Origin of the sequence: Prevotella sp. LCP21S3_D2 (assembly GCF_052118345.1) — a bacterium.
Taxonomy (GTDB): Bacteria; Bacteroidota; Bacteroidia; order Bacteroidales; family Bacteroidaceae; genus Prevotella.
The window spans coordinates 1-57,158 of record NZ_JBQKHJ010000023.1 but is presented as its reverse complement, the minus strand read 5'-3'; the positions used below and the strand labels follow the sequence as shown (position 1 = coordinate 57,158).

Annotated in this window: 35 protein-coding genes; 27 read left to right on the top strand and 8 right to left on the bottom strand. The window is 46.7% G+C overall.

Annotated features, from left to right (window positions below):
- Positions 1-151 precede the first annotated feature (151 nt).
- From ACTQ16_RS12960 to ACTQ16_RS12950, 3 genes are all read left to right on the top strand, one after another.
- Positions 152-4,513: a hybrid sensor histidine kinase/response regulator transcription factor gene (locus tag ACTQ16_RS12960; protein WP_441937763.1), complete on the top strand. Its 4,362-nt coding sequence runs from the start codon at positions 152-154 to the stop codon at positions 4,511-4,513.
- 138 nt (positions 4,514-4,651) lie between these two features.
- Positions 4,652-5,041: a HEPN domain-containing protein gene (locus ACTQ16_RS12955; protein ID WP_294970026.1), complete on the top strand. Its 390-nt coding sequence runs from the start codon at positions 4,652-4,654 to the stop codon at positions 5,039-5,041.
- A complete protein-coding gene (locus ACTQ16_RS12950) occupies positions 5,020-5,316 on the top strand; it encodes a nucleotidyltransferase domain-containing protein (RefSeq protein WP_294970029.1) in 297 nt (98 codons plus the stop codon). Before ACTQ16_RS12955 ends, ACTQ16_RS12950 begins: the two co-directional genes overlap by 22 nt.
- 262 nt (positions 5,317-5,578) lie before the next feature.
- On the opposite strand, the gene ACTQ16_RS12945 is transcribed toward ACTQ16_RS12950, so the two are convergent.
- The 4 genes from ACTQ16_RS12945 to ACTQ16_RS12930 all read right to left on the bottom strand — a co-directional run bounded on the left by ACTQ16_RS12945 (position 5,579) and on the right by ACTQ16_RS12930 (position 15,544).
- Complete coding sequence (locus tag ACTQ16_RS12945) at positions 5,579-7,357, bottom strand: RagB/SusD family nutrient uptake outer membrane protein (RefSeq protein WP_441937761.1); 1,779 nt, start codon at positions 7,355-7,357, stop codon at positions 5,579-5,581.
- Positions 7,358-7,378: 21 nt separating this feature from the next.
- Positions 7,379-10,204 (bottom strand): SusC/RagA family TonB-linked outer membrane protein, encoded by a 2,826-nt coding sequence (locus tag ACTQ16_RS12940; RefSeq protein ID WP_441937760.1) that lies wholly within the window; start codon positions 10,202-10,204, stop codon positions 7,379-7,381.
- Between the two features lie 68 nt (positions 10,205-10,272).
- Entirely contained in the window at positions 10,273-12,309 is a 2,037-nt protein-coding gene (locus ACTQ16_RS12935) for a RagB/SusD family nutrient uptake outer membrane protein (RefSeq protein WP_295347945.1), read from the bottom strand.
- A gap of 37 nt (positions 12,310-12,346) precedes the next feature.
- Complete coding sequence (locus tag ACTQ16_RS12930) at positions 12,347-15,544, bottom strand: SusC/RagA family TonB-linked outer membrane protein (RefSeq protein WP_441937757.1); 3,198 nt, start codon at positions 15,542-15,544, stop codon at positions 12,347-12,349.
- Positions 15,545-15,865: 321 nt separating this feature from the next.
- On the opposite strand from ACTQ16_RS12930, the gene ACTQ16_RS12925 reads away from it, so the two are divergent.
- The 5 genes from ACTQ16_RS12925 (at position 15,866) to rhaM (ending at position 21,564) form a co-directional block, all read left to right on the top strand.
- On the top strand, positions 15,866-16,741 hold the full coding sequence (locus tag ACTQ16_RS12925; RefSeq protein ID WP_153121726.1) for an AraC family transcriptional regulator: 876 nt from the start codon (positions 15,866-15,868) through the stop codon (positions 16,739-16,741).
- Between the two features lie 307 nt (positions 16,742-17,048).
- Positions 17,049-18,548, top strand: coding sequence for a rhamnulokinase (gene rhaB, locus ACTQ16_RS12920; protein ID WP_441937755.1), 1,500 nt, complete (start codon positions 17,049-17,051; stop codon positions 18,546-18,548).
- A 124-nt stretch (positions 18,549-18,672) separates the two neighbouring features.
- The gene (locus ACTQ16_RS12915; protein ID WP_295347951.1) at positions 18,673-19,926 is read left to right on the top strand and encodes an L-rhamnose isomerase; all 1,254 of its coding nucleotides are present in this window, start codon (positions 18,673-18,675) and stop codon (positions 19,924-19,926) included.
- A 175-nt stretch (positions 19,927-20,101) separates the two neighbouring features.
- The gene (locus ACTQ16_RS12910; RefSeq protein ID WP_217761859.1) at positions 20,102-21,133 is read left to right on the top strand and encodes an L-rhamnose/proton symporter RhaT; all 1,032 of its coding nucleotides are present in this window, start codon (positions 20,102-20,104) and stop codon (positions 21,131-21,133) included.
- A gap of 113 nt (positions 21,134-21,246) precedes the next feature.
- On the top strand, positions 21,247-21,564 hold the full coding sequence (gene rhaM / locus ACTQ16_RS12905) for an L-rhamnose mutarotase (RefSeq protein ID WP_441937753.1): 318 nt from the start codon (positions 21,247-21,249) through the stop codon (positions 21,562-21,564).
- 258 nt (positions 21,565-21,822) lie between these two features.
- Here the strand turns inward: rhaM and rhaD are convergent, their stop codons facing one another.
- On the bottom strand, positions 21,823-22,632 hold the full coding sequence (gene rhaD, locus ACTQ16_RS12900; protein ID WP_264951576.1) for a rhamnulose-1-phosphate aldolase: 810 nt from the start codon (positions 22,630-22,632) through the stop codon (positions 21,823-21,825).
- A gap of 282 nt (positions 22,633-22,914) precedes the next feature.
- On the opposite strand from rhaD, the gene ACTQ16_RS12895 reads away from it, so the two are divergent.
- From ACTQ16_RS12895 to ACTQ16_RS12865, 7 genes are all read left to right on the top strand, one after another.
- On the top strand, positions 22,915-26,025 hold the full coding sequence (locus ACTQ16_RS12895) for a sugar-binding domain-containing protein (protein WP_441937752.1): 3,111 nt from the start codon (positions 22,915-22,917) through the stop codon (positions 26,023-26,025).
- Positions 26,026-26,083: 58 nt separating this feature from the next.
- Entirely contained in the window at positions 26,084-26,251 is a 168-nt protein-coding gene (locus ACTQ16_RS12890) for a hypothetical protein (RefSeq protein WP_441937750.1), read from the top strand.
- Between the two features lie 265 nt (positions 26,252-26,516).
- Positions 26,517-29,093 carry a glycosyl hydrolase gene (locus ACTQ16_RS12885; RefSeq protein ID WP_441937767.1) on the top strand — a complete coding sequence of 859 codons (2,577 nt, stop codon included), beginning with the start codon at positions 26,517-26,519 and terminating at the stop codon, positions 29,091-29,093.
- A 128-nt stretch (positions 29,094-29,221) separates the two neighbouring features.
- Complete coding sequence (locus ACTQ16_RS12880; protein ID WP_294970070.1) at positions 29,222-30,349, top strand: glycoside hydrolase family 88/105 protein; 1,128 nt, start codon at positions 29,222-29,224, stop codon at positions 30,347-30,349.
- A 136-nt stretch (positions 30,350-30,485) separates the two neighbouring features.
- Positions 30,486-31,877, top strand: a complete 1,392-nt coding sequence (locus tag ACTQ16_RS12875; protein WP_441937748.1) for a rhamnogalacturonidase — start codon at positions 30,486-30,488, stop codon at positions 31,875-31,877.
- Between the two features lie 162 nt (positions 31,878-32,039).
- Positions 32,040-32,789 carry an ABC transporter ATP-binding protein gene (locus ACTQ16_RS12870; protein ID WP_441937747.1) on the top strand — a complete coding sequence of 250 codons (750 nt, stop codon included), beginning with the start codon at positions 32,040-32,042 and terminating at the stop codon, positions 32,787-32,789.
- A gap of 115 nt (positions 32,790-32,904) precedes the next feature.
- Entirely contained in the window at positions 32,905-33,747 is an 843-nt protein-coding gene (locus ACTQ16_RS12865) for a CvfB family protein (protein ID WP_441937745.1), read from the top strand.
- Between the two features lie 19 nt (positions 33,748-33,766).
- Here ACTQ16_RS12865 and ACTQ16_RS12860 read toward each other — a convergent pair whose 3' ends face one another.
- A complete protein-coding gene (locus tag ACTQ16_RS12860) occupies positions 33,767-34,531 on the bottom strand; it encodes a YaaA family protein (RefSeq protein ID WP_294971005.1) in 765 nt (254 codons plus the stop codon).
- A 282-nt stretch (positions 34,532-34,813) separates the two neighbouring features.
- Between ACTQ16_RS12860 and ACTQ16_RS12855 the strand changes: the two genes are divergently transcribed.
- The 3 genes from ACTQ16_RS12855 (at position 34,814) to ACTQ16_RS12845 (ending at position 40,809) form a co-directional block, all read left to right on the top strand.
- Positions 34,814-36,346 carry a Na+/H+ antiporter NhaC family protein gene (locus ACTQ16_RS12855; RefSeq protein ID WP_441937743.1) on the top strand — a complete coding sequence of 511 codons (1,533 nt, stop codon included), beginning with the start codon at positions 34,814-34,816 and terminating at the stop codon, positions 36,344-36,346.
- A gap of 141 nt (positions 36,347-36,487) precedes the next feature.
- Positions 36,488-38,092: a helix-turn-helix domain-containing protein gene (locus tag ACTQ16_RS12850; protein WP_441937741.1), complete on the top strand. Its 1,605-nt coding sequence runs from the start codon at positions 36,488-36,490 to the stop codon at positions 38,090-38,092.
- A gap of 179 nt (positions 38,093-38,271) precedes the next feature.
- Positions 38,272-40,809 carry a glycoside hydrolase family 31 protein gene (locus ACTQ16_RS12845; RefSeq protein WP_441937739.1) on the top strand — a complete coding sequence of 846 codons (2,538 nt, stop codon included), beginning with the start codon at positions 38,272-38,274 and terminating at the stop codon, positions 40,807-40,809.
- 192 nt (positions 40,810-41,001) lie between these two features.
- On the opposite strand, the gene ACTQ16_RS12840 is transcribed toward ACTQ16_RS12845, so the two are convergent.
- Positions 41,002-42,165: an IS4 family transposase gene (locus tag ACTQ16_RS12840; protein ID WP_441937737.1), complete on the bottom strand. Its 1,164-nt coding sequence runs from the start codon at positions 42,163-42,165 to the stop codon at positions 41,002-41,004.
- Positions 42,166-42,324: 159 nt separating this feature from the next.
- Here ACTQ16_RS12840 and ACTQ16_RS12835 point away from each other — a divergent pair, with 159 nt between their 5' ends.
- From ACTQ16_RS12835 to ACTQ16_RS12805, 7 genes are all read left to right on the top strand, one after another.
- Positions 42,325-44,652 (top strand): TIM-barrel domain-containing protein, encoded by a 2,328-nt coding sequence (locus ACTQ16_RS12835; protein WP_441937735.1) that lies wholly within the window; start codon positions 42,325-42,327, stop codon positions 44,650-44,652.
- A gap of 74 nt (positions 44,653-44,726) precedes the next feature.
- Complete coding sequence (locus ACTQ16_RS12830) at positions 44,727-45,689, top strand: sugar-binding domain-containing protein (RefSeq protein WP_441937734.1); 963 nt, start codon at positions 44,727-44,729, stop codon at positions 45,687-45,689.
- A gap of 48 nt (positions 45,690-45,737) precedes the next feature.
- Positions 45,738-47,138, top strand: a complete 1,401-nt coding sequence (locus ACTQ16_RS12825) for a glycoside hydrolase family 2 TIM barrel-domain containing protein (protein WP_441937733.1) — start codon at positions 45,738-45,740, stop codon at positions 47,136-47,138.
- Between the two features lie 440 nt (positions 47,139-47,578).
- Positions 47,579-47,866, top strand: coding sequence for a DUF5110 domain-containing protein (locus ACTQ16_RS12820; protein ID WP_288963685.1), 288 nt, complete (start codon positions 47,579-47,581; stop codon positions 47,864-47,866).
- A 112-nt stretch (positions 47,867-47,978) separates the two neighbouring features.
- On the top strand, positions 47,979-50,585 hold the full coding sequence (gene xyl3A, locus ACTQ16_RS12815) for a xylan 1,4-beta-xylosidase (RefSeq protein WP_441937730.1): 2,607 nt from the start codon (positions 47,979-47,981) through the stop codon (positions 50,583-50,585).
- Positions 50,586-51,386: 801 nt separating this feature from the next.
- Positions 51,387-52,949, top strand: coding sequence for an ATP-binding protein (locus ACTQ16_RS12810; RefSeq protein WP_006849129.1), 1,563 nt, complete (start codon positions 51,387-51,389; stop codon positions 52,947-52,949).
- 122 nt (positions 52,950-53,071) lie between these two features.
- Positions 53,072-54,643: an AAA family ATPase gene (locus ACTQ16_RS12805; RefSeq protein WP_441937728.1), complete on the top strand. Its 1,572-nt coding sequence runs from the start codon at positions 53,072-53,074 to the stop codon at positions 54,641-54,643.
- A gap of 63 nt (positions 54,644-54,706) precedes the next feature.
- Here ACTQ16_RS12805 and ACTQ16_RS12800 read toward each other — a convergent pair whose 3' ends face one another.
- Positions 54,707-55,876 (bottom strand): ATP-binding protein, encoded by a 1,170-nt coding sequence (locus ACTQ16_RS12800; RefSeq protein ID WP_441937726.1) that lies wholly within the window; start codon positions 55,874-55,876, stop codon positions 54,707-54,709.
- 286 nt (positions 55,877-56,162) lie between these two features.
- Here ACTQ16_RS12800 and ACTQ16_RS12795 point away from each other — a divergent pair, with 286 nt between their 5' ends.
- Both ACTQ16_RS12795 and ACTQ16_RS12790 read left to right on the top strand, forming a co-directional pair.
- Complete coding sequence (locus tag ACTQ16_RS12795) at positions 56,163-56,309, top strand: hypothetical protein (protein ID WP_287562693.1); 147 nt, start codon at positions 56,163-56,165, stop codon at positions 56,307-56,309.
- Positions 56,310-56,453: 144 nt separating this feature from the next.
- On the top strand, positions 56,454-57,158 hold a 705-nt coding region (locus ACTQ16_RS12790; RefSeq protein WP_441937765.1), incomplete at its 3' end, for a family 43 glycosylhydrolase.

Sequence of the window (57,158 nt, the reverse complement as noted above, 5' to 3'; positions counted from 1 at the left end):
ATAGCTCAATACATGGGGGCTACTCGCCCCCAAACCCCTCGGTGTTTTCAGGTATAGATTATTAAGCCTGAAACCCCCTCAGATTTTTGCACTTCTATTGAGAACTTGCCTTATTTTTTTGTATTTTTGCAGAAAAATAAAAGACCTATCAATGAAAAGAAACATAAAGACATTCTACACCTTATTATATTTAGTAGGATTCATCTGTTTTTGGCTGATGCCTCTACAGGCATCCGGCAGCATCAAACTGGACGGGGAACGACTCTCGGCTAAGGACGGCCTGTCGTGCAATACCGTGAACGACATCATCCAGGACAGAGACGGATTCATCTGGCTCGGAACACCGAACGGAGTGAGCAGATATGACGGCTATCAGTTTATCAACTTCACCAATCTCAGCAAGAACTCCGGACAAAAGACCCACCACTCCATCTCACAGCTCATCAACGACGAGAAACATGGACTCATCTGGGGCTACAATCCATCCAACATCCTCTGCTGCTTCGACCTGGAAACAGCTCATTTCTCCGATTATTTCGATAAGGAAAATGCTGCGCTCTTGAGAAACCGATTCAAGAGCCAGAATGGCATGTGGCTCTTTTCAGGAGATTTCGGAGCCAGATACCTGACCTATAGCAACGGGAAGTTTCACGCCACAGACTATACTACAAAGAACGGCAAGCTGATAGGCGACCATCAGCTACAGATGCAGGAAGATTTCAAACACAATATCTGGATAGCATCCGATAAAGGACTCAACCGCATCACCCCAGACGGCAAGAGCCATCTGATGCTCCAGAACCAGCACATCATCACCCTGACCACAGACGGCAATCATATCGCCGTGCTGACCGACAAGGGCGATGCCTTCCTTTATGACAACTCGGGCAAGCCCGTCAGGAAATCCCATCTTCCATCCATGGTGGGATATGTGGGGAAATCGCGCGCCTCCTTCTTCTGTCAGGGAGAATGGTATATCTTTACCCAGGAAGAAACTTTCGCCATGAACCTGAAGACCGGCATCTTCCACAAGCCAGCCATCCAGATACCGAATGCCATGTCGAAAACCTTTCTCAAATCCTATGAGTTTCTTTACGACAAGAAGGGAAACGCCTACCTGTTCAGCAAGAAGGGAAACCTCTTCAGGAAATTCCATCTGCTGGACGACAAGGCTTACATCAACGGTAGAGACAAGAACTTCGTGGCTGCCGAAGACGCCCACGGAAATGTATACATCGTATCTTATGGCAACGGACTCTTCATCTACAACCCGAAGGAAGACGAACTCCAGCACTTCTCTGCAGCAGACAAGGACCCGCTCTTCCATTCCGACTTCCTGCTGAACGTATTCATCGACCGCAGCGGATGCATCTGGATCTGTACCGGAGATGGCGTATATTGCTGCCGTGAACTGAAGGATCTCTACACAGAGCATGTCAAGATTGAACCAAATACCAACCGGGAATGGAGCAACTACGTGCGACACATCAGCAACATAGGCAATGACAAACTCGCCGTCAGCACCCGTGCCAACAGGACTTATATCTATGATGCCAGGACCCAACAGCGAACGTTGGAAAGGCAGACCGATGCCTGCGTCTACGATTATGCCATCGACCCGCAGGGCAGGAAATGGATAGCTACCAAGGGCGACGGCATCTACATTGACAATGTGAAATATTCCAAACATGAGAAGGAACATTATGCTCCGGGCGCATCCTTCTACAAGACCATCTTCGACAGGCAGGGAAGAGCCTGGATAGCCACCTGGGGAGAAGGTCTGCTCATCACCCCACAGACTACAGGGCTGCAGCCACGGAAGTTCGAACAGTTTCTGAATGCTGACGGCAAAGAAGCACAGATCCACGACCTGATCCTGGACCGCAAGGGCAGACTCTGGGTATGCAGCAACAACGGTATCACCATGGTGAATACCGCTGAGAGGAAGATTACAGCCCAGAAGTTCCTCCGCTTCAGCGACGAAAACGGAAAGCTGCCCGTAAGCGAAATCAATTGCGGCATCGAGGCACACGACGGCAAACTGTGGTTTGCAGCAACCGGAGGCGTTCTGAAATGCAGCTACGACGAGAAGACCGGGAAACTGGAGTACGAGCTGTTTGATACGAGCAAGGGACTCACCGACAACAATACCCGCTCGCTGGAGGAAGACAACTACGGCAATATCTGGATTGGTACAGAGGAAGGAATCTCCCGTCTCAACGCCAAGACCAACGATATCCGCTCGTTCCAGATAGGACGCACCATCTTCAGCAACAACTTTACGGAGAACTGCGCCACCAGGCTGAAGGATGGCAGGCTGGTATTCGGAGTATCCGACGGCATGATCTTCATCCAGCCATCCCGCACCATCAGCATGCCACCAGCTAAGATGAAGGCAGTCATCACCGACCTCACCATCAACGGCATCTCGATATACGAAGCAGAAAACGAGCAATTCCTGACCAAGGCGCTGAACTATACACGGGAAATCAGCCTGCCACACGACAAGAATTCGCTCAACATCCACTTCTCCAACTTCGATTATCCGCACATCCAGAATGCGATATACCAGTACTATCTGGAAGGAATAGACAAGACCTGGCGCCCGATGACCAGCATCAACCATGCCGAGTTCAGCGACCTGAACCCTGGCAGCTACACCCTGCATATCCGTACCCGTATAGGCAGCAACCAGTGGAGCGAGGAAACCCTGCTGCACATCACCATCCGCCAGCCTTGGTACAATACGGTATGGGCGTGGTGCATCTATCTGCTCATCATCTGCGGAGCCGGAGTGCTCTACTACCGTTCATGGAGAAGAAACTTCGAACTGAACCAGCAGATTGCTTTGGAGAAACAGATGTCTGACTTCCGAATCAACTTCTTCACCCATATCTCTCATGAGTTCCGCACCCCGCTCGCCATCATCCAGAGTGCCGTGGAGAAGATGATGACCAAGGGAGAAGGCTATGCTTCCAAGAACACCATCTATACCCTCAACAGGGGTACCAGGCGACTGCAGCGACTCATCAACCAGCTGATGGAGTTCCGCAAGATCAATACGGGCAATATGAAGCTGAATGTGGAAAAGGGCGAAATCATCGGTTTCGTGCGAAGCATCTACAATGATCTCTATACCGTAGCCAAGCAGAAGGACGTCAGCATGAGTTTCACTCCGTGGACCAGCAGGCATGAGATGCTCTTCGACCAGGAAAAGGTGGAAAACATCGTCTATAACCTGCTGAGCAACGCCGTGAAATATACCCCGGACAGGGGCATCATCAGCGTAAGACTCTATCTGGAGAACGACATCGTATTCTGCTCGGTAGAAGACAACGGTCCGGGCATCAAGCCGGAAAGAGAGGCTGACCTCTTCAAGCCATTCATGCACGGCTATGCTTCCAAGGGCGGTATGGGCATCGGTCTCTTTACGGCGCATCAGATGGCAGAAATCCACAAGGGTTCGCTCACCTATCAGCGTTCCCGGAATCTAGGAGGCAGCCGCTTCTGCCTTGCCCTGCCAGACGATGCCGGCAAGTATCAGCCGGAGGATATCATCGAGAAGAAGGCGCTGGACGCCCACAGCATCGACAAGGACGAGATAGACATAATCGTGAAGGAGATGACTCCGAAAGCCATCAACAACGTTACCGTGATGGTGATAGAAGACGATCCGGACATGCTGGAGCAGATCAAGTCGGAGCTGTCGGTCTATTTCCATGTAGAAACATTCATGAACGGAAAGACGGGTTACGAGAACATCCGGAAGATTAAGCCAGCCCTGCTCATCAGCGACATCCAGCTGCCGGAAATGAGCGGCTACGAGATTGTAAGCAACATGAAGGCGGATCCGGAGACGCAGAACATCCCGGTCATCATGCTGACCGCCTTTGATGATACCAGCCATATACTGAAGGCATACAAGAACTTCGTAGATGACTATATGGTGAAGCCTTGCAACTTCAAGCTCCTCATCGCCCGAGCCCTGCAGTTTGTGGCTATGGACCTGAAGGCGAAGCAGCAGGCTGAGGAGAAGGCAAAGCAGCAGGCTGAAGAGAAGGCGAAGCTTCAGGAAGAGACCCTGCAGGAGAATGCTCCGCAAGAGAACCCAGAGCAGACGTCAGGCGGAGAAGCCATCCTGATCAAGCCTGTGAAGGAGCTCAAGAAGAATGAGCCAACCCTCCTGATGTCAACCCTGGACAAGAAGTTCAAGGACAAGCTGGAGGCAATCGTGGCACAGCATATCGGCGACAACAACTTCAATGTAGACCGCCTTGCCGAGCTGCTCTGCCTGGGCAGAACCACGGTATATAACCGCACGAAGAGCATCATGGGTGTTTCGCCAAACATCTATATCCAGAACGAGCGCCTGCGCATTGCCGCCAAGCTCCTGCTGGAAGGCGAATACACGGTAAGCGAGATCAGCGAAAAGGTTGGTTTCTCCGATTCCACCTATTTCTATAAATGCTTCAAGAACAAGTATGGAATAGCGCCTAGCAAGTATGGCAAGTAAAGATTGCCTGCCAAATAGATTACAAAAAAACTCGTTGGCTTCTTTACCAACGAGTTTTTTAATTCTAAAAAATCTTTTTAACACTAAAAATTTGGCAATCTCAATTATTTGGTATATTTTTGCATAAAAACAAAACGTATGGCAATAGATAAAGTTAAATATTGGAAAGAACTTGCTGACTATGACATCGAAACCGCTGAGGTTATGTACAACGGTGGAAGATGGCTATATGTTGGCTTTATGTGCCATTTGGTTATAGAAAAAACAATAAAGTCGTATTGGAGTGCAATAAAACCAGACGAGGTTCCATACATCCATAACCTCTTGAAGTTGGCACAAAGCTGCGGGTTAGTATCAAAAATGACGCCAGAACAGCTAAAGTTTCTTGCGGAATTAATGCCAATGAATATTGAGGCAAGATACCCTTCCTACAAAGATGAGTTAGCGAAGAAATTGATTCCAGAATATTGCAGAACATTAATTAATAAAACAAAAGAATTAAAACAATGGATAGAGAACATGCTTTGATGATAGTAAAATGCTACAAGGAAGCAATACTTCCATTGCTTGCTAATGCGAAAGTATATCTGTATGGTTCTTGTAGCAGAAATGAAGCAAGAAAAGATAGTGATATCGATGTAGCAGTAGTTATACCTAAACTTAATGGCGACTGGTTAGATACCACATCTTCATTATGGCTTGCCACCCTTAATATAGATACATCTATAGAACCGGTTTTGATTGAAGAATGCAACCCATCACCCTTATATGAAGATATAATGCGTAATGGAATAGCAGTATAAAATACAGAAATCCCCCCATCCTACATTCTCAAGCGGGATTCGGAATGTAAAAACGAAAAAACAATAGACAAAGGCTCTCTTGCTTCCATGCAAGGGAGCCTTTTTCTTTGTAAAAGCCTCAAAATTTTGCCTGCTGCCTTGTCTGTCTCAATCTTTTTTATATTTTTGCAAAGAGCAAGTAAAGATTGCCTGCCAAATAGATTACAAAAAAAGCTCGTTGGCTTCTTTACCAACGAGTTTTTTTATTCTTATAATCATCCTATTACCAGCCAGGATTCTGTTCCCACTTCTGTCCATACTTCTCGTGCTTCAGCATCACGTCGTTAGGGATCGGGAAGAGATACATCTTGTCATCCCACTGGCGCTGTACGGTTTCACGGGTATAGGTGAAGGAACCATCATCGTTCCTGGTAATCTTCATCTCCTGAATGTTCTTGAAGAACTTGTCTGCCTCCTTCCATCGGCGTACATCCCAGAAGCGATGACCCTCGAAGGCAAGCTCTACCATGCGCTCGTTCTGATACTTGCTCCACCACTCCTCATTGCTCAACGAAGTAGGGAAATCAGGCATTCCGGCACGCTGGCGAATCTTATCCACAGCCTCGTCTGCCGACATAGGGAGATCGGCACTCGTAGCAGTGGCGCTGCCCAGATACTTGAATGCAGCCTCAGCATAGTTGAGATAGAACTCACCCAGACGATAGGTAACCCAGGTATGATAGTCGCCCTGCTTCTTGGTCTTTGAAGTAAGGTCGATATCACCATGCAACAACTTCTTCAGATAGTAACCCGTAGGAGTAGCACCCACCAATGGCTCGGCATTCACGCCGCCATAATAGGTCTGGAGAGCAGCCTTCTTATAGTTGGCTGCAGTAGGCCACAGATCACCGTTCTTGGCGATGGTCAACTCGAAGCGAGGGTCACGGCCAGCGTAAGGATTCTGCTCATCATAGCCGCTGCCAGCCTCGTTGATACCCTTACCCGTATCCTTCATCTCGTAGGCATCCACCAGGTTCTGGGATGGGCAGTTTCTACCGGAAGCTGAATAACTAGCCTTTGCCATATCGATACCAAACGGATAGTTGTAGCTCTCTACCACATTATCTGATGGATCGGTAGATGAAATCTTGGTACCATAGATACGGCGACCGAAGATAATCTCACACTTCTTGTCGGCATCCTTGTAATTATTGGTTGACCAGAGGTCAGCATACTTGGCTGCGAGCTTCATGCCCCTTGCCTCGCAGGCATCCAGCAATTCCTTGGTATAGAGAGCAGCCTTGTGGTAACGCTCCTTATCGCCAGAAGGATTGAAGAGCGGACTTGCCCAATAGAGCGCTGCACGAGCCTTGAGGGCAAGAACGGTCAGGTTGTTGGCACGTCCATCCTCAGCTGTACTCAGAGCCATGCTTCCCAGGTCGGAGTAATCCTTGATGATGCTGTCCTTCACGGCGTCACATTCATCGAAGATGTACTGGAACACCTCGTCAGATGACTTGCGAGGCTGATTGTTGACATCAGCTGCCGCCATCTCAGGATCGATGACAGGCACACCCCCATACTGGCGAACGAGATTGAAATAGAAGTAAGCACGCCAGAAGCGGGCCTCCCACTTGTAGTTCTCGTAACGGTACATCTGCTGCTGATAGTCGGCATTGAGCTCGAAATCCTCGAACTTCAAGTCCTGAAAATCCTTCAACACTACATTGCAGGTCTTGATGCCCTTATACATATTGCTCCAGAGCGAGCCCTGGGCGTTGGATGGGCTCCAGCTGCCGTTATAGAAGGTCTCGATGCTGGTACCGCTCACGGAGTAAACACTCTCGTCGGTGGCAGAGGCAAGCATGCCTCCGCCAAAGTTCTGACCATAATCATAGTCTGCATAATTGTAGATATCGGTCATGAAACCACCCACCTTCTCAAAGGTCTGAATCACATAATCCTTATCCTTGACTACCGTCTCGCTGTAATCCATCTTATCGCTGCAAGATGCCAGCGCCATGAGTCCGAACAGACCATATACTAATTTATTTGTTTTCATTATTGTTCTACTTTAAGATAATTAGAATGTTACTGACAAACCAGCCACGATGCTGCGATTCAGAGGATTGGTTGCACCGAATACCTCAGGATCTGACTCATCGAGATGGTCGAAGCTAAACAAATCTACACCACGTACATACAACTTGGCTGCATTCAGGAGCTTGGTCTTGGCGAGCATCGCCTTAGGGAAGTTGTAATAAACCTCGATGTTGCGAAGCTTGAAGAATGAGCGGTCAAACATCCAGAGGGTGTTTGTATTGTAGTTGTTGGCATTGCTGGTTGAGCTCAGCGCCGGGAACTTGGCTGTGCCGGCTGTCTCTGGAGTCCAGCGGTTGTCGTAGTAGTACTGAGAGATGGTGGTGTTGCCCACCAGCGGCTTGTACATACTCTTGGTAGAAAGCACGCCGCTATAACGGCCTGTGCCCTGGAACATCGCATCTACGCCCAGTCCCTTCCACTCTACTCCCAAATGGATATTGTAGTAGATTTCAGGAGCCACGGTAGAATATCCGATGGCAGTCTTGTCGTTGGTATCAATCTGTCCGTCACCGTTCACATCCTCATACTTGATGTCGCCCGGACGAGGAGTGCTGCCCAGAAGCTGTGGCTTGGAAGCATCGATGTCTGCCTGGTCCTTGAAGAAGCCGATAGCCTTGTAGCCGAAGAGCTGGCTTACGCGATGGCCGGTGCTTACCAGGTTAGGATAGAGCTTAGGAGCCTCATCCTGCTCCTTGATCTGGCTGCGATAGTAATCGATGTTGGCACCGATGTTGAACTTCACGTCGCCAATCTGCTTGTTGTAGTCGAGACTTGCCTCCCAACCCCAGCTGTCCACGATACCATCGCCCTCGTATGGAGCATCCACACCCAACTCTGAAGAATACTTACCTGCGGTAGATACCCAGATGTTGGAACGGCGCTGGTAGAAACCATCGAAGCTGAAATCGAGACCACCGAGGAGGGTGGCATCTACACCGGCATTGAACTTGGCTGCCTTCTCATGGGTCAGACCGGAAGTGGCAATGGCATCAAGATAGGTACGGCCGAAGTCGCTCTGGAAACCGCTGTTGAACGGATAGGAACCACCGGTAGTCTGATACTGCTGCATATAGTACATCCATCCGCTCTCAGGCAGGATGTCGGTCTGGATAATGCCGTAGGATGCACGGAGCTTGAGGAAATCCACCCAGTTGAGATTCTTCATGAAGTTCTCCTTGGAGAGTACCCAGGCTGCTGATACCGTAGGCGACAATGCCCACTTGCTGCCAGGAGCCAGACGGTTGGAACCGGATTCTACCAGGGCAAGGTCGAGGAAGTAACGGTCGAGCAGACCATAGTGGGTGTACCAGCTGATGTTCTGGCGATAGAGCGTACTGTTGATGGAAAACTCATCGCTGAACTCGTAATCGTACTTCAACTGGCTGTAGATGCTGTGGGCTCCGAAGGTATTCTGATAGTCGGCACTGGCATCGGCATGGAAACGGCGGGTGAAGCTGTTGGTGGAGATAGAGGCACCGAGATCGCTCTCAGAACCACCCGTGAATGCCTTGCCCAACTGAGGTTCGCCATCCAGCCAGTCGGCTACCGTAGGACTTCCATATACGTATGTCTTGCTGTAATTCTCGTAGATGTTGGAGAAATGGTCGTAAGCGATGCGGCCCTGAACAGCCAGTCCCTTCAATACCGCAGGAAGTTCCTGGCGGATAGTGAGGTCGGTATAGATACCACGGTTGTGATTTCTGGAGTAACCGGCATCCTGCGAATGTGCCACAGGGTTAACGGTACCAGCCCAGGTAGAGTTACCACCCCACTTGCCATCCTCGCCCTTCACGGCGAAAGCAGCAGAAGGCAGGCTATAGACCATATCCCACAAACTGGCAGAATTGCCCGGAGCATTCGACTCGGCGAGCACACCCAGGAGGTTCACCTTCATGGTAGTATTCTTAGAGAGAATCATATCCATATTCATGCGCAGGTTACCCTTCACATATTTATTATTGGTAGAATATCCCTCGTGGGTATCCGGATTCTTCACGAAACCATTGTCATACTGCAGGTCGAGCAAGGCATAGTACTTGAACTTCTCGCCACCGCCCGTAAACGAAGCGTTGAGCATATTGGTAACGCTGTGGTTGCGGAAGGTTTCATCCACCCAGTTTACGTTAGGATAGAGATAAGGATATTTGCCTGTTCCGAAGGCATCCACCTCTTCCTGGGTATATCTAGGGTTCTCAAAGCCATCGTTGGCATAAGCCTCGTTCATCGCCTTGGCATAGGTCTGTGCATCCACGAACTTAGGCTTGTGAGCCATGAAATTGATGGCATGGTCCAGATTCACCTTGATTTCCTTGGAATTGAACTTACCGCGCTTGGTAGTGATGAGCACCACGCCGTTGGCACCCTTGTAGCCATAGAGTGCGGTGGCAGCAGCATCCTTCAATACGGATACGCTCTCTACTTCCTCGGCAGAGATATACTGGATATCACGCTCGATACCATCTACCACGAAAAGCGGGGTATTGCCATCCAGGCTCTGCATGCCGCGGATGTAGAAGGTAGGATTGATGCCGGCATAGTTGCCGGAATTCTGCAGCGAAATCAGGCCGGAACCCTGTCCCAGGATAGAGTTGCCGATATTCTTGGCGCTGCGCTTGTTGGTACTCTCGCTGGTGATGACAGACACTGCTGAAGTTGACTGCTCGCGGGAGAAGTTCACATTGGCACCCACATCGATGCTCTGAGCCGCATAGCGATGAGGAGCAATGGAATCTATTTTGACTTGTGCTGAAGCTGGCAGGCTCAGGAGAGCCATCGCCATCAGTACAGCATTCTTATTATTTTTCATCGAATTTACTTTTTTAATCTGTAACTTTAATCAAGTAACCTTTACTCTAGAGATAACCTCCGGCGGGATTACCAGCCTGGGTTCTGAACGAGATAACCCTTCAATACCTCGGTCTGTGGGAATGGGAACAGATACCACTTTACATCGAATCCATTCCACCATGCACGGGCTCCCGTGGTGATAGGCAGGCGCTTATACTCAAAATGAGATGGCTCATACCAGGCATCATTGTCCTTATTCAGCTTCTTGTTGGTTCTGTCGCCATTATACCACTTGTTGGTAGAGGTCTTCCACTCGCCCGTAGCATCATCCTTCACCTGGCGATAGATGACCAGACGATGGAGAGTACGGCTGAAGAGGTCGGCTCTCTTATAGCGTTTCATATCGAAGAAGCGGGTGTTCTCGAATCCCAGCTCGCAGGCACGCTCGCGCAGCAACTCTTCCAGAAGATTATCCTTGTTGGTGGTAAGATTCTCTGATGGGTTGCATTCCGCAAGTCCCTTCAAACCTACACGGGCACGGATCTTGTCGATATATTCCAAAGCCTTGACATTGTTGCCGTCAGCCTGAAGCAGAGCCTCGGCATAGATGAGATAGAGGTCGGAAAGACGCATCTCTACCCAGTGTGGCTTCTCGCGCTCGTAGGCTGAACCGGTGATTCCGTCGGCAATGTACTTATTGTGGAAATAGCCTGTAGCATAAACGCCCACACACTTGTCTGGACCTGTACCGGCATTGGTACCACCCACATACAACTCAACATTCTGACCGGTTGACTTGCCGTCGCCCACGTTCACCTTGTCGCGCTGTCCGTTCACACTTACTGTTTCGTAAAGACGAGGGTCGCGGGTATATTTCACGTTCTGCAGTTCCTGCTTGCCTACCTTTCTGTCACCCTTGATGAACATGTGGTCCAATTCGCCAGCCTTCTCGGTCTCCTCCCAGTTGAATGGCTTGCCATCAGCCCAAGGGAACATCTCTACGAACTCCTGGGTTGGGCAATAAGCCTGGCGGTCGAGGGTACGCATATACTGACGTGCCGCCCAGCAATACTTGGAGTTGTGGTTGTTGTCGGTAACACGGGTCTCGAAGATGACCTCCGGACTAGCCTGGCTGATATACGCAAAGCGATAGGCAAAGCGATAAGCCTCAGTAGTCTGGGCTGTAGGCTCTACAAGATGGTAAGGATTGCCGTTGTTGGCATTCTCATTGAAGAAGTCTTCACATGCCTTCTTGCACTGCTGCCACAACTCAGGCTTCCTGCCACCCATCCAAGCCAGACTGTCCTGACTCGCATTCTCCATGGAATACTTGCCGCTGTAATATGGCTGGTCGTCGTTGAACAATGGAGAAGCAGCAAACTGCAGTACACGGCACTTCATTGCCATGGCAGCCGCCTTGGTCCAGTGTGCCTTCATGGTAGTGACATCATCATCAGAATAAGCAAAAGGAAGGGCTCCGGAATTGATAGCCTCATCATAAAGCTTGAGAATGAAATTGAGTGTCTTCTCTACCGAAGCACGTGGCGCATCCAGCTTATCTCCGTTTACATCGTATGAGTGAGTAACCAGAGGCAGACCGCCGTACATGCGGAAGAGGTTGAAGTAGGAAGATGCTATCAGGCACTTTGCCTCAGCCACATACTGCTTCTTGGTAGCCTCATCCATATCAGGCACACGGTCGATATTCTCCATCAGGAGGTAGCAGGCATGCACCATCTCCCAGATATTCTCCTTGTCAAAACCATAGATGGAATTGCTGCTGGCTGCTGTCATGTAATCCTCATACACCAGATTATAGATAGCAACTGACGTCGTAGGATTGTGCCAGCAGTCTGACATCGCCTCAATCTGACCACTGAAGTAACTGTGGGAGTTGCCGTCACCCGCCTTGAAAGGCAGACCGTAGTACTGGTTCTTATAAATACTGGTCAAGAACTGCTGGGTATATTCTGCACTATTGAAGATGGTATCAATGGTAACATCGCCACCCGGAGTCTTTTCTATGAAGGAATCTCCAAACTTGATCTGCTCTGTACAACCCGTCACCGCAGAACCGATAACGGCAGTAAGAACGATTCCTCTGAATATATTGTTAAGTTTCATTGTATTTACCTTTTTATATATATTAATGTGTAATATATTAGAAGCCCACCTTCAAAGACAGCATGTAGGTACGCTGCAATGGATAGGATGGTGCCGTGGTAGCACGTGCCTCAGGATCACCCCAGATATAAGGAGTGAAGGTAAGGAGGTTGTAACCGCTGAATGCCAGCTGCAACTGATTCATACCCATGCGTTTCATGAACGGAGCATTGAAATCGTAGGAAATCTGCAGGGTCTTCAGGCGCAGATACTTCGCATCCTTCTCATAGAGGGTAGAAGTGGCGTAGTTGTTGTCCCAGGCATCCCATGATGCACGTGGATACTTCGCACTCTGGGATGGATTATCGGCTGTCCAGCTGTTCTCCACCACATACTTCAGGAGACCGCCCATCTCGTGAGAGGTCTTGTTGTAGAATGGCATGCGGAACACACCATCCAGCATACGGCTTACGTTCCAGGCGCCCGTCCACTGGGTATTGACAGACCATCCCTTGTAGCTGAATCCGAGGTTCAGACCAATCATATACTCAGGATCATCGGTATAGCCCAGGTCGCGGGTCATATCGTTCTGGTCTATCTTTCCATCGTGGTTCAAATCCACATACACAGCATCACCAGGCTGGATGTTCTCTACCAGCTGGGTAGGGAATTTCTCGCCGAAGGTCTGCTCATAGAGTGCCGGTGTCTGCTCGTCGTAATAACGCCAGAACTGATACATGCTGCGGGCACCCAGACGATGGTTCTTTGCCATCTGATAAGCCTCTGGCTGCAGAGCCTCACCATTGTTGATCAGCTCATTCTGGTTGTAAGAGAGGTTGACACCTGCCCAGTATCTGAAGTTCTTGCCTATCTTGTCCTGCCACTTCAGGGATGCTTCCCATCCCCAGCTGTTCACCTCACCATCGTTGGTGTAAGGCATCTTGAAACCGATGATGGTAGGTACATTGTTGTCAATCATCATGATGTCGGTACGGTGCTCGTAGTAGTAATCGAAGTTACCACGGAGCTTATCCTTCAGGAAGTTGATGTCGAAACCATAGTCCTGCTTGTAGGCGTGCTCCCAGGTGATGTCGGCATTGTGGCGCGCCATCTCGTAGGCTCCCTTCCATATGGTGGTGTTGTTGACACCGAAGATGTATCCGTATCCATCACGGGTAGAAACTCCATTATTGTTGATGGCAAAAGGATCGGCGGTGTACATAAAGCGGTTGCCGTTCAGATTGGCATTACCTACCAGACCGTAGCTGGCACGGAGCTTCAGGAAGCTTACTACCTTGGTAAGCGGCTTGAAGAATGGCTCATCGCTCACTACCCAACCCACAGACATAGCCGGGAAGGTACCGTAACGCTTGCCCGGAGCGAAGTTCTCGGAGCCATTGTAACCCACATTGAACTCTGCCATGTAGCGGTTGTTCCAGTCGTAGGTAACACGACCTACCAGACCTACCTGGCGGTGAGGTACATTGGTATAGGTGCTCGGATAATAGCTACTGTCCTGATTGTAGAGCAGGATGGCACCCACATTGTTCAAGCCGAACGAACGGTTGTAGTTAAGACCTGCCTCGAAATACCAGTAACGGCTGCGACCGGTCTTCTCTTCATATTTCAACTGTTCCTCGTTACCATATTTCTTATATTTATAGGTACCGTCGTCCTGGAGTACAGGGGTATAGGTAGCCTTCTTGGCGTATGCATTCTTATTGATAGCGTAGGCACCATTGTAGGAAGCCTTCATCTTGAAAGAGAGACCCTTGGTAATCATATCAAGCTTCTGCTTCAACTGGAGGTCAAACTGCAGCTTGTTGTTGGTAGTCTTCATGAAGCCGCCATTCACATCATTATTGCCGAAATAGGTAATGCCGCTGCCACCCACGAAAGGAAGCTGGTCGGTACCGCAATCCTCATACTGGGTCTCGGTAGCGATGAATCTGCCGTTGATGATACCCGGACTGGAGAATGGAGTGGCCTGATAAGCCTCATTGATCAGACCGGATGATCCCTGTCCGGAATATGGCTTGTTGGCATTATCTACCTTACCTGCCAGATTGAAAGAGATGGTGGTTGTCTTGGTGACATCCAGGTCGAGGTTGGCACGGTAGTTGAAACTGTTATACTGATAACCGAAGTCGTAATCCTGCCCAAACTCCTTGAACAGACCTCCCTGGGTATAGTAACCTACATTGATGAAGTAGCGTGCCGTCTTGGTACCGCCGCTGATGTTCAGGTTGTGCTTACTCTGCATGGTAGCATCCTTCATGATGTATTCAGCCCATAAGGTGCTAGGGAAACGGATAGGATCACTTCCATCCTTGAACTTCTGGATAACGGCATCAGAGAACTGAGGACTCAACAGTTCGCCATTCTTACCATGCGAATTCTGGCGCATCATATTATGGAAGGTAGCATACTCGTAGCTGTTTGCCTGCTCTACCATCTTGGTAGGAGTCAGGATACCCCATGAAGTAGAACCGCTGATCTTGGTCTTACCCTCCTGACCACGCTTGGTAGTAATCAGGATAACACCGTTGGCACCACGCACACCGAATACGGCTGTGGCAGAAGCATCCTTCAAAACGGTGATGCTCTCGATTTCCTCAGGATCCACATCGCTCATGCTTCGCTCTACACCATCCACCTGAACCAAAGGGTCGGCACCATTGAAAGAAGCCTTACCACGAACAAATACGCTCGCAGCATCAGAACCCGGCTCACCGGAATACTGTACGGTGGTAACACCCGAAAGCTGACCACCGAGCACATTGTTGACATTACCTACAGGGGTACGGACCAGGTCTTCACTCTTCACGCTGGAGAGGGCACCGGTAACGGTTACCTTCTTCTGCACACCATAGGCAACCACTTCTACAGCCTTGAGGGAAGTAGCCTCTTCCTTCAAGACCACCTGCATGCCGTTTTTGGCAACCACGGTCTGTGATACGAATCCAATGTAACTGATCTTTAACTTGGCTCCTGGCTTCACGTTGAGAGAGAAGTTACCATCAAAGTCTGTAACCGTACCCTGGGTAACTTTCTGTCCCTCGATGATAACACTAGCTCCAATAACGGCTTCACCATTGGCATCAACAACAGTACCCCTGAGGATACCTGTCTGTTGAGCTATAGCCGTAGTCGCTTTAGCAGAACCTGCGCCTCCGCAAAGAGGGGCAAGCATCAATGCCGTGCAAAACAAAGTTGCAGGCAATGCTGAACTTTTCATAAATAGCTTGTTATTCATTTTGTTTATTATGACGTTAAGATTTTACTTTCTATTCCGGTTTGACAATTTCGCTTTGTTAGTCGCAATCCTCTTGAAAAGGATTTCTGCTGCAAAGCTATTAAAAAACCTTGTTTTTCATAGAATAAAATCGTTCAACTATCATTATTATCATCCAAAACCATACATTTTTATACATTTCAGTATAATTTTAAATACTTTTTTACATATATAATAAGGTATAGTGGATTTTTTTGTGTATTTTTGCCGAAAAATTAGCGAAAAGGCGGATTTGGACATAAAAATGCCTCTAAGCGATTATACTGAAACAAAATAAGCAATATGCAAACCAGCAAATACCTTTTAGCAACAGAAAGAGACGCCGAATGGGGTCTCACCATCAGCACCGTGGGACGAGAGGAAATCGTACCAGGGGAAGAATATCCTACCAAGGGACATGCCGATGGATATTATTTCGATATTAAGAAGGGAAGAACCCTCGATGAATACCAGCTCCTCTATCAGCCGGAAGGAGAAGGTGTGTTCAGCTCTGCCCATCTTCCGGAAACCAAAATCAAGGCAGGAGACATTTTCCTGCTCTTTCCCGGTGAATGGCACAGCTATCATCCATCGAGCACAAAGGGATGGAAGAGCTACTGGATTGGATTCAAGGGAAAGAATATCAACGACCGTGTGAAGGCGGGATTCCTATCGCCGGAAAAGCCGATCTATCACGTGGGCTACAGCAACGAAATCATCGCCCTGTATGAGGAGGCGTACAAGACGGCACAGGAGGAGGCTGCATTCGTACAGCAGACACTGGCGGGCATCGTGAACCACCTCATCGGAAAGATGTATTCCTTGGAGAGAAACATCATCCTGGGCAAGGATTCCAAGCATGTGGATATCATCAACAGGGCTCGTCTGCGCATCCGTGAGAGCCTGGAGGATACGCTCACCATCCAGGATTTAGCACAGGAACTGGGCGTCAGCTATTCTTCGTTCCGCAAGCTCTTCAAGGAATATACCGGCTTCGCTCCTGCACTCTATCAGCAGACTTTGAAACTGCAGAGAGCCAAGGAACTGCTGTCTACCACCAATGAGAGCATCAAGGAAATAGCCTACCGCCTCAATTTCGAATCCCCTGATTATTTCTCGGCCAAATTCAAGAATCAGACCGGCATGAAGCCATCCGATTTCAGAAACACCACCCGATAAAAAAAATCCCACAAACAGATGAGGATGTGTCATAAGCTTCTTGCCTAGGGTATAGATAAGGCACGGATTACACGGATTTTATGGCGCTAATGTGGGCAAAGCGATTATAATTGCATAAAGAATCCGTGTAATCCGTGCCAAAAACTGCTCCACCCAAAAACTTAAATTTTTGATATTTCTTTTAGATTCTTGACCTGACGCCAAAAAACTAGGCTCTAATATCATTTTCTATTGTTCCTTCTTGCGTTTTCATCCTATCTTTGCAACCGTAAACAAATAACAATAACTTAAAATACACGCTATAAAAATGGAACAGAAGAAATACTTCTTTGCCGTAGACCTGGGTGCTACCAGTGGCAGAACCATCCTGGGAAGTCTGGCTGAGGGCAAGTTCGAACTGGAAGAACTCACCCGCTTCGACAACCGACTCATCGAGACCGGCAATCACTTCTATTGGGACATCTTCGCCCTCTTCTATGAGATTATCGCCGGATTGAAACTCGTGGCGCAGCGCGGCATCCATATCGAAAGCATCGGTATCGATACCTGGGGATGTGACTTCGTATATGTGGACAAAAACGGGGATATCCTCCGCAATCCTCTCGCCTACCGCGACCCTCATACCTTCGGCATGATGGAGAAATACTTCGACGAGAAAATCAGCAAGGAAAAGGTATACGAGAAGACCGGAATCCAATTCATGAACTTCAACTCGCTCTTCCAGATATACGCCATGAGAAAGGCTGAAAACGTGGCTTTGGAGAATGCAGACAAGATTCTCTTTATCCCTGATGCGCTGAGCTATATGCTCACCGGCAACGCTATCTGCGAATATACCGTGGCATCTACTTCCCAGATTCTCAACCCGATGACAGGCGACCTGGACAACGATCTCGTGGAGAGTCTCGGACTGAAGAGAGAGCAGTTTGGCAAGATGACCAACCCTGCTTCTATCATCGGTACGCTGACCAAAGAGGTGCAGAAGATGACGGGCTTGAATGCCGTTCCGGTCATCGCCGTAGCGGGTCACGATACGGCCAGCGCCGTAGCTGCCGTTCCTGCCAAGAACGAGGAGTTTGCCTATCTTAGCTCCGGTACCTGGAGTCTGATGGGTATCGAGACCAAGAATGCCATCATCAACAAGAAGAGCTACGAGCTCAACTTCACCAACGAGGGTGGCATCGAGGGCACTACCCGATTCCTGAAGAACATCTGCGGCATGTGGATCTACGAGCGCTGCCGCAAGGAATGGAAGGACGAAGCGGCTGCCAGCCAGAAGGATATGAAGAGCCTGGGACATGCAGAGCTGATTGCGGAAGCGATGAAGCAGCCTGCCTTCCAGAGCATCATCAACCCGGACGATGCCTGCTTTGCCAACCCATCGAGCATGGTAGAGGCTATCAGGCAGTATTGCAAAAAGACAGGACAGCACGTTCCTCAGAACTATGGCGAATTCTGCCGTTGCATCTTCGAGAGTCTTGCGCTCCGTTATCGCCAGATTTTTACCTGGCTGAAGGATTTTGCCGACTTCGACCTCAACGTGCTCCACATCATCGGTGGCGGTTCGCTCAACCAATATCTCAACCAGTTCACTGCCGACAGCTGCGGTGTCACCGTATTGGCGGGTCCTCAGGAAGGCACAGCCATCGGCAACATCATGCTCCAGGCGAAGGCATCAGGCTTGGTCAAGGACATCTGGGAAATGCGTCAGATCATCGCCAACTCGCTTGAGCTCAAGAAATTCGAGCCAAAGAACAAGGAAGCATGGGATGAGGCATACGAGAAGTTTTTAAAGATAAAAGGGTAAAAAGGTAAAAGGGTAAAAAGGAAAAAAGAACCTTCCCCCCTGGTCGCCTCCGTTCCCAGCGATTCCATCGCTGGGTCCCCCCAGTCATAAGCAAAAAAAACAACAAACAAAATACATAAAAACAATGAAAGCAGATTTGATTTTAAAGAATTACGAGATTGCAAAGGAGCGCTATGCCGCTCTGGGTGTAGATACTGACAAGGCTATTGAGACTTTGGAGAAGACTCCAATCTCTCTGCATTGCTGGCAGGCTGACGACGTGGTTGGCTTCGAGCGTGGCGAGGCAGCTTCTGGCGGTATCCAGAGTACAGGTAACTATCCAGGCAAGGCTCGCAACATCGACGAGCTCCGTCAGGACATCGAGAAGGTGAACTCTCTCCTCGCTGGTACTTTCCGTCTCAACCTCCACGAGATTTACGGTGAGTTCGGCGGCAAGCAGATCGACCGCAACGAAGTAACCGTTGACCAGTTTACAGGCTGGATGCAGTGGGCTAAGGAGCAGAACATGAAGCTCGACTTCAACTCAACTTCTTTCTCTCACCCATTGAGCGGAAACCTCACATTGTCAAATCCTGACCCAGCTATCCGCGAGTTCTGGATTGAGCACACCAAGCGTTGCCGCCGTATCGCAGACGCCATGGGTAAGTTCCAGAACGACCCATGTATCATGAACATCTGGGTACACGATGGTTCCAAGGATATCACCGTAGAGAAGGGCCGCTATCGCGAGATTCTGAAGAACTCTCTCGATGAGATCCTGGCAGAGGAATTGCCAAACATGAAGTCTTGCCTGGAGGCTAAGCTCTTCGGTATCGGCTTGGAGGCTTACACCGTAGGTTCTCACGACTTCTACGCTGGCTACTGCGCTAAGAACAACGTGATGTACACCCTCGATACAGGTCACTACGAGCCAACAGAAAACGTATCAGATGCAGTTTCTGCACTCCTGCTCTTCGTTCCTGAGCTGATGCTCCACGTATCCCGTCCAATGCACTGGGATTCAGACCACGTAACTCTCTTCGACGACAATACACGCAACCTCTTCTCTGAGCTGGTTCGTGCCAACGCACTCGACCGTGCTCACATCGGTCTCGACTACTTCGACGGTTCCATCAACCGTATCGGTGCTTACATCATCGGTGTCCGTGCCGCTCAGAAGTCATTGTTGCAGGCATTCCTTGAGCCATTGGATGCCCTCCGCAAGTACGAGGACGAGGGCAAGCTCTTCCAGCGCCTGGCTCTCCTCGAGGAAGAGAAGACATTGCCATTCGGTGCTGTATACGATTACTTCAACCTGAAGAACAATATCCCTGTTGGCGAGGAGTATATCGCTGACATCGAGAAGTATGAAGCAGAAGTTCTCACTAAGAGAAACTAAGATGTTGAACATTTGTATGTTCAGGAGTTAAAGAAGTTAAGGAGTTAAAGGAGTTAAGACAACAGTCTTTGCACGCAGTTTTTAAGCAACAAGACATACGTCTTAACTCCTTAACTTCCTTAACTCCTTTAACTTCTTTATATGCGAAAGTTCTGTACCCTAAAACCAAGCAAATATGGAAATATTAATAGGACTTTTAATCATAGCCATCGGCGCATTCTGCCAGTCCAGCTGTTACGTCCCTATCAACAAGATCAAAGATTGGAGTTGGGAATCATACTGGGTAGTTCAGGGTGTGTTTGCATGGCTTATTTTGCCTTTTTTAGGCGCTATGCTCGCTGTTCCTAGCGGACATTCTTTCTTTGAATTATTCGACGGTTATGGATTCAATGTAGCGATGACCATGCTCTTTGGTGTGCTCTGGGGCGTAGGCGGACTGACCTTCGGCCTTTCCATGCGCTATCTGGGAGTAGCTTTGGGTCAGAGCATCGCCCTGGGAACCTGTGCGGGTCTCGGAACCATCATGGGTCCGGTGCTGCTCAACATCTTCTTCCCCGAGCTGGATGCCCTCTCATCGCTCACCTTCAGCGTAATTCTCGGTGTGGTAGTCACCCTTATCGGTATCGCCATCATTGGTGTGGCTGGAAGCATGAAGGCTTCCTCTCTCTCTGAAGAAGAGAAGAAGGCGGCTGTGAAGGACTTCAACTTCCCTAAAGGTCTCGCTATCGCCCTGCTGGCTGGTTTTATGAGCGGATGCTTCAATGTAGGTCTTGCCTTCGGAGAGGATATCCACTTCGGCACCTTCACTCCGGATATGTTCAAGACCCTGCCTGCCACCTTCCTCGTAACCGTGGGTGGTTTCATCACCAACGCCATCTACTGTTTCTATCAGAACACCAAGAATCATACTTGGAGCGACTATAAGAACGAGGAGGTTTGGAGCAACAATATCCTATATTGCGCCCTGGCGGGAGCCTTGTGGTACAGTCAGTTCTTCGGCTTGTCCTTAGGAAAGGGTTTCCTCACCGAATCCCCTACCCTCATGACCCTGTCTTTCTGCATCCTGATGGCACTCAACGTGGTGTTCTCGAATGTATGGGGCATCATCCTGAAGGAATGGAAAGGCTGCTCTAAAAAGACCATCGGCGTATTAATCGTTGGCATCATAGTCTTGATTATCTCAAGCTTCCTGCCACAGCTAGTTTAACATTAAACTTAGAACTTGGAACTTTATGATATGCCTTATTATTGAAGATAAGTTTTATACAGATAAATTAATCATAAAGTTCAAAGTTCAAAGGAAAAAAAGTTCAAAGGAAAATGAAAAGATTTGCATTTAAGATGTATCTCAAGAAGGGATGCGAAAAGGAATATGCCAAGCGCCATGCTGCGATTTGGCCTGAGTTGAAACAGATGATCAAGGACCAGGGTGTGAGCGACTACAGCATCTTCTGGGACAAGGACACCAACCTGCTCTTTGCCGTTCAGAAATGCGATAACGATACCAACAGCCAGGACACCACCAACGTGGATCCTATCACCCAGAAATGGTGGGATATGATGGCAGACATCATGGAGGTGAATCCTGATAATTCGCCTGTCAGCATTCCGCTGGAAGAACTTTTCCACATGGATTGATATAAAGAATTTAGTTAACTTAGAAACAGAAAAAGCCCCCGAGCATCTCACGATGTTCGGGGGCTTTGTTTCACTAAACCCAAAAACTTTTACCTAATAACACTAAAACCTAATAAACCTATTACCTATAAAATGTATATTCAGTAAACCTATTTATATCAAAATATTACCAACAACACTATATCTACTATTCATAGAATATCAGATATTGAATCAATATCTGACATTCTTTATGTATCTGATGAACTAACCTATATTTTATCTTGGCAAATTAAAAGCCTTGGTCATCTCAGCCATCTCTTCCTGGCTCATGCCATCAGGCTCGAATCCCATGCATTTTGAATCGATATAGATCTTTGCGCTCTTTGAGAGCACGTCAATCTGGTCGAAGGCATCCATCACGTCCAGGCCCTTGGCAAAGACACCGTGCTTCTCCCACATCACTACATCGTAATCCTCCAGCTCCTTCAAAGTCTCCTCAGCCAGCTTCAAGCTGCCAGGCAACTGATAAGGAACAATGCCCAGACCGAGCGGACAGAAAGCCTTGGTCTCTGGAATCATGCTCCAGAGCAGGTTGCTCAAAACGTCCTTGCCCATGAACTTCTTATTGTGGCTCATGGCGATAAGCTCGATAGGGTGAGTATGAACGGTAGCCTTATAGTTGGAACCCTTCTCGATGAGACGGGCATGAACGCTCAGGTGACTAGGCAACTCTGAGGTTGGCATCACAGGATTATCGGCGATGATGACATAGCTGGCGCAATCGTCGAGGATACGGATGATAGAACCGTTCTCCATAGGCCAGCGAGCCAAGTCGCGCATACGCTTGCCTGTACCCTTGCAGAAGAAGTAACAACCCTTCAATGCAGGCAAAGCTGTACCAATCTGCTTCACTTCGCTGATAGCTGGCAAAGCCTTGATCTCGTCATCAACCAAGTCTGTTACGTTTACGGTGATATTACCACCATTACGCTCAGCCCAACCATTCTGCCAGAGGTATCCGGCAACCTCTGCAATCTTCTCGACCTCCTTTTTCAAGGCAGGACGACCTTCTAAAACACTATTCATATTATTCTTGTTATTAGCTTGTTTAAAATTTCTGCTGCAAAAATACTCATTTCGCTCCATACCCAACCTATTCTTTTGATATTTGAGCTATGACATTTGGCATAACATTTTCTGTTTTTCTGATTTCAGTAGACACTTTCAATTTTATAAAACGGAAATAGTAGAAACTCGAACAAAAGAACATGAAATCGTACAAAAATCCATAAGAAATATACATTCTTTTCGTAACTTTGCAACAAAATTAGAATAATAACGCAACAAAACAATCAAAACAAAATCAGAATGAGAAAAAGACTATTTCTGCTTCTACTCGCTTTCATCTCGCTATGCCAGATGTATGCAGTAGAAAGGACAAAGCTCAATTTTAATGGGGGATGGTTGCTCAAGGTGGGCGACTTCCAGGGAGCAGAACTGGCAAACTACAAGGATGCCGGTTGGAAACAGATTACGCTGCCTCGTGCCTTCAACGAGAAAGAAGCGTTCAAGGTTTCCATCGAACAACTCAGCGACACCATCATGTGGTATCGCAAGCACTTCCATATCCAGGAAGTGGGCGACCGCAAGTATTTCATCGAGTTCGAGGGCGTGCGCTTCGGTGCCGACATCTGGCTCAATGGTAAGAAAGTGGGATATACCGAGAATGGTGTGATGGCAAGCGGATTCGATCTGACACCTTATATTATAAAAGGTGAGAACGTCATCGCCGTACGTGTGGATAACTCCTGGAGCTATCGTGAACGAGCCACAGGCCAGCGCTATCAGTGGAACGACAAAAACTTCAATGCCAACTATGGCGGTATTCCGAAGAATGTGTTCCTCCACATCACCGACAAACTCTACCAGACTCTTCCGCTCTACAATAATCTCAAGACCACAGGTATCTATATCTATGGCAGTAACTATGATATTGCAGGTAAGAAGGTAACGGTGAACGCTGAATCGCAGGTAAGGAATGAGGATTCCAAGTCTCGCTCTTTCCGCTTCTTCGCCAAGATTCTGGATGCAGACGGCAAGGAAGTGGGTCATTTTGATGGCGAAAGATACACATTGAAGCCTGGCGAAACCAAGACCGTGAAGGTGAGCGGACTCCTGAACAACGCTCACTTCTGGAGTTGGGGATATGGCTATCTCTACACCGTGAAGACCCTATTGAAGGCAGACGACGGCAGCAAGATAGACGATGTCATCACCAAGACCGGTTTCCGCAAGACCCAGTTTGGCGAAGGCAAGTTCTATCTCAACGATCGTGCCATCATGATGCACGGCTATGCGCAGCGCACCTCCAACGAGTGGCCTGGCGTGGGCATGAGCATTCCTGCCTGGCTGAGCGACTACAGCAACAAGCTGATGGTGGAATCGGGCGGTAACCTGGTTCGCTGGATGCACGTATGCCCTTGGAAGCAGGACATCGAGAGCTGCGACCGAGTGGGCTTGATTCAGGCAATGCCAGCCGGTGATGCCGAAAGAGACGTGGAAGGCAGAAGATGGGAACAGCGCCTGGAACTGATGAAGGAAGCCATCATCTACAACCGCAACAACCCTAGCATCATCTTCTACGAAAGCGGTAATAAGGGTGTGAGCCGCAAACACATGTTGCAGATGAAAGCCATCCGCGACGAATTCGACCCTCACGGCGGCAGAGCCAGCGGCAGCCGAGAGATGCTCAACATCAACGAGGCTGAATACGGCGGCGAAATGCTTTACATCAACAAGAGCAAGAAGCATCCGATGTGGTCGATGGAGTATCATCGCGACGAGGGTTTGCGTAAATACTGGGATGAACAGAGCTATCCTTACCACAAGGAAGGCGACGGACCCTTGTATCGCGGCAAACCTGCCTTCGAATACAACCACAACATGGATACCTTTGCAGCAAGCATGGTAGAGCGATGGTTTGAATACTGGCAGGAGCGTCCGGGCACCGGCAAAAGAGTAAGCGATGGCGGAACCAAGATCATCTTCTCAGATACCAACACCCATCATCGTGGTGAGGCAAACTACCGTTCGAGCGGTGTAACCGATGCGATGCGCATTCCGAAGGATGCCTTCTTCGCTCATCAGGTGATGTGGAACGGCTGGGTATCTCCTGAAAAGGATGCCACCTATATCGTGGGACATTGGAACTACAAGCCAGGCACCATCAAGCAGACAGAATATGTGGTAAGTACCGGCGACGAGGTAGAACTCTTTGTCAACGGCAAGAGTCTGGGCATGGGCGAACGCAGCAACCAGTGGCTCTTCACCTGGAAGAATGTACCTTTCGAGGCTGGAAAGATTGAAGCTGTTGCTTATACATACAATAAGTCTGATAAGAAATCAAAAGATGCCAAGACCAAGAAAGAAACAAGCCGTTATGCCATCGAAACTGCGGGCAAGCCTCATCACATCAAGCTCACCAGCATCCAGAATCCGGAAGGTTTCAAGGCTGATGGTGCCGACATGGCGCTCATCCAGGTAGAGGTGGTAGATAAGCAGGGCAGACGTTGTCCACTCGACAACCGAACCTTCCACTTCAACTATCAGGGCGAAATGGAATGGATTGGCGGATTGGCTACTCCTAACGAGGAAACCCAAAAGGAACTTGCAGCCAAGAAGCAGAGCCTCGTGGTAGATAAGAACGAAACTGCAGAGCAGAAGGCAGCCCGCAAGGCAGCTGATATTCTCGATTCAACAGATAGCGACAATACCTTCGATAATTACATCGGAAAGATTGATTTGCCAGTAGAATGCGGTGTAAACAGAGTCTTGATCCGCAGTACCGTGAACCCAGGAAACATCACAATCTGTGCTGGTGCTGATGGCATCAAGGGCGTGGCAAGCATCGACTTGAAGACCGAGAAGGTCGATATCGAGCACTACCTGCCTCAGTTCAGCTTGAAGGGCGACCTTTCTCGTGGAGAAACTCCATCTACCCCATCCTATACCGATATCAAGGAGACCATCGACATCACCGGTGCCGTGGCTAGCGTAAGCCAGGAAGATGCCAAGAAAACTTTCGATGACGATGAGACCACCGAATGGAAGAGCGATGGCAAGCCTGAGAATGCCTGGATTACCTATCAGTTTGCCAAGAAAGAGAAAGTAGACGAAATCACCGTGAAACTTACGGGCTGGAGAGACAAGATGTATCCGCTCGCCATCTTTGCCGGCAAGAAGAAGGTTTGGGAGGGTTACACCTACGCCTGCCTCGGCTATGTTCATGTCAAGATAGACAAGCCGGTGAAGGCGAAGGATATCACCATCACGATGATGGGCGATGCCAAGAGCAAGACCCAGCTCAGCGACACCAAGGAGCTGGCGGGCGGCAAGGCAAGCACCCTCGATTTCATAGGAATCAAGAAAGGCAAACCGGTATTGAGAATCGTAGAAATTGATTTTCTGAAGAACAAGTAGCAGAGAAATATGTAGAATTGGTGGAATCTCGCATAAAAGCCAACAATGGAGCCAAGGCGTGGAAGATGCCCAGCATCGACTCACCCAGGAAGACAAGAGCTTCTATGTGGTAGATGTGCCGAACGCCAGTCTGCGCAGCGATGTTCTCCACTTCGATGCCAATGGTGCTCAGGAGTTAGGCAACAAGATGTTCCAGTTCATCGAGAAGAAGAAACTTCTCAAGTAAATATTGCAGCATTCTAGCGACACCGCATTTCACGGTGTCGCTAGATTTTTTCTATTAAAATTGTACTAATTCATAAATAAGATGACCTTGCGCTTTGCCAGATCATCTTTTTTTATGCACTTCCTTGACTTTTTGGCAAAACACCTAGCATATTTGTACTATTTTACATTTTTAAGAATCATAATACGGCTATTATTGGGTATTTTTCGCTATCTTTGCAAACGAAGAATAAACAATTAAGATCAACTTAATAAAACCCAATATGATGAACAATAAAAGAAATCATAAATTCATAGGATTATCCTTTGCTTTGGCATTGTTGTCTTCACTCAACAGCCAGGCTCAGTTGCTTCCTACCCCTACGCAGGAAGCCAAACCGGGCGTAAGATGGTGGTGGATGGGATCTGCCGTGGATCAGGAAAACCTGAAATGGAACCTTGACGAATACGCCAAGGCAGGTATCGGTGCCGTGGAAATAACACCGCTCTATGGCGTACAGGGCAACGACAAGAACGATATCCCTTATCTCTCGCCTAAATGGATGGATATGCTCAAATTTGTTGAGAAGGAAAACAAGCAGGTGGGCATCGAGACCGATATGTCTACCGGCACAGGATGGCCTTTCGGTGGTCCTTGGGTACCTATCAGCGAGGCGGCATGCAAGGCGGTGTTCGTGGATACCATCGTGGATGTAAAGCAGAAACTGATGGAGATAGAATTCAACGTGCCTCAGAAAGAACGTGATTTTGCCAAACTGAAGGTCATCAAGGCGTTCCCGGTAGAAGGAGCAAAGAACAAGAAACGCGTCATCGCTCTCTACGAAAGCCGTACCCGACAGAAGGTGAAGCGTGCCGCACCTGGAGGAGAAGGATACGTTATCGACCACTTCGACTCTACTGCCGTAACCAATTATCTACAGCACATCGACAGCGCCTTCGTGGCATCGAAGACTCCATATCCTCATACCTTCTTCAACGACAGCTACGAGGTATATGGTGCCAACTGGACGCCTACCCTCCTGACGGAATTCGAGAAATTTCACGGATATAAACTGCAGGATAAGTTCCCAGAGTTCCTGGATGGCGATGCCGTGGTGGTAAGCGATTACCGTGAAACCCTGGGCGACATGCTGCTCCATAACTTCACCGAACAGTGGACCAAATGGGCAAACAAACGTGGTGCCATCACCCGCAACCAGGCACACGGTTCACCAGCCAACCTCATCGACTGCTATGCTGCTGTTGACATCCCGGAGATTGAAGGCTTTGGACTGACCGACTTCGGCATCAAGGGACTGCGCAAGGATCCGGGAAAGACCCGTCCTAACTTCAGCGACCTGAGTATGCTGAAATATGCCCCATCAGCAGCACACATCACCGGAAAGAAATATACATCCAGCGAAACCTTCACCTGGCTCACCGAGCACTTCCGCACATCCCTGAGCCAGATGAAACCGGATATGGACCTGATGTTCTGCGCCGGCGTAAACCACATGTTCTTCCATGGCACCGCCTATTCACCTAAGAACGATCCATGGCCAGGCTGGAAGTTCTATGCTTCGGTGGATATGAGTCCTACCAACAGTATCTGGCGCGACGCTCCGGAACTGATGAAGTACATCACCAACTGCCAGACCTATCTGCAGTGGGGACAGCCAGACAATGACTTCCTGGTTTATCTGCCGGTAAGAGATATGTGGCGCAAGGATACCAAGAACTGGCTGATGCAATTCGACATCCACAGTATGGCGAAGAAGGCACCGGAGTTTATCAAGGTGATTCTCGACATCGACAAGGCTGGATTCGACTGCGATTACATCAGCGACAAGTATCTCCGCACGTGTACCTTTAAGAATGGTATGATTGAAACAGCTGCCGGAACCCGATACAAGGGCATCATCATTCCTGGCAACAACATCATGCCAAGCGACGTTATTGAGCACATATCTGAATTGAAATCACAGGGAGCCAAGATTATCAAGGGCGATAATATCAAGGCAATGGAACAGGCGGCAAAACCGGAACTGATGAGAAAGAACCTGGGCTTGAAGATGATTCGCCGTGCCAACAGCATTGGCCATCATTACTTCATCGCCAACCTCACCAGCAAGGACATCGCTTCCAGTGTGGCTCTGGCCGTGAACGAGAAGCATGGCATCTGGTACAACCCTATGACGGGCGAATATCATGAGGCAAGCATCGGCGACAAGGGCATCGAACTGAACCTGAAGAGTGGCGAGAGCCGCATCCTCATCACATCAAATAAGCCTGTAAGCGAATGGAAACTCGGTTCTAAGGTGAAGGTGAGCGAAAAGGAGAAGTTTGCGGCTGCGGATAGCAAGACCATCGACCTGACTGCCAATACCTGGAAGCTGTCGTTCACTGAGGATGCGCCTAAGGTAGGAGAAAACTTCAACCTGAAGGGCTTGAAGTCTTGGGAAGGCCTCAGCGACAAGGCGAAGGTGATGATGGGAACGGGTGTCTATGAAACTACCATCAAGCTATCGAAGGATGATGCCAACAAGCAGTGGGCTATCGACCTGGGTGATGTTCGTGAAAGTGCCCGTGTCTATATCAATAATAAATATGTAGGTTGCGCCTGGGCTGTACCATATATCCTCAACTGCAAGGATGCACTCAACAAGGGCAAGAACACCATCCGCATCGAGGTTACCAATCTGCCTGCCAACCGCATCGCAGAAATGGACCGCCAGGGCGTAAAGTGGCGCAAGATGAAGGAAATCAACGTGGTGGACATCAACTACAAGAAGACCACCTACGAGAAATGGACTCCTGTGCCAAGCGGCCTGAACAGCACCGTGAAACTCGTGGAAATCAAGTAAACATCACAAGTCAAGAATTATAGAATTTAAGAATTTTCATTCCATATCATCAGGAAAGAAGAAAAAATTCTCGTATTCTCTAAATTCTTGATAAAAAAAATAATAAACTAACATTAATAACAAGACAAATGAAGAAACTGATCTTATCATCGCTCTGCATGCTCATAGGCTTGACCTCAATGTCTGCCCAGAACGCATTGCAAAATGAAATTCTGGAAGTAGCTCATCGCACCAACAACTACTTCATGACGAAGTACAGCGACCCTACTCTCGACACATTCGTAAAGAAAGTCCGCACCAGCAACCTCTGGACCCGTGCCGTATATTACGAGGGATTGATGGCGCTTTACGAGATTGACCCTCAACAGCGCTATCTTGACTACACCGATAAATGGGCGGATTACCACAAATGGACAGCCCGTGGTAGCGTGAACGATACCGATGCCGACAACCAGTGCTGCCAGCAAACCTACATGGACCGCTACGTTCAGACAGGCGGTAAGAAGGACTTAAGCAAGGTAAAGGAGAACCTCGACCATCAGATGTCCACCAACCGGGTAAACTACTGGACCTGGATTGATGCAATCCAGATGGCGATGCCAGCCTATGCCAAGTATGCCAAGATTACCGGTGAGCGCAAATACCTAGATTATGCGATGAATTCCTATAAATGGAGCCGTGATACCCTGGCTAACGGACTCTTCAACAAGAAAGAGGGGCTCTGGTGGAGAGACAAGGACTACGTGCCACCTTACAAGGAGAAGGATGGCAGCAACTGCTATTGGAGCCGTGGCAACGGTTGGGTATATGCAGCCCTGGTACGCGTGATGGAGACTCTGCCAAAGACAGACAAGTACTATCAGTATCTGAAGAAAGACTTTATCTTGATGAGTAAGGCTATCCTGAAGTGCCAGCGCGAAGATGGCTATTGGAACGTGAGCCTCGTTTGTCCAGCCAACTATGGCGGTCCAGAAATGACGGGTACAGGCCTCTTCCTCTATGGTATGGCATGGGGCGTTCAGCAGGGCATTCTTCCTAGAGCCACCTACCAGAAGGCGATGGACAAGGCATGGAAGGCGCTTGCCGCATCTGTTCACGAGGATGGTTTCATCGGCTACAACCAGGGCACAGGAAAGGAGCCATCAGCCGGTCAGCCAGTCACCTTCACCTCAGTCCCAGACTTTGAGGATTACGGCACCGGTTGCCTCCTGCTAGGCGCCGCAGAGTATTACAAGCTTGTAAAGGGAAAAAAGTAAAAAGGCTTTTTAAAGGTAAAAGGGTAAAAAGGTAAAAGCCCAAAAGCTAAAAAGCTCCCCTTCCCCCTTTACGCCCCCGTTCCCAGCTATTCCATCGCTGGTCCCCCAAGTCTTAATCTTTAAAAAAGAACAAATCATGAAGAAATATATCTGGCTGATGGCTTGCCTGGTGGCGTTTTCGCCACTAAGCGCCAACGCCGCAAAGAAACAGAAGAAAGCAAAGAAGGCACAAACCGAGCTTTGGCCTGATGGCACAAAGATGGATGCCTGGTTCAGCAACGCCCAGAAGGTGAACGTGGATACCCTGGGCAAGAAATACGTCCTCACCGACTATGGCGTAAAGACGGATAGCACCCTGATTCAGACCAAGGCTATCCAGGCGGTCATCGATCGTGCTGCCCAAGATGGCGGTGGTGTTATCGTGGTGCCTGCCGGAACCTATCAGAGCGGTGCCCTCTTCTTCAAGCCAAAGACCCATCTCTATGTTTCAGAAGGCGGAAAACTGAAAGGTAGCAATCGCATCGCCAACTTCCCTGTGGTAGAAACCCGCATCGAAGGCGAGACCTGCAAATACTTCTCCGCCTTCATCAATGCCGATAAATGCAACGGCTTCACCATCGCCGGTACGGGTACCATCGATGGAAATGGTTATCACTACTGGGAGGAGTTCTGGATTCGCCGCACCTGGAACCGACAGTGCACCAACAAGGATGCACAGCGCCCTCGCCTCGTCTATATAAGCAACTCCAGCAACGTAACCTTGCAGGATGTGCATATCCAGAACAGTCCGTTCTGGACCAACCACATCTACCGTTGCGACCATGTCCGCTTCCTGGGCTGCACCATCTTCGCCCCTACCAGTGGCATGCGGGCACCAAGCAGCGACGCCATCGACATTGATGTCTGTCACGATGTACTGGTGGAAGGCTGCTACATGAGCGTAAACGATGATGCCATCGCCATCAAGGGCGGAAAGGGAACCTGGGCAGACCAGGCTCCGGAGAACGGTCCTGTATATAATGTACTCATCCAGAACTGCACCTATGGTAGAGTGCACGGATGCTTAACCCTTGGCAGCGAAAGCATAAAAGACCGCAACATCGTATTGCGCAACATCAAGGTAGGCAATGCGCAGCGCGTGCTTTGGTTGAAGATGCGTCCTGATACTCCTCAGCATTACGAGTATGTAACGGTGGATAATATCCAGGGCAAGACCGGCAGTTTCCTCGTCATCCGTCCATGGACCCAGTTCTTCAAGCCAGGCGATCGCAAGGACATGCCGTTGAGCCAGTGCAACAACATCACGATGAAGAATATCCAGATGGATTGTGACAACTTCTTCGATGTAGGAACAAGCGATAAATACCGTCTGGTAGATTTCACCTTCGAGAACATCAACTGCACCGACAAGAAGATGGCATTCGATGCCAATCTCATCGAGAACACCGTAGCAAAGAAAGTGAATATCACTCCTCGCGAAAAGAGCAACGGATTGAAGACCACCGGCGATGCCGACGGGTTGAAATAAAGCATCTATTTTATAGAAAACAACACAGAAACGGGCTTTATTCGTAAGAATAAGGCTCGTTTTGCTTTTTTATATCATTCCTTATTTCTTTTTACCTCTTAAAATTAGGCTGTTCCAATTATTTTGCTTAATTTTGCCTGCAAAATAATTTTGAATAAGAAAATGATTGATATAAAAGGTATAACAAAGAGCTTCGGCTCCCTGCAGGTACTCAAGGGCATCGACCTGCATATTGACAAGGGCGAAGTGGTTAGTATCGTCGGACCTAGTGGTGCCGGTAAGACCACTCTTCTCCAGATTATCGGTACCCTCGACAAGCCAGATAGTGGCAGCATAGAGGTGGACGGCATTGATGTGCGCAGCCTCAGCACCAAGAAACTGAGCGATTTCCGCAACCAGCATCTCGGTTTCGTCTTCCAGTTCCATCAGCTTCTACCGGAGTTCACCGCCCTGGAGAACATCATGATTCCTGCCTTCATCGCCGGAAAGGGCAGAAAGGAAGCCAAGGAACGTGCCGAGGAGTTATTGGAATTCATGGGCTTGAGCGACAGAGCCAACCACAAGCCTGCCGAGTTGTCTGGTGGTGAGAAACAGCGTGTAGCCGTGGCAAGAGCCTTGGTCAATAATCCTGCCGTCATCCTTGCCGATGAGCCATCAGGAAGCCTCGACACTAAGAACAAGGCAGAGCTTCACCAGCTCTTCTTCGACCTGAGAGACAAGTTCGGTCAGACTTTCGTCATCGTTACCCACGATGAGGGTCTTGCGTCCATCACCGACCGCACCATCCATCTCAAGGATGGAATGATAGAGAAGACGGTGGAGGCTGGAGCTGCTGATAGCCAGGAAGAAACTGCTGATAACAATAAAGAAGTTTCTGCAGAAGAACCAGACTCATCCATAGATTGCATCTAAACGCCCTGAAAGGGCAGAAGCTCCTAGCCCAAGGCAACACCCTGGGTAATTACGGACGCAAACCTGTCGCCCCTGTAAGGGCAAAAGCATTTTATATTCTCGAAAGTAATATTATATGGCAAAAAAGATAAAACTCGGCGATTTCAATCGCCTTCGCATCGTAAAGAAAGTAGATTTCGGTCTGTATCTCGATGGTGGTGACGAGGGAGAAATCCTCCTTCCATCCCGCTACGTTCCTGAAGACGCTGGCATCGGCGACGAGCTGGATGTCTTCCTATATCTCGACCAGGAAGAGCGTCTCATAGCAACCACCGAAACCCCTTTGGCAAAGGTGGGCGACTTCGCCTATCTCGAAGTAAAATGGGTCAACGAATACGGAGCCTTCCTGAGCTGGGGACTGATGAAGGACATCTTCTGTCCATTCCGCGAGCAGAAGAAGCGCATGGTGCTCGGCAACTCCTACATCGTGCATATCCACATCGACGAGGAGAGCTATCGCATCGTTGCCTCTGCCAAGATTGAGCGCTATCTCAACGAAGACCATCCTCACTACAAGCATGGTGATGAGGTGGATCTCCTCATCTGGCAGAAGACCGACCTCGGCTTCAAGGTTATCATCGACAACCAGTATCCGGGTCTCCTCTATCAGGACCAGATTTTCCAGTACATCCACACGGGTGACAAGATGAAGGGATACATCGGAAGAGTTCGCCCTGACGGAAAGATAGATGTCACCCTGCAGAAGACCGGCATCCAGCAGACAGCCGATTTCGTAGAAACCCTCTACCAGTATCTTCTGGACAACGACGGCGAGTGCAACCTTGGCGACAAGAGCGAGGCCGACGACATCTACGAGCGTTTCCACGTGAGCAAGAAGGTTTACAAGCGTGCCATTGGCGACCTCTACAAGAAGCGCCTCATCACCGTAAGCCCTATGAGCATCCGATTGGCGGAATAAGCAACAAGGCAAAAAAGTACTATTTTGTTATATTACGAACGAAATGCGGAAAAGCCACTTCTCCTAATTCTGGTGTGTATTCAAAACCTTCGTAACTGAAGGCTGCCAATTCTTCTGGAGTAGCAAGTTGGTTGCTTAGAATGTATCTCACCATAGCTCCACGGCAGGATTTAGCCCACACAGCCTGCATTTTCAGCCTACCATCCTTCTGGCGAACATAAAAGAGAGGCTGGATGACTTTCACTTCCCTGCAAATTCTCTTCCAATCAAACAGATGTTCATATTCTGCTGTAGAGAGATGGATAAGTATGCCATCGTCTGCTTTCACACTGTGGATAAGAACATCGGTAAGTTTATCTTTCCAAAATTGATTGACCGGCTTGTCGTTTGTAGCTTCAAGCGTCACGCAATGCTCCATACGATAAGGCACGATGCCATCCATCGGCCGAAGCAATCCATAGAGAAAGCAGGTAATCCAGAGATGTTTCTGGGCATACTGCAGGGATTCTTCTCCCAAAGTGTTGGCACGTAGATGCTTATACGCCTGTCCATTGTAGGAAAGTATGGCAGGCATCTTCTCTGCAGCCATAAAATTACGATAGCGTTTCCAGTTTTCCAAAGCTATCTTGTGGCTGCAATCAAGTTGCCTAGCCAATTCCTCTACGTCCAGCTTAGCCATTTCTGCAGCCAACATTTCAGCCACAGACTGGAAAAGTGGCTTTGAAACAGCTGCCCTATCTGCCTTATCAAACATGATTTTGGCATTTGCCAATAATATCTGCATAATACATTTATTTTAAAGGGTAACTCTTAATGATAGTTTTGCTGGCAAAGTTAATGAAAATATGACAAAACTCAAAGAAAAGTTCAATAAAAGTATAATATATTATAAATAAGAAAGCTATATTGTACCTTATCTTGCGAAATCTGAAAATATTTATTATTTTTGCACAATAAGTACAATATATATATGAAACTTAACAAAATCCGACATGCGGTGAAATCATCCTGGCATCGTCAGATGACGAATTGTGTCTTTGTGAAATGTATAAGAGAGTATTAACAAATGGAACAAAAAGAAAATAAACAAAAAACTCAAGCTTCTGAGGAGCAGGTATCCTGCCCACCTCAGCAGCCAGTGGAACCACATCCCTTCATTTCTGTCATACCGCTGGCAGTACTTATCACCCTCATCGTCATGGTTGTCAAACTCTTCCCTGATGATGCCCTGGCGGGTGCCTCTCAGGTGGCCCTCATGATAGCCACAGCAGTATGCGTTGCACTCGGCATGGGAATCTACAATATGAAATGGAATATCTTCGAGGAGATGATCAAAAAGACCGTGGGCGATGCCGGAGTATCTATTCTGATCCTGCTGCTCATCGGAATGATGTCAGCTACCTGGATGATCAGTGGCGTGGTTCCCACATTAATATATTATGGTGTACAGATCATGTCGCCGACCTTTTTCCTACCCTGCGCCTGCATCATCTCCAGCATCATTTCCGTGATGACAGGAACCTCATGGACCACCATTGCCACCATCGGTATTGCTCTGATGGGAATCGGTGATGCCTTGGGAATACCAGCCCCCTACACCGCTGGAGCCATCATCTCGGGAGCCTATTTCGGTGATAAGCTCTCACCTATGAGCGATACCACCGTCCTGGCTTCAAGCATAGCCGGTGCCGATCTTTTCTCGCATATCCGCTATATGCTCTACACCACCATACCAAGCATCCTGCTCTCGCTGGTGCTCTATCTCATCATCGGACTCTGCTATGATTCCAAACCTGTGGATATCAGCCAGTATCTTACCGGTCTGAGTCATGGTTTCAATATCTCCCTACTTACGATGCTCGTTCCGGCTTTTACAGGATGGCTCATCTACCGCAAGACCCCCTCTCTCATCACGCTTCTTCTTTCAGCTCTTTCTGCATGCATCTGTGCCCTCATCCTCCAGCCGGAAGTACTGGTAAAGATTGCTGGCGAAGACAACATCACTGCCAAGAGCCTCTTTGAGGGAATCATGACTACCTGCTATACCCACACTCAGGTAGATTGCGGCATGGAGAACATCAATGAACTTGTGGCAACCCGCGGCATGGCAGGCATGCTCAACACCATCTGGCTCATTCTCTGTGCCATGTGTTTCGGTTCATGTATGGTAGCCAGCGGCATGCTTCACGCTATCACCCACGTGCTTCTGAAAAGCATCCACAGCACCATATCACTTGTCTGCAGTACCGTGACATCGGGTGTATTGCTCAATCTCGTTATGGGCGACCAGTTTCTGAGCATCATCATGAATGCATCTATCTACAAGGATGAATATGCAGAACGAGGCTACCGTCCGGAACTCTTGAGCCGAAGTACAGAGGATAGTGCTACCGTAACGAGCGTACTGGTTCCATGGACAGCCTGCGGTATGACGCAGAGTACGGTTCTCGGCATCCCGACACTGGTGTATCTCCCATTCTGCTTCTTCAACATCATCAGTCCATTGATGAGTTGTCTGGTAGCTATTCTGGGCTTCGTACCCAAGCCCCAATCCAAGGAGGACAAAGCACCTGCAGTGGAAGAGTCTGATATCCATTAAATCTATAGGGAATTAATTAATATAGGAGATAGAGTGAAAGCCACAAAATTTTGCCTGCTTGTCTTGTCTGTCTCAATCTTTTTTTATATTTTTGCAAAGAATAAGCAAAATAGCAGCAATGAAAATAGACAATAAGGCTCTATGAGAAGTTATAAACCATATATCATCAAACTATGCATCGTTTTCCTCTGCTTTGGCGGCCGGATACTTACCAGCTCTGCCCAGAAGGTAGAGACAAACGATTATTTCTATGTACTCAATACCCAACAGGGGCTTTCTGATAACCATGTCCTACAGATGATGCAGTTGACAGATGGCAGATTGGCGGTGAGAACTCCCAAGGGAATCAATCTCTATGATGGAAGGCACTTCTCCTTGATTCCCCTTCCTGCAGAAAAGGCAGAAAACATCACGAAATACAAGGGGCAGACGCATCTTTATGCCGATAGCCAGGACAGGTTATGGGTAAAGGAATACCAGAAGATATTCTGTATTCTGCTTGCAGAGGGCAGAATTCTGGAACATCCCCTTGACGCTCTGTCTGGAAATGGAAAAGAGAATAAGATGAAAATGATGCGAAACGGCCCGACCCGGAATGACATTCAGGATCTGTTTGTAGATAGCAGGAAAAATGTATGGGTTGTTATGGGTGATTCGCTGCTCAATACGCAGGATGGCAATCTAATCCATTTGAAGAAGGAATGGGGGTGTCTGCAGGATCTGGATACCGATGGCAGACAGGTTTATGCTTTCATGGATTCAGGAATCGTGGCGGTTTTTCAGAATGATAAGCTGACCTATACCGCTTCTGCCTATTCAACAGCCGAAGCTCAGCATTATCAGAACACCTCACTCACCGTTCAGACACCGAGCGGACAGTTTTACCAGATAAGAACCGGACGTGATGAAAAGAACAAGACGGATGCTTCCATCTTCCTGCATTTTAATCCGGAAACCCGGAAATATTCCAGGATATACGCATGCGATTACCTCTTGCATACATTGAACATGTCATCAGACAATCAGGCTCTGATCAGCTGTCAGCATGGTTATCTGATGTTCGACTTCAAGTTGGGCACTACTCCACGCGAGGTAAAGGAATTGGCTTTGCCTGACGGAAAATCGCTCACCACAGGCATCAATACGGTTTATCGGGATAAGGAAGGAGCCATCTGGCTGGGAACCTATCACGATGGTCTGATTTATGTTTCACCAATGTTGGGCCTCTTCTTCACAATAGACCAACCCTGGTGGAAGTCGGGATGGGCGATAGCTGGCTTGGTGGTTTTCCTCGTGATTTTGGTGGGCATCATCACTCTTTATCTTCGTAGAGGAAAGAAAACAAATGTAATAAATACCGATTCCACAAAAGATGACATTCCTTCCTTGCCAGAGGATAGCCTGCTACCAGAAACAGCCGAGGCTGTCAATCGGGAACCCGAGCTGATTCTTCAGGTGCGTGCTCTGATAGAACAGCATCTTGAAGATGGCGAATATGGCGTGGAACAACTGGCACAGGATCTCTGTATGGAGCGGACAGGACTTTATAAAAAGCTGACGGCTCTGACCGATACTACTCCTGTGGCATTTATCCGCAGCATCCGCCTTCGTCGTGCAGCTGCCTTGCTTCAGGAAGGTAAGCAGTGTGTGAATGAAATTGCCGAGCGAACGGGCTTCAGCTCGCCCAGCTATTTCACCAAGTGTTTTAAGAAGGAATTTGGCGTATTGCCTTCCGAATATAGATAAATGATGCCGGAATAGCCCTGGAATGGGGCTTTTCCGGCATTTTTCAACAAATGTACCACTCGATTCATCATTTGTTTTATCCCTTTTCCACCATTTAGCATTACCTTTGCAACCGAAATACAATCTTATGTATTTGGAACAGTACAAATCATAAACCCTCTAATAAAATAAACAAAAGTATGCTAAAGAATTTATCTCTCATTGCCCTTTTGGGCTTCGCTGTAGTTGGCGTTCCTAGTGAACTCAGCGCCAAGAGCGTAAAGGTGGCAGGCACCCAGAAAGGTACGGCTGCCAAGTCTGTCACCCGTCAGGTGGCTCAGCAGAATGTAACCATCGAATTCTATTCTCCATCCATCGTCCGCATCTTGAAATCTGATGCTGGACTAGGTGCTCCTGTTCAGAAGAAAAGCTATTCTGTTGTTTTGAAACCTCAACAGATGAAGGACGTTCAAATACAGGAAAATGGTGATGTTGTAAAAATAAACTCTGGTTTTATCTCCGTAGAACTGAATCAGCAGACTGGCGAAATCCGCTTTCTTTCGAAGGATGGAAAGTTGCTGCTTACCGACACGAAGACCCGTCTGGAAGCCCGCAAGGATGAAGCCAACAAGGGCAAGTACCGCATAGAGCAGGACTTCCGTCTTGCTGATGACGAGGCAATCTATGGCCTGGGACAGTTGCGCGATGTTTACATGAATCAGCGTGGTCGCCAGAACATCGAACTCTGGAATCATAACACTTACATCGCCATCCCTTATTTCACCAGCGAGAAGGGCTATGGTCTTTACTGGGACAATGCGGGAAAAACCTATTTCAATGATGTAGTAGCATCCAAGGATAATGGCAACCAGCCATCATGCACTTCCTTTACCAGCGAAGTGGGAACCTGCGCCGACTACTATTTCATGTACAAGGATGGTACGCAGGATGGAGTCATCGCCAGCATCCGTGAACTGACCGGACAAGCTACGATGTTCCCGAAATGGGCGATGGGCTTCTGGCAATGCCGTGAACGCTATAAGACCAGCGATGAACTGGCAGGCGTATTGGATAAGTATCGCGAACTGAAGATTCCTACTGATGCCATCGTGCAGGACTGGCAGTATTGGGGATGCGACTCCAACTGGAATGCGATGAAATTCCAGAATCCATATTATATAAATAAGGTGGGCGACCCAGCCTATGCCAAGTATCTTCCTACCGATATGAAGCAGATGAAGGCGCAGGGAGAACCCCGCCTGAAGAGTCCGGAAGAGATGGTGAAGTATGTTCATAAGAACGATGCCCATCTGATGATTTCCATCTGGGCAAGTTTCGGTCCTTGGACAGATCAGTATCGTGAACTGAAGAAGATGAATGCCCTCCTTCCTTTTGAAACGTGGCCAAGAAACAGTGGCGTGATGCCATACGATGTCTTCAATCCGAAGGCTCGCAACCTCTATTGGAAGTATCTTACTCATCTCTACCAGATGGGATTTGATGCCTGGTGGACCGATTCTACGGAGCCAGACCATTTTGAGAAGCCGGGCGATGAGAACTATCAGACCTTCGATGGTTCATGGTTGGGAGTGAAGAACGCCTTCCCATTGTTGCACAACAAGAGCATCTACGAGCACCAGAGAGCGATGAAGGGCAACACAAAGCGTTCGCTCCAGATGACCCGAAGCGGCAGTCTCGGTATTCAGCATTATGGCACCATCTGCTGGAGTGGTGATGTGGTGGCTTCCTGGGACGAGATGAAGAATCAGATTCCATCGGGCTTGAACTTCTCGCTCTGCGGTATCCCATTCTGGAACACCGACCTGGGTGGTTTCTTCTACTGGGAGTTTGAACAGAATCCAAAGAACCCTGCCCTTCAGGAACTGCAGACCCGCTGGATGCAGTGGGGAACCTTCATGCCATTGATGCGCAACCACTGTTCTTCGCCGATGGTAAGCGAACTGTATGAATTCGGAAAGCCGGGCGACTGGGCTTATGATGCTATGATTAAGGCCATCAAGCTGCGCTATCGCCTTTTGCCTTATATCTACAGTACGGCTGGCGACTGTGTACAGAATAGCGGAAGCATGATGCGTGCCCTGGTAATGGATTATGCCCACGACAAGAAGGCTTCCCGCCTGAACGATGAGTATCTCTTTGGCCGCAACATTCTGGTGAAGCCGGTAACCGATCCTTTATACACCTGGAAGGATAAGGAGAAGAAGGGTCATACCATCTATCCTGATGTAAGGAAGGCAGCTGCGCCTGTGAATGTTTACTTGCCAAAGGGTAATAAATGGTATGATTTCTGGAGCAATGCCCAGTATGAGGGTGGTCAGGATATCCAGCGCCTTTGTCCTATCGACATCATGCCTGTATTCATCAAGGCAGGTACCATCCTGCCATTCGGTCCTGAAGTGCAGTATAGTTCAGAGAAGCCTTGGGATGAGCTGGAAATCCGTGTCTATCCTGGTGCAGACGGTTCGTTTACGCTCTATGAGGACGAGGGTGACAACTACAACTATGAGAAGGGTAAATTCTCTGAAATCAAGTTTGTTTGGAATGAAGCAGACAGAACCCTGAACATCGCTCCACGTAAGGGCAGCTATAAGGGAATGCTCCAGCATCGCAGATTCCACATCGTACTGGTGGATGCCAATAGTGGTGCGGGCGATCAGCCTATGCAGGCAAGCAAGAGTGTGGAATATGACGGAAAGGCTGTAAAGGTACAGATGTAATTTACATAATTGAAAGTATTTGATACTTGTGATAAAATAGTATTCTGCTTTTTTGTTTATTTCTGCAGCGCAAATAACAATTTAATATACTAATAGCTTAATAGTTACACAGTCCACTTTTACGGGACAGTAGTGACATTATTTATTTATTTTTTACATTAGTGTACAATAAAAATTGGACACGTTAATTAATTAATCAAACAGTCCCTTAAAAAGGGGATAATCGAGTTCTTTGACATCGTTGAAAATAGTCTTATCAAATAGATCTCTTAGGTGGGTTTTGTCCGTCAATGAAATGCTTAGAATCTGCAAAACTTCATATGTCGAGCGTTTCAATTGCATATCATGGTGCACAATAGCCACGAGACAATAAGTGATAATGGCAACACTAATCTGTATGCGTACAGCATTCTTCGTTGTGCCCCAGAATCTCTTTATCTTAAGATGCTGCTTTAGCCATTTGAAAAATAGCTCAACCAACCATCTTTTTTTATATAGATTCGCGACATCCAACGCAGAAAGATGCTTTGCATTCGTCAGAAAAGTAAACTCACGATCATCTTCTTCATCGTAGTATCGAATGAATCTGAATGATTCAGGATACTTCTTTTCGGAAAGATATCCTGTTAGTTTTACTTCTGCATCAGTTAGTACATTCTTTGGCATTCTTCGCTTCCATTTTACCATTTTGTACTTCAAGTTCGTTTTGGCTCTGACTACATAGTAGGAACCTGTAAGATGAATCTTATAAAGTTCCTTGAAAGTATCATAAGCCCTATCGAAAATGTAGTAACTGTTTGGTTCATACGTAATTGAAGACATTGCTGTAGAATCATGCTTTGATGCTGTGGTCACAGTATAGAAAGCTGGAACTTGTGCTTCTACGTCATATAAGACATGTGCTTTGACTCCTCCTTTCTTACTTCTGAACTTTGCCCATGGAAAAGTTGCAAGACACAATGGAATAGTTGTCGAATCAAAAGCATACTTCTTTCCTGGTATATTCAAAATGTTGGTTTCTCGTTTTTTGCAAGTTTCCTTCATCATATAGAATGCAAAGTCTTCGAAAATCCTGTAATCACGAGTCTGATTGGCATAAGCAAGAGTTGCTTTTACGATAGTATTACGTCCAAGTCCCAGATGATATTGCTTAGCTCGATGAGCTTCCAATGCAACTATCAAGTCACGTAAACTCTCACGATTGCTCAGTTGCCCAAACATCATTGCAAGAAGCTGGTTCCAGCAAGTGAAGTGTTTCACGTATCGGTTGCCATCATACTTGCGTACGTAGTTGTTGAACTGAGTTCTATTCAGAAATGCAGTAAGTTGAGCGAAAACATATTTGTCTTGAAACATAGTAGCCAATTCTTTTTGGCTGCAAAGTTACAAAATCAAGTCCGTTTCATTGCAAAATACTGCATAAAAGACTATAATTCAACTGTTTCAAAGATCGAATTGCCCTTTTTTATTGGACAGTAGTGTATTTTTTATTAAAACAATGAAGAAACTTTTTTTATGGCTGTAATTGCCATTTTTTCTTCGCCAGGCTTGCTGGCACAGAAAATTGAATTCTATACCCCTGGTATAGTGAGGGTTACAAAAGATAATGGAGCGGATGCTTCTAAGAATGTATCTCTTGTAGTCACTGCTGCTCCTGAAAATGTTGCAGTAGTAAAAAAATCAGAGGATGGTAAAACTGTATATACTACAGACCAGCTCACAGTCACAGTGGATAACGGTAAGGTGTCTTTTTCCGACTCAAAAGGTAATCTCTTGATGACCGAAGGCGAATATGCTTTCACACCTCGCCATACTGGTCCTGACTGTAATTCTTATAAGGTAAAGCAAACATTCTCGGTAGAACCTGACGAGGCTATATACGGTATCGGTATGCTTCAAAACGGCAAACTAAATCAGCGCGGCGAGCAACGTCGTATGGAACAGACTAATACCGAGGACTATGCTCACTTCTATCAGAGTATCAAAGGTTACGGCGTATACTGGGATAATTATTCTCCAACGTTCATATCGGTACCCGAAAAAGGCAAGGCCGATGAACTTGTTCTCGAATCGGAAGTCGGTGATATCATAGACTACTATTTCATCTACGGCGGCGACGCCGACGGTGTAATAGCCGGTATGCGTCATCTTTCTGGTAAAGTGCCTATGGCTCCCCTTTGGACCTATGGTTTTCATCAGAGCCGCGAACGCTATGCAACACAATCTGAATTACTTGAGGTTGTGGATAAATATCGCGACCTGAAAATCCCCTATGATGGTATTGTACAGGACTGGGAATACTGGGGCAATCCTTACCTTTGGAATGCAATGGAATTCCTTGCAGAAGGTTTTCCCGAACCTCAGAAGATGATCGATCATGTACATGATCAGAATGCTCATATAAGCGTATCTGTATGGCAGTCTTTTGGCATAGGTACAAAACCTTATCGCGAACTGGCTCGCAAAGGTCACCTGCTTGATTTTGAGACATTCCCTCCCAGTGGTCTCCCAGGCTGGCCTCCTCGCGATGATTATCCCAGCGGTTCAAGAGTCTATGACGCGTATAGCGCTGAAGCCCGTGACATATATTGGAAAAATCTCTCACGTCTCCACCGTATGGGCGTTGATTGCTGGTGGATGGACTCTACCGACCCCGATTTCTATAACGAAAACGACCGCGACCTTGATGTGCCAACGGCGCTCGGATCACTGCGATCGGTGCGCAATGCATATCCTCTTATGACTGTAGAGGGCGTGTACAACCATCAGCGCAATGTCGACAGCACCAAGCGCGCATTTATTTTTACGCGTTCCTATTTTGCAGGTCAGCAGCGCACAGGTGCCAATACATGGAGTGGTGACGTAGCTTCGACATGGGATGCAATGCGTAAGCAGATACCTGTGTGCCTGAACTTTACCCTGACAGCTAATCCAAATGTTCATTCAGACATAAGTGGTTTTCTTGCCAACGACTACAATACAAATGGTTGGGCTTCAGCAAAAGACAATCCTCAGTTCCGAGAACTATATGTAAGATGGATGCAGCTTGGCGCATTCATGACAATGATGCGAAGCCATGGTACAGGAGCTCCCCGTGAAATATATCTCTATGGAAAAAAGGGAGAACCTGTTTATGACGCCCTTGTAGATGCTGTAAAACTACGCTATCGTTTCCTACCGTATATATATAGCCACGCCTGGCAAGTGTCAAAAAATGATGATTCGTTCATGAGAGCTCTCTTCATGGACTTTAAAAACGATAAAAACACATGGGATATAAACGATGAATTTATGTTTGGCCGCAATGTGCTAGTTTGTCCTGTAGGCAGAGCGCTCTTTACTCCTGAAGAGATCGACAAATCCGGGAAATTTGCAGAAGTTGACTGGAATGCCACCAAGACCTATGATGTATATCTTCCCGAAGGAATACGCTGGTATGATTTCTGGACAGGAGATTTATTTGACGGCGGGCAGACTATTGCTGCCGATGCACCTATTTCAAGATGTCCGTTATATGTTAAGGAGGGTAGTATTCTCACATTAGGTCCTGACGTACAGTATGCCAATGAAAACAAATACGATAATATTGACATAGTCGTATATCCCGGAAAAGATGCTTCATTCCTGCTTTATGAGGACGAGGGTGACAATTATAATTACGAAAAGGGCAAATATTCTACTATTCCCTTGAAATGGAATGATAAAGCCAAGAGGCTTACAATAGGCAAACGCAGTGGATCTTTTGACGGCATGCCTCTCTCTCGCAAGTTTAATGTAAAGATTGTCGGTGATGATAAAGTCAGAGAGATACGCTACAAAGGAAATCAGATTTCAGTGAAATAAGCCTCTGACTTCATTTAATCTTTAAAAGGGGGATACGGGAATACTTATCCCCCTTTATGTTTACAGCTAAATTTATGAATATATTAAGATATATTTTCTCAATTTATGTGGTTATGCTTACACCGGCATTGGTAATCAATGCCAAATCAAACATTACTGCAATAAACTCTACGCAAAGAAAACAACTGATTGACGATGCGTGGCTATTCACCCTTGTACAAAACGATAAAGGAGAGCAGGTGCCAACCAGTTTCCAGATGGTTGATCTACCTCATGACTGGAGTATATTGAATGACTTTACCGAAGACGCTGCCATGGGTAATGACGGCGGGTACCTTCCTGCAGGTAAAGGTTTGTATAAGAAAACATTGGTAGCAACATACGATGATATAAGCAAAGGTAGACATCTGCTGTATCTTGAGGGAGCGTATATGGACGCCCATGTCTTTGTAAACGATTCATTAGTAGGCCATAGACCATATGGATATTCATCTGTGTTATATGACCTTTCCTCATATCTCAAACCGGGCGAGAATGAGCTGTCGATTTCTGTAGACAATTCACAACAAAGAAACGCACGATGGTACACAGGTTCGGGAATATATCGTCATGTGTGGCTGTTGAATCTGCCAAACACGCATGTGAAGCCATGGTCGGTTTATATCACCACGCCCAAGGTAGAGAAATATAGATCCACAGTCAAGGCTTCGTTTGATGTAAACGGTCAATCCGACGGATTCACAGCAAGGGTTTATATAAAGAATTCCGATGGCAAACTGCTATATGAAACCAATACTCCTATAAACAGTGAGTCGAACAACGTAGAGTTTAAAGATGTCCCCTTAAAACTTTGGGATATTGACTCTCCATATATTTACACGTTGGAAATTTGTCTTAAAGACAAAGATGGAAACATGATTGATACTGTTGACGAAACTTTCGGCGTGAGAAAGATTGAATACTCGGTATCTGAAGGGTTCAAATTAAATGATAGACCAGTATTGTTGACTGGTGCGTGTGTACATAGTGATAACTGACTTATCGGAGCAAGAAGCTATGACGCTGCAGAAGCCCACAAGGTTAAAATGCTTAAGGAGGCTGGATTCAATGCCGTTCGTACGAGCCATAACCATCCAGCACCGTCATTTCTTGACGAGTGTGACCGTCAGGGAATCCTCGTTATTGACGAAGCTTTTGATGGATGGCGTTGGGAGAAAAGACCGTTTGATTATTCCAAACACATTGATCAGTGGTGGGACGCCGACCTCAAGTCTCTCGTGCTCCGTGATAGAAATCACCCGTCCATAATATGCTGGAGTATCGGCAATGAAGTAATAGAGCGTAAGCAGATTGAAGTAGTGAAGACTGCTAAAAAACTTGCTGACCTTTGCCGGGAACTCGACCCGGCACGTCCTGTGACAAGTGCTCTGTGTACCTGGGACAATGAGTGGGACATTTTCGACCCTTTGGCAGCCGAACTTGACATAGTAGGTTATAATTATCTAATGCATAAGGCCGAAGATGATCATAATCGTGTGCCCGACAGAATCATGTGGCAGACGGAGTCTTATCCCCACGATGCTTTTGACAACTGGAGTAGAACTGCGAACCTTCCTTATGTGATAGGTGATTTCGTATGGACCGGAATTGACTATTTGGGCGAATCAGGAATAGGAAAGTATTATTATGCAGGTGAAAATAATACCGAATTTTTTGTAAGTGCTCAATGGCCCTGGCATTCTTCATATTGTGGAGATATCGACCTGATATGGCAGCGCAAGCCTATATCTCACTATCGAGAAATTCTTTATAGTGATAAGCCTTCATTATTCATGTATGTGAAAGAGCCAGAGGGGTATTATGGCTCTATAAATGAAAGTATGTGGGGAACTTATCCTTCATGGGAAAGCTGGACATGGCCCGGATATGAAGGCAAATCTATAGAAATAGAAGTTATTACCAAATTCCCTGCTGTAAGACTTTATGTGAATGGCTCAGAATATGATACCAAAAAAGTAACATATGACACAAGGTATAAAGCAGTATTCAGCGTGCCCTATGAGGCGGGTAATATAAAAGCTGTAGCCCTGGATAAAAATGGCGATGAGACTGATTATTTATCAATCATGGAAACAGCCGGGAATCCAGCGGCTGTCAAGCTTACCGCAAATAGAAATATCCTTACAGCGAACAATCAGGATCTTATATTTGTGTTGGCAGAGGTCGTTGATAAAAATGGGAATTTAGTCCCTATTGCCGACAATGAAATAACTTTTTCAGTGCTTGGTGAAGGAGAATTGATTGGATCTGGAAGTGCAGACCCCAAATCAACTCAGGGCTATCATCGCCCAAACCATAAAGCATGGAAAGGGAAAGTCGGTGCTGTAATTAAGTCTACCGGTAAGCCCGGTAATGTTATTATTAAGGCTGAAGCCAAAGGTCTTAAGGTTGCACAAATAAAACTCAAGTCACAACGTCAGAAATGAAAGCTATATCTGTGATAATGTCTTTAATCATTATCCCTGCAATGGGAGTTAAGGCAGAGATGCCTATATATCAGAATGATTCATATCCAATAGAGGAACGTGTGGAAGATGCTCTGTAAGCATCCCAAATTTGACGTATTTTAGGAGTGCAAAGAATGTTGTACCTTTGCACTCCTAAATATTTAATTGATAGGGTGTCCAGTTTGTTGTACCAATTTTAGCTCACTTTCCTAAGCGTTTTGGTTCGTTCTGTAACCCAGTTTTTGGACAAATGCTCGGTTGACCAAGTACTGATGTACTTCAGTTTAACATTTACAATGCGCTCTTTGAAATTAATTGTTTTTGTAACGGATTCGTTCGAGACTTTTGGATATAACGATATCGTCAGAACAAAAGACGTTACACCGTACAGCTTGTTCGGTGACTTTTTGCTCTTATAGATGCCAAAAGTAGATTCAATGATGTCGGATGATATATTGATGCTCTATGAGGATGAGGGCGACAACTATAATTACGAGAAGGGTAAATTCTCGGAAATCCAGTTTGTATGGAATGAAGCAGACAGAACCCTGAACATCGCTCCACGCAAGGGCAGCTATAAGGGAATGCTCCAGCATCGCAGATTCCATATCGTACTGGTGGATGCCGATAGTGGAGCGGGCGATCAGCCTATGCAGGCAAGCAAGAGTGTGGAATATGACGGAAAGGCTGTAAAGATACAGATGTAATTTACATAATTTAAAGTATTTGATACTTGTGATAAAATAGTATTCTGCTTTTTTGTTTACCTTTGCAGTGCAAATAACAATTTAATATACTAATAGCTTAATAGTAATTACAATGAACAAGAATGTTATATACGCAGCTTTGATGTTTGTGGTAACTATGTCCTCCGGCAATGCCTCAGCGCAGCAGTTGCCTTATCAGAATCCAGCCCTCTCGGCTCATGAAAGAGCGGTAGATTTATGTGGTCGTCTCACTTTGGAAGAGAAAGCTTCTCTGATGCTGGATGATTCACCGGCTATCCCACGATTGGGAATCAAGAGATTCCAGTGGTGGAGCGAGGCACTGCATGGTGTGGCGAACATGGGAGATGTAACCGTCTTTCCGGAACCTATCGGAATGGCAGCTTCGTTTAACGACAGAATGGTGTATAGAGTCTTTGATGCAACTTCTGATGAGATGCGTGCCAAATGGAATGAACTGCAGCAGAAGGGAGGAGATGTAACCCGTTTCCATGCCCTCTCGGTCTGGACTCCAAACGTGAATATCTTCCGTGATCCTCGCTGGGGACGTGGACAGGAAACCTATGGTGAGGATCCTTATCTTACCAGTAGGATGGGATGTGCCGTGGTGCGCGGATTGCAGGGACCTGAAGATACTAAATACCGCAAACTCTTGGCTTGTGCCAAGCACTATGCAATTCATAGCGGACCAGAATGGGCTCGCCATACAGACAATATTACCGATGTTACACCGCGCGACCTTTGGGAAACTTATATGCCTGCCTTCAAATCACTGGTGCAGGATGCCAAGGTGCGTGAGGTGATGTGTGCCTATCAGCGTTGGGATGATGAACCATGCTGCGGCAACACCCGCCTTTTGCAGCAGATTCTCAGGGATGAGTGGGGATTCAAGTACCTGGTAGTTTCCGACTGTGGTGCTGTTACTGATTTCTGGGAGAATCATAAGGTTTCAAGCAATGCCAGAAATGCAGCAGCTAAGGGTGTATTGGCTGGAACCGATGTAGAATGTGGATTTAATTATATATATAAATCGGTGCCTGAGGCTGTGAAGTATGGTGCCCTGACTGAAGAAGAAGTTGATAAGCATGTGATTCGTCTGCTCGAAGGTCGTTTCGACTTGGGTGAGATGGATGACAACAAGATAGTATCATGGTCGAAGATTCCTGTATCTGTACTTTGCAGCAAGGCGCATCGCCAGCTCTCGCTCGATATGGCTCTGCAGACCATGACGCTGCTCCAAAACAAGAATGAGGTATTACCTCTTGATAAAAAGGTAAAGAAGATTGCTTTCATCGGACCAAATGTGGATAACGAACCGATGATGTGGGGAAACTATAATGGTACTCCACGACAGACAATTACCATCCTGGATGGTATCAAGAGTCGTTTGAAGAAAAACCAGGTCGTCACCTTTAAAGGGTGCGACCTGGTGAACGACCAGACTTTGGATTCTTACTTCGACCAGTGTAGCATGGATGGCAAGATGGGCTTTAAGGGCACTTTCTGGAACAATCGTGAAATGGAAGGTAAGCCTGTTACCATCACCCAGGAAAAGAATCCTGTGCAGGTAACTACCTATGGTCAGCATGCCTTTGCTCCAAACGTGAAGCTCACAGGATTTTCTGCCAAGTATGAAACCGTATTCCGTCCTAAGCAGAACGCCAAGGTATTACTCGATGTGGCTGCCTGCGGTCATTATGAGGTTTATCTGAATGGTGAGAAAAAATCAGAAAAGAGCGATTGGCGTACTGCAGAATCCCGCATCGAGTTTGAGGGCGTGAAAGGTAAGGAGTATCAGATAGAAATACGCTATGCGGAAATGCCAAATTATAATGCCAATATGAAGTTCAATATCGGGCATGAGAATCCTATCGACTATCAGGCTTCGCTCAAGCAGTTGAAGGATTGCGAGACTGTAGTCTTCGTAGGTGGCATCTCTCCACAGTTGGAAGGTGAGGAAATGCCTATCGAGATTCCTGGCTTCAAGGGTGGTGACCGCACCAACATAGAATTGCCAAAGGTTCAGCGCAATTTCCTGAAGGCTTTAAAGGAGGCGGGCAAAAAGGTTGTCTTTGTCAACTGTTCGGGTTCGGCTATCGCCTTGACTCCAGAGACAGAGAGTTGCGATGCTATTCTCCAAGCCTGGTATCCTGGTCAGGAAGGTGGTGAGGCAGTGGCTCGTGTACTCTTCGGAGAGTACAATCCTGCCGGCAAGTTGCCTATTACGTTCTATAAAAATTCAGAGCAGTTTCCTGATTTCAAGGACTACAGTATGAAGGGCAGAACCTATCGTTATATGAACGATGCGCTCTTCCCATTCGGTTATGGCTTGAGCTATACTTCTTTCCGTATTGGCGATGCTACACTTTCCAACTCTATCCTGAAGAAGGGTGAGAAGATTACGCTGAAGGTACCGGTAAGTAATGTTGGCAAGAAAGATGGAACCGAGGTGGTGCAGGTGTATGTGAAAGACCCTTCTGACACCGATGGCCCATTGAAGAGCTTGAAGGCTTTCGAGAGAGTGGAGGTGAAGGCAGGAAAGACTGCTGAGGCTGTCATCACGCTGGATAGCAGAAACTTCGAACTCTTCGATGCTGCAACCAATACCGTCCGTGCCAAGGCAGGTAACTATGAGGTTTATTACGGCAGCAGTTCAGCTGATAAGGATTTGAAGAAACTGGATGTTTCTATAGAATATTAAGTAACTTGAGAAAATCATCAAGGAGCTGAGTAAATATGAAAAGAGGGTGTGTCATAAGTCCATGACACACCCTTCTCGGTCGCCGTGGACATGCTAAATATCGCAAAGAATCAAAAGAATATTGCCCAAAAATGAGTCCGATGTTTGGGCACTCGTTGCCCGCTTTATGGGCAGTGGTTGCCCAGCACAGGGGCTGCAGATGCCCACTTGGTGGGCTACGGATGCCCGTGTAACGGGCACAGAAAGACCAACCGAAGGGCATAAAGGGACCATCTGATGAACTGACTTTTCCTGATTTTAGTAGATGCTTTTTTACTTTATAAACTAGAAAGGTAGACACTATCAATTTCATAAAACTGAAATAATAGACGCATTAGCTAAAAGTTCAGTCAATGATACTTCCATGATACATCAATGAGACTTCTCGGCGCTAAAACCGAGAAGTATCATTGTTATTAATTCTTTATATATCAGGTATTTAAGCCGTGCTTTTTGGGTAAAAATGAGACTATGAGACTTTTTTCGCTAAAAAACTTTTTCACGTAAGCGATTGGTGCCTATAAAAGATGAAAAACTCCCAAAATGTTTGGAGATTTAACCAAAACACCTCATCTCATTTTATGACGCACCCTCTTCTTACTTGTTACATCCTATAAACTCTTTGATAAACGTTGATAAAGTGATAAAATTCCCTTCAAGGTATTGGGTACACAGTTCTATACAGAATAAATCCCGAAATCGCTTGGCGGTTTCGGGATTTTTGCTTATCTTTGCCAACGTAAATAGTAAATTGTTGATAATATGGCAACGAAGTTATATCCAATAGGCATGCAGACTTTCTCTGAGATTCGAGAGGAGGACTTTCTCTATGTAGATAAGACGGAGTACATCTATCGTATGACTCATACGAGTGGAAAGTATTTCTTCTTGAGTCGTCCACGTCGTTTCGGAAAGTCACTCCTCGTCTCTACTATGCAGAGCTATTTCGAGGGAAAGAAGGAATTGTTCAAGGGATTGGCAGTTGAAAAATTAGAAAAGGAGTGGACGGAATACCCTGTCCTCCATTTTGACATGAGCGGTGGCAAGCACATGGAACCAGAGCAGCTGGAATTGTATTTGGGCTATATCCTGGAAGATCAAGAGAAGAAATGGGGTATAAACGAGCCACGTATCGGGGCAAATAACCGACTCATCGACCTCATCAATACTGCTTATGAGAAGAGCGGAAAACAAGTGGTTGTGCTCATCGATGAATATGATGCGCCTATGCTGGATGTGGCTCACGAGAAAGAGCAACTGGATGTGTTGCGCAATATCATGCGTAACTTCTTTAGTCCTCTGAAATATAGTGAGGCAAAACTGCGTTTTCTTTTCCTTACAGGTATCACCAAGTTCTCGCAAGTTAGCATCTTCAGTGAACTGAACAATATCACAAATGTGTCGATGGACGATGAATATGCAGGAATCTGCGGCATCACCAAAGAAGAACTTCTGGAAAATATGTCGGATGACATCGATATGCTTGCTGACGCACTTGGATATTCTAGAGAAATGATGATTGCAAAGCTCAAGGAGAATTATGATGGCTATCATTTCTCTAAAAAATCGCCAGACGTTTTCAATCCATACAGTCTGCTCAACTGTTTCTCGAAAAAGGAATTGGGGGCATTCTGGTTCAGTTCTGGTACGCCAACTTATCTTATTAATATGTTGAGGCAGTTTGGCGTGTTGCCAACGGAGATAGCCCCGACAGAAGCAGTCAGCTCATCCTTTAATGCACCAACGGAGAATATGAAGACCATCACGCCGTTGCTCTACCAGAGTGGATATGTTACCATTAAGGAGTACGATCCGGAAACGAGGATTTATACTCTAGATATTCCAAACAAGGAAATCAAGGTAGGGTTGTTTGATAATCTTCTGCCAAACTACGTGGATGGTGTCTCTGCCGAACGGGGCAATGTGGCAATAGCCAAAATGGCATTGCTTATTGGCAAGCGCAACATGGATGGTGCTTTGCATCTGTTGCAAGACTTCCTGGGTACGGTGCCATACTGCAACGTGACCAATTATGAGGGGCATTATCAGCAGATGCTCTTCATCATCTTTACTCTCTTAACCAATTACCTGGTGGATGTGGAGGTGCATACGCCACGTGGCAGGGTAGATATTGTACTCCTTACCAAGACCGACCTCTATGTGGTTGAATTGAAGCTGAATAAGAGTGCTCAGGCGGCAATGCAGCAAATCAATCTGAAGAACTATCGCCAGCGATTCGCTCTTTGTGGCTTGCCAATTACCAAGGTTGGCATCAATTTCGATTCTACCCAAGGTACTATTGAGGATTGGGTGATAGAGGCATGAGCATCTGAGAGATAGGTAAAAAAATAAAAGAGGGTGTGTCAACATAATAAATCCCGAAATCGCTTGGCGGTTTCGGGATTTTTGCTTATCTTTGCCAACGTTAAAGGTAAATAGTTGATAATATGGCAACGAAGTTATATCCAATAGGCATGCAGACCTTCTCTGAGATTCGAGAGGAGGACTTTCTCTATGTAGATAAGACGGAGTTCATTTATCGTATGACTCATACGAGTGGAAAGTATTTCTTCTTGAATCGTCCACGTCGTTTTGGAAAATCACTCCTCGTCTCTACTATGCAGAGCTATTTCGAGGGAAAGAAGGAACTCTTTAAGGGGCTTGCCATCGAAAAGTTAGAAAAAGATTGGACGAAATACCCTGTACTTCATTTTAGTTTGGCAGGTGGAAAGCACATGGAGAAAGACCAATTGGTGCGCTATCTCTTGTATATATTGAATGCAAATGAAGAAAAATTTGGCATCGTCAATGAGTCTCCTGACCCGAATATCCGTATGTTTAATTTGATAAAAACAGTATATGAACAGACTGGGCAGAAGGTCGTTGTGCTCATCGATGAATACGATGCTCCTTTGCTTGATGTGGTACATGAGGATACCAGCTTGGGCGTCTTAAGGGAGGTGATGCGCAATTTCTATAGTCCCCTAAAGGATAGCGACCGAATGCTGCGTTTCGTCTTCTTGACAGGCATCACCAAGTTCTCGCAACTTAGTATATTCAGTGAACTCAATAATATCACAAATGTGAGTATGGATACAGAATATGCTGGCATTTGCGGCATTACCAAGGAGGAACTTGTGACAGAAATGCATGAAGATATTCAGCAGATGGCAGATGTGTTGGGCTTGTCGTATGATAAAACTTTGGAAAAGTTGAAGGAAAATTATGATGGCTATCATTTCGCTTGGCCTTCTTCTGACATATTCAATCCATACAGTTTGCTCACTTGCTTTTCAAAGCGAAAGGTTGATTCCTATTGGTTTGGCTCAGGCTCTCCTACTTATCTCCTTAATATGATGCGGAAATATGACTTTACACCGATTGACCTGGGTGAACAGATGGATGCATCAAAGGATGATTTCGATGCAGCCACTGAGACGATGACTACTATCATGCCTTTGCTTTATCAGAGTGGTTATATCACAATCAAGAATTATGATCCTGAAACGGAACTCTATACCTTGGCTCTGCCTAACAAAGAAGTGAGGATAGGTTTGTATCGCAGTATGTTGCCGCATTATTTGGCGGCAAAGTCTGCAATGTGCAATACGACCGTGGCCAAGATGTCGGCTCTTATCAATAAGGGTAACATGGATGGTGCTCTTCTGCTATTGAAAACGTTCTGGGAGACGGTACCTTATTGCGATAATACCGATTATGAGGGGCATTATCAGCAGACAATGTATATCATCTTTGCCCTGCTTGCGAATTTCCGTATATTGGTGGAACAGCATACTTTCCGGGGAAGAACAGACATTACGATGGAAACAAAGGATACCATCTATGTGATAGAACTGAAATTTAATAAGTCGGCACAAGAGGCTCTTGACCAAATTAACAACAAGCATTATGCTGATGCTTTTGCCCTAAGAGGCAAAACCGTGGAAAAGATTGGTATGAACTTTATGATTGATGAAGATAAGACTCTCGTATTGGATTGGTGGAAGTTTGGGGAGTAGCAACAGAAAAAATGACCTTGCAAAAAATGCGGAGTCATCTTTTCTATAATAAAGGATTATCTATCAATAGAGCATGCCAAACATCCATAACGGAATGATGTTGCCATAGCCCGTTTCTATATCATCCTTTACCACATATCCATTCTCTATGTTCTGTAGCTGATTTTGCTTTTTCTTCTTTCCGCCAACCTCGAATGTATATTTCCCGTCAATCAGAAAATCTGATATAGGGGATACTGTGACAGGCATGAGAGAGCGTGTCTGATTGAAGAAGAAAGTTTCTCTAACTGTTCCTATCTCCACACTCTTTCCAGCAAGGGTATAAATGAGTGTTGGATTATCCAGATAGATCTTATCCACTTTGCCTAAACCTTGAATGCCACCTGTTGAAGTACGGAGTTGCCCTATAAGTCCTGCTTTCTCCAAGTAGGCGCAAAGGTCGGCTATATTGTTTCTTGAAACTTCAAGTTGACCTCCTATCTGGCTCATGTTAGGCTTGAATGGCGCACTTTGAGCGATGATGGCAAGTAGTCTTTTGAGCTTTCTTGCTGTTGAAACCGTAAGGTCTGCATATTGCGGAATATCGGTTTCTATCGTTGCATTGACTACTTGCTGAATATACATTCTGATGTCGCCATCAGAAAAAGGATAATATCCTCGTTGCAGATAGTCAGCGAAATGTTCTAGAGGCAAGAAACCATTTGGTATATCGACTTCCTGTTGCATGAGCTGGTCTAACGTACATACAGGAAAATGGATTCCATGAAAGAGTTCCAGATATTCGCGATACGAGAGTCCTTGAATCTTGTACATAAGTGCACGACGGCTCAGGTCAAATGCCCCCTTTGCTATGTCGAGAACTGATGACCCTGTAAACATTATATGGAGTTCAGAATGATAATCATATATCAATTTCAGCTCCCTTGCCCAATCCTTGTATTTATGGATTTCATCAATGAAAAGATACTTTCCTCCCATCTTTGCAAATGAATCTGCCAGTTCGGTGAGTCTGTGACTGGCAAAATAAAAATCTTCTGCCTGTACATAGAGAGTGTCTTTTCTTGGTAGTTGTTCTTTGATGTGTTGAAGCACCAAAGTTGTTTTACCGACACCTCTTGGTCCCATTAATCCAATCATACGAGCATCCCAATTGATGCGATTATACATATAGCGATGAAACGTAGTATGCGTTTCTCTCAGCAATTTGTCGAATGTTGCTTGTAATTGTTCCATATTATGGCTGTTATATTGTTCTTTATGGGTGCAAATATACGAATTAAATACGAAATTGCACTCTACTCAGTGCAATTTTTAACGTAAATTGCACTCTACTTAGTGCAATTTATGAATATATATAAGGTTGTAGCGATAAAATACTTAGAGAAGCAAATTTGATTTTCCTCTTACGCGGCTACTTTAGAGCTTTAGTTAAAAATCCTAACTCATAGCTTTCTCCTCTAAAACTCACCGTTTCTTGGGTCTGAAGTCTGCGTTTTCTATTTGGGAACTCATTGACAGGATGGAAATCCTTGTATTTCTTGTTTTTTTTCTTGTTGGGTATCGCAAGTTTCACATCGTGTTGGAGGGTACTGATAGCAGTGCAGGCAATCAGCCTATGCTGGCAAGCAAGAGTGTGGAATATGACGGAAAAGCAGTAAGGCTGTAAAGGTACAGATGTAAGTGTTACATCATTTAAACTATTTGAAACATGTGAAAAAGTAGAATTCTGCTTTTTTGCTTACCTTTGCAGCAACAAATAACAATTTAATATACTATAATTAATTTAAATCATAAAATGACCAGATACAGAATGATTTTATCCCTGCTTTTGGCTGGCATGGGAACTGCAGCAACAGCACAGAACATCAACTTGCCAATCATCCAGACCAAGTACACGGCCGATCCTGCACCTTATGTGCACAACGATACGGTATATCTCTATACCACCCACGATGAGGATGGGGCTGAGGGGTTCCTGATGAAAGACTGGCTGCTCTATACCTCAACGGATATGGTAAACTGGCAAGACCGTGGTGCCGTAGCCTCATTGAAAGACTTCAAGTGGTTCAAGGGCGAGAATGGTGCCTGGGCAGAGCAGGTCATCGAGCGCAATGGCAAATGGTATATGTATTGTCCTATCCACGGTCATGGCATCGGAGTGCTGGTAGCAGATAGTCCATACGGACCGTTTAAGGATCCTATCGGAAAGCCTTTGGCATGGGAGGGCGACTGGTTCGACATCGACCCTACCGTATGGATAGATGATGATAATCAGGCTTACATGTATTGGGGCAACCCGGAGTTGAAGGCAGTGAAACTGAACGAGGACATGATTTCTTATTCTGATTCCATCATGCACTTTTCGAAGATTCAGGATTATCAGGAAGGTCCTTGGTTCTGGAAACGCAATGGCAATTATTATCTGGCTTATGCTTCTACCTGCTGTCCTGAGGGCATCGGTTATGCGATGAGCAAGAATCCGCTCGGACCGTGGGAATATAAGGGACATATCATG

Coding starts and splice junctions, on each gene's coding strand:
- ACTQ16_RS12960 (WP_441937763.1), top strand. CDS start 152: ATGAAAAGAAACATAAAGACATTCTACACCTTATTATATTTAGTAGGA.
- ACTQ16_RS12955 (WP_294970026.1), top strand. CDS start 4,652: ATGGCAATAGATAAAGTTAAATATTGGAAAGAACTTGCTGACTATGAC.
- ACTQ16_RS12950 (WP_294970029.1), top strand. CDS start 5,020: ATGGATAGAGAACATGCTTTGATGATAGTAAAATGCTACAAGGAAGCA.
- ACTQ16_RS12945 (WP_441937761.1), bottom strand. CDS start 7,357: ATGAAAACAAATAAATTAGTATATGGTCTGTTCGGACTCATGGCGCTG.
- ACTQ16_RS12940 (WP_441937760.1), bottom strand. CDS start 10,204: ATGAAAAATAATAAGAATGCTGTACTGATGGCGATGGCTCTCCTGAGC.
- ACTQ16_RS12935 (WP_295347945.1), bottom strand. CDS start 12,309: ATGAAACTTAACAATATATTCAGAGGAATCGTTCTTACTGCCGTTATC.
- ACTQ16_RS12930 (WP_441937757.1), bottom strand. CDS start 15,544: ATGAATAACAAGCTATTTATGAAAAGTTCAGCATTGCCTGCAACTTTG.
- ACTQ16_RS12925 (WP_153121726.1), top strand. CDS start 15,866: ATGCAAACCAGCAAATACCTTTTAGCAACAGAAAGAGACGCCGAATGG.
- rhaB (WP_441937755.1), top strand. CDS start 17,049: ATGGAACAGAAGAAATACTTCTTTGCCGTAGACCTGGGTGCTACCAGT.
- ACTQ16_RS12915 (WP_295347951.1), top strand. CDS start 18,673: ATGAAAGCAGATTTGATTTTAAAGAATTACGAGATTGCAAAGGAGCGC.
- ACTQ16_RS12910 (WP_217761859.1), top strand. CDS start 20,102: ATGGAAATATTAATAGGACTTTTAATCATAGCCATCGGCGCATTCTGC.
- rhaM (WP_441937753.1), top strand. CDS start 21,247: ATGAAAAGATTTGCATTTAAGATGTATCTCAAGAAGGGATGCGAAAAG.
- rhaD (WP_264951576.1), bottom strand. CDS start 22,632: ATGAATAGTGTTTTAGAAGGTCGTCCTGCCTTGAAAAAGGAGGTCGAG.
- ACTQ16_RS12895 (WP_441937752.1), top strand. CDS start 22,915: ATGAGAAAAAGACTATTTCTGCTTCTACTCGCTTTCATCTCGCTATGC.
- ACTQ16_RS12885 (WP_441937767.1), top strand. CDS start 26,517: ATGAACAATAAAAGAAATCATAAATTCATAGGATTATCCTTTGCTTTG.
- ACTQ16_RS12880 (WP_294970070.1), top strand. CDS start 29,222: ATGAAGAAACTGATCTTATCATCGCTCTGCATGCTCATAGGCTTGACC.
- ACTQ16_RS12875 (WP_441937748.1), top strand. CDS start 30,486: ATGAAGAAATATATCTGGCTGATGGCTTGCCTGGTGGCGTTTTCGCCA.
- ACTQ16_RS12870 (WP_441937747.1), top strand. CDS start 32,040: ATGATTGATATAAAAGGTATAACAAAGAGCTTCGGCTCCCTGCAGGTA.
- ACTQ16_RS12865 (WP_441937745.1), top strand. CDS start 32,905: ATGGCAAAAAAGATAAAACTCGGCGATTTCAATCGCCTTCGCATCGTA.
- ACTQ16_RS12860 (WP_294971005.1), bottom strand. CDS start 34,531: ATGCAGATATTATTGGCAAATGCCAAAATCATGTTTGATAAGGCAGAT.
- ACTQ16_RS12855 (WP_441937743.1), top strand. CDS start 34,814: ATGGAACAAAAAGAAAATAAACAAAAAACTCAAGCTTCTGAGGAGCAG.
- ACTQ16_RS12850 (WP_441937741.1), top strand. CDS start 36,488: ATGAGAAGTTATAAACCATATATCATCAAACTATGCATCGTTTTCCTC.
- ACTQ16_RS12845 (WP_441937739.1), top strand. CDS start 38,272: ATGCTAAAGAATTTATCTCTCATTGCCCTTTTGGGCTTCGCTGTAGTT.
- ACTQ16_RS12840 (WP_441937737.1), bottom strand. CDS start 42,165: ATGTTTCAAGACAAATATGTTTTCGCTCAACTTACTGCATTTCTGAAT.
- ACTQ16_RS12835 (WP_441937735.1), top strand. CDS start 42,325: ATGGCTGTAATTGCCATTTTTTCTTCGCCAGGCTTGCTGGCACAGAAA.
- ACTQ16_RS12830 (WP_441937734.1), top strand. CDS start 44,727: ATGAATATATTAAGATATATTTTCTCAATTTATGTGGTTATGCTTACA.
- ACTQ16_RS12825 (WP_441937733.1), top strand. CDS start 45,738: ATGCTTAAGGAGGCTGGATTCAATGCCGTTCGTACGAGCCATAACCAT.
- ACTQ16_RS12820 (WP_288963685.1), top strand. CDS start 47,579: ATGCCAAAAGTAGATTCAATGATGTCGGATGATATATTGATGCTCTAT.
- xyl3A (WP_441937730.1), top strand. CDS start 47,979: ATGAACAAGAATGTTATATACGCAGCTTTGATGTTTGTGGTAACTATG.
- ACTQ16_RS12810 (WP_006849129.1), top strand. CDS start 51,387: ATGGCAACGAAGTTATATCCAATAGGCATGCAGACTTTCTCTGAGATT.
- ACTQ16_RS12805 (WP_441937728.1), top strand. CDS start 53,072: ATGGCAACGAAGTTATATCCAATAGGCATGCAGACCTTCTCTGAGATT.
- ACTQ16_RS12800 (WP_441937726.1), bottom strand. CDS start 55,876: ATGGAACAATTACAAGCAACATTCGACAAATTGCTGAGAGAAACGCAT.
- ACTQ16_RS12795 (WP_287562693.1), top strand. CDS start 56,163: ATGGAAATCCTTGTATTTCTTGTTTTTTTTCTTGTTGGGTATCGCAAG.